Annotated in this window: 55 protein-coding genes and 3 tRNA genes (1 of these 58 running past the window's edge); 44 read left to right on the top strand and 14 right to left on the bottom strand. The window is 63.4% G+C overall.

Annotated features, from left to right (window positions below; genetic code table 11):
- Positions 1-221 precede the first annotated feature (221 nt).
- From AWB82_RS05900 to AWB82_RS05915, 4 genes are read left to right on the top strand one after another with little or no spacing between them, the layout of a single operon-like run.
- The gene (locus AWB82_RS05900; protein WP_086966221.1) at positions 222-1,220 is read left to right on the top strand and encodes an RluA family pseudouridine synthase; all 999 of its coding nucleotides are present in this window, start codon (positions 222-224) and stop codon (positions 1,218-1,220) included.
- Entirely contained in the window at positions 1,221-1,880 is a 660-nt protein-coding gene (locus AWB82_RS05905; protein WP_086966222.1) for an HAD-IA family hydrolase, read from the top strand.
- Positions 1,877-2,263: a Rieske (2Fe-2S) protein gene (locus AWB82_RS05910; protein ID WP_086966223.1), complete on the top strand. Its 387-nt coding sequence runs from the start codon at positions 1,877-1,879 to the stop codon at positions 2,261-2,263. Before AWB82_RS05905 ends, AWB82_RS05910 begins: the two co-directional genes overlap by 4 nt.
- Before the next feature lie 25 nt (positions 2,264-2,288).
- Positions 2,289-3,251, top strand: coding sequence for a S49 family peptidase (locus AWB82_RS05915; protein WP_086966224.1), 963 nt, complete (start codon positions 2,289-2,291; stop codon positions 3,249-3,251).
- A gap of 2 nt (positions 3,252-3,253) precedes the next feature.
- Here AWB82_RS05915 and AWB82_RS05920 read toward each other — a convergent pair whose 3' ends face one another.
- Both AWB82_RS05920 and AWB82_RS05925 read right to left on the bottom strand, forming a co-directional pair.
- Positions 3,254-3,973 (bottom strand): SAM-dependent methyltransferase, encoded by a 720-nt coding sequence (locus AWB82_RS05920; RefSeq protein ID WP_086966225.1) that lies wholly within the window; start codon positions 3,971-3,973, stop codon positions 3,254-3,256.
- A complete protein-coding gene (locus AWB82_RS05925; protein WP_086966226.1) occupies positions 3,970-4,590 on the bottom strand; it encodes a Maf-like protein in 621 nt (206 codons plus the stop codon). Before AWB82_RS05925 ends, AWB82_RS05920 begins: the two co-directional genes overlap by 4 nt.
- 288 nt (positions 4,591-4,878) lie before the next feature.
- Between AWB82_RS05925 and AWB82_RS05930 the strand changes: the two genes are divergently transcribed.
- The 22 genes from AWB82_RS05930 (at position 4,879) to nagZ (ending at position 24,811) form a co-directional block, all read left to right on the top strand.
- A complete protein-coding gene (locus tag AWB82_RS05930) occupies positions 4,879-5,502 on the top strand; it encodes a YceD family protein (RefSeq protein WP_086966227.1) in 624 nt (207 codons plus the stop codon).
- Positions 5,503-5,620: 118 nt separating this feature from the next.
- Complete coding sequence (rpmF, locus tag AWB82_RS05935) at positions 5,621-5,800, top strand: 50S ribosomal protein L32 (protein ID WP_086966228.1); 180 nt, start codon at positions 5,621-5,623, stop codon at positions 5,798-5,800.
- A gap of 138 nt (positions 5,801-5,938) precedes the next feature.
- The gene (plsX, locus tag AWB82_RS05940; RefSeq protein WP_086966229.1) at positions 5,939-7,078 is read left to right on the top strand and encodes a phosphate acyltransferase PlsX; all 1,140 of its coding nucleotides are present in this window, start codon (positions 5,939-5,941) and stop codon (positions 7,076-7,078) included.
- Complete coding sequence (locus tag AWB82_RS05945; protein ID WP_086966230.1) at positions 7,078-8,067, top strand: beta-ketoacyl-ACP synthase III; 990 nt, start codon at positions 7,078-7,080, stop codon at positions 8,065-8,067. Before plsX ends, AWB82_RS05945 begins: the two co-directional genes overlap by 1 nt.
- A 131-nt stretch (positions 8,068-8,198) precedes the next feature.
- Positions 8,199-9,131 (top strand): ACP S-malonyltransferase, encoded by a 933-nt coding sequence (gene fabD / locus AWB82_RS05950; protein ID WP_086966231.1) that lies wholly within the window; start codon positions 8,199-8,201, stop codon positions 9,129-9,131.
- A 23-nt stretch (positions 9,132-9,154) separates the two neighbouring features.
- Positions 9,155-9,895: a 3-oxoacyl-ACP reductase FabG gene (gene fabG, locus AWB82_RS05955; RefSeq protein WP_086966232.1), complete on the top strand. Its 741-nt coding sequence runs from the start codon at positions 9,155-9,157 to the stop codon at positions 9,893-9,895.
- Between the two features lie 249 nt (positions 9,896-10,144).
- Positions 10,145-10,384 carry an acyl carrier protein gene (acpP, locus tag AWB82_RS05960; RefSeq protein ID WP_004197638.1) on the top strand — a complete coding sequence of 80 codons (240 nt, stop codon included), beginning with the start codon at positions 10,145-10,147 and terminating at the stop codon, positions 10,382-10,384.
- Positions 10,385-10,527: 143 nt separating this feature from the next.
- On the top strand, positions 10,528-11,766 hold the full coding sequence (fabF, locus tag AWB82_RS05965) for a beta-ketoacyl-ACP synthase II (protein ID WP_086966233.1): 1,239 nt from the start codon (positions 10,528-10,530) through the stop codon (positions 11,764-11,766).
- A 110-nt stretch (positions 11,767-11,876) separates the two neighbouring features.
- Entirely contained in the window at positions 11,877-12,254 is a 378-nt protein-coding gene (locus AWB82_RS05970) for a protein YgfX (protein WP_235023191.1), read from the top strand.
- 95 nt (positions 12,255-12,349) lie between these two features.
- Positions 12,350-12,949 (top strand): RNA polymerase sigma factor RpoE, encoded by a 600-nt coding sequence (gene rpoE / locus AWB82_RS05975; protein WP_086966235.1) that lies wholly within the window; start codon positions 12,350-12,352, stop codon positions 12,947-12,949.
- 79 nt (positions 12,950-13,028) lie between these two features.
- Entirely contained in the window at positions 13,029-13,667 is a 639-nt protein-coding gene (locus AWB82_RS05980; RefSeq protein ID WP_086966335.1) for a sigma-E factor negative regulatory protein, read from the top strand.
- Between the two features lie 4 nt (positions 13,668-13,671).
- Positions 13,672-14,715 (top strand): MucB/RseB C-terminal domain-containing protein, encoded by a 1,044-nt coding sequence (locus AWB82_RS05985; protein WP_086966236.1) that lies wholly within the window; start codon positions 13,672-13,674, stop codon positions 14,713-14,715.
- 22 nt (positions 14,716-14,737) lie between these two features.
- Complete coding sequence (locus tag AWB82_RS05990) at positions 14,738-16,279, top strand: DegQ family serine endoprotease (RefSeq protein WP_086966237.1); 1,542 nt, start codon at positions 14,738-14,740, stop codon at positions 16,277-16,279.
- 4 nt (positions 16,280-16,283) lie between these two features.
- A complete protein-coding gene (locus AWB82_RS05995) occupies positions 16,284-16,544 on the top strand; it encodes a glutaredoxin family protein (protein ID WP_086966238.1) in 261 nt (86 codons plus the stop codon).
- A 135-nt stretch (positions 16,545-16,679) separates the two neighbouring features.
- Entirely contained in the window at positions 16,680-18,470 is a 1,791-nt protein-coding gene (gene lepA, locus AWB82_RS06000; RefSeq protein ID WP_086966239.1) for a translation elongation factor 4, read from the top strand.
- A 45-nt stretch (positions 18,471-18,515) separates the two neighbouring features.
- A complete protein-coding gene (lepB, locus tag AWB82_RS06005) occupies positions 18,516-19,409 on the top strand; it encodes a signal peptidase I (RefSeq protein WP_086966240.1) in 894 nt (297 codons plus the stop codon).
- A 164-nt stretch (positions 19,410-19,573) separates the two neighbouring features.
- The gene (gene rnc, locus AWB82_RS06010; protein ID WP_086966241.1) at positions 19,574-20,713 is read left to right on the top strand and encodes a ribonuclease III; all 1,140 of its coding nucleotides are present in this window, start codon (positions 19,574-19,576) and stop codon (positions 20,711-20,713) included.
- A 58-nt stretch (positions 20,714-20,771) separates the two neighbouring features.
- Positions 20,772-21,671 carry a GTPase Era gene (era, locus tag AWB82_RS06015; protein ID WP_086966336.1) on the top strand — a complete coding sequence of 300 codons (900 nt, stop codon included), beginning with the start codon at positions 20,772-20,774 and terminating at the stop codon, positions 21,669-21,671.
- A 3-nt stretch (positions 21,672-21,674) separates the two neighbouring features.
- Positions 21,675-22,559, top strand: coding sequence for a DNA repair protein RecO (gene recO / locus AWB82_RS06020; RefSeq protein ID WP_086966242.1), 885 nt, complete (start codon positions 21,675-21,677; stop codon positions 22,557-22,559).
- A complete protein-coding gene (pdxJ, locus tag AWB82_RS06025; RefSeq protein ID WP_086966243.1) occupies positions 22,556-23,329 on the top strand; it encodes a pyridoxine 5'-phosphate synthase in 774 nt (257 codons plus the stop codon). The genes recO and pdxJ overlap by 4 nt, the downstream gene beginning before the upstream one ends.
- 11 nt (positions 23,330-23,340) lie before the next feature.
- Positions 23,341-23,745 carry a holo-ACP synthase gene (gene acpS / locus AWB82_RS06030; protein ID WP_086966244.1) on the top strand — a complete coding sequence of 135 codons (405 nt, stop codon included), beginning with the start codon at positions 23,341-23,343 and terminating at the stop codon, positions 23,743-23,745.
- 37 nt (positions 23,746-23,782) lie between these two features.
- Positions 23,783-24,811, top strand: coding sequence for a beta-N-acetylhexosaminidase (gene nagZ / locus AWB82_RS06035; protein WP_086966245.1), 1,029 nt, complete (start codon positions 23,783-23,785; stop codon positions 24,809-24,811).
- Positions 24,812-24,860: 49 nt separating this feature from the next.
- Here nagZ and AWB82_RS06040 read toward each other — a convergent pair whose 3' ends face one another.
- The 4 genes from AWB82_RS06040 to earP form a co-directional block, all read right to left on the bottom strand.
- Positions 24,861-26,258, bottom strand: a complete 1,398-nt coding sequence (locus tag AWB82_RS06040; RefSeq protein WP_086966246.1) for a sigma-54-dependent transcriptional regulator — start codon at positions 26,256-26,258, stop codon at positions 24,861-24,863.
- A 157-nt stretch (positions 26,259-26,415) separates the two neighbouring features.
- On the bottom strand, positions 26,416-26,766 hold the full coding sequence (locus AWB82_RS06045) for a BON domain-containing protein (RefSeq protein ID WP_086966247.1): 351 nt from the start codon (positions 26,764-26,766) through the stop codon (positions 26,416-26,418).
- A gap of 263 nt (positions 26,767-27,029) precedes the next feature.
- A complete protein-coding gene (gene efp, locus AWB82_RS06050) occupies positions 27,030-27,587 on the bottom strand; it encodes an elongation factor P (RefSeq protein ID WP_086966248.1) in 558 nt (185 codons plus the stop codon).
- A gap of 263 nt (positions 27,588-27,850) precedes the next feature.
- Entirely contained in the window at positions 27,851-29,008 is a 1,158-nt protein-coding gene (gene earP / locus AWB82_RS06055) for an elongation factor P maturation arginine rhamnosyltransferase EarP (protein ID WP_086966249.1), read from the bottom strand.
- 102 nt (positions 29,009-29,110) lie between these two features.
- On the opposite strand from earP, the gene uvrC reads away from it, so the two are divergent.
- From uvrC to AWB82_RS06080, 5 genes are all read left to right on the top strand, one after another.
- Positions 29,111-31,333, top strand: a complete 2,223-nt coding sequence (uvrC, locus tag AWB82_RS06060; protein ID WP_086966250.1) for an excinuclease ABC subunit UvrC — start codon at positions 29,111-29,113, stop codon at positions 31,331-31,333.
- 108 nt (positions 31,334-31,441) lie between these two features.
- The gene (gene pgsA, locus AWB82_RS06065; RefSeq protein ID WP_086966251.1) at positions 31,442-32,038 is read left to right on the top strand and encodes a CDP-diacylglycerol--glycerol-3-phosphate 3-phosphatidyltransferase; all 597 of its coding nucleotides are present in this window, start codon (positions 31,442-31,444) and stop codon (positions 32,036-32,038) included.
- 156 nt (positions 32,039-32,194) lie between these two features.
- A tRNA-Gly gene (locus tag AWB82_RS06070) sits at positions 32,195-32,270 on the top strand.
- 79 nt (positions 32,271-32,349) lie between these two features.
- Positions 32,350-32,423, top strand: a tRNA-Cys gene (locus tag AWB82_RS06075).
- A gap of 113 nt (positions 32,424-32,536) precedes the next feature.
- The gene (locus AWB82_RS06080) at positions 32,537-33,031 is read left to right on the top strand and encodes a GNAT family N-acetyltransferase (protein WP_086966252.1); all 495 of its coding nucleotides are present in this window, start codon (positions 32,537-32,539) and stop codon (positions 33,029-33,031) included.
- On the opposite strand, the gene AWB82_RS06085 is transcribed toward AWB82_RS06080, so the two are convergent.
- Entirely contained in the window at positions 33,026-33,904 is an 879-nt protein-coding gene (locus tag AWB82_RS06085; protein WP_086966253.1) for a cytochrome c oxidase assembly protein, read from the bottom strand. The two genes, AWB82_RS06080 and AWB82_RS06085, sit on opposite strands and share 6 nt — an antisense overlap.
- A 2-nt stretch (positions 33,905-33,906) precedes the next feature.
- Positions 33,907-34,530: an SCO family protein gene (locus AWB82_RS06090; protein ID WP_086966337.1), complete on the bottom strand. Its 624-nt coding sequence runs from the start codon at positions 34,528-34,530 to the stop codon at positions 33,907-33,909.
- Between the two features lie 262 nt (positions 34,531-34,792).
- On the opposite strand from AWB82_RS06090, the gene otsB reads away from it, so the two are divergent.
- Positions 34,793-35,545, top strand: coding sequence for a trehalose-phosphatase (gene otsB / locus AWB82_RS06095; RefSeq protein ID WP_086966254.1), 753 nt, complete (start codon positions 34,793-34,795; stop codon positions 35,543-35,545).
- On the top strand, positions 35,542-36,921 hold the full coding sequence (gene otsA / locus AWB82_RS06100) for an alpha,alpha-trehalose-phosphate synthase (UDP-forming) (RefSeq protein WP_086966255.1): 1,380 nt from the start codon (positions 35,542-35,544) through the stop codon (positions 36,919-36,921). The genes otsB and otsA overlap by 4 nt, the downstream gene beginning before the upstream one ends.
- A gap of 49 nt (positions 36,922-36,970) precedes the next feature.
- Here the strand turns inward: otsA and AWB82_RS06105 are convergent, their stop codons facing one another.
- Entirely contained in the window at positions 36,971-38,794 is a 1,824-nt protein-coding gene (locus tag AWB82_RS06105) for an ABC transporter ATP-binding protein (protein WP_086966256.1), read from the bottom strand.
- Between the two features lie 816 nt (positions 38,795-39,610).
- Here AWB82_RS06105 and AWB82_RS06110 point away from each other — a divergent pair.
- From AWB82_RS06110 to AWB82_RS06120, 3 genes are all read left to right on the top strand, one after another.
- Positions 39,611-40,675 (top strand): glycosyltransferase family 4 protein, encoded by a 1,065-nt coding sequence (locus AWB82_RS06110; protein WP_086966257.1) that lies wholly within the window; start codon positions 39,611-39,613, stop codon positions 40,673-40,675.
- Positions 40,676-40,896: 221 nt separating this feature from the next.
- Positions 40,897-41,727: an AEC family transporter gene (locus tag AWB82_RS06115; RefSeq protein ID WP_086966258.1), complete on the top strand. Its 831-nt coding sequence runs from the start codon at positions 40,897-40,899 to the stop codon at positions 41,725-41,727.
- 84 nt (positions 41,728-41,811) lie between these two features.
- Positions 41,812-42,285, top strand: a complete 474-nt coding sequence (locus AWB82_RS06120) for a DUF2214 family protein (RefSeq protein ID WP_200818053.1) — start codon at positions 41,812-41,814, stop codon at positions 42,283-42,285.
- 112 nt (positions 42,286-42,397) lie between these two features.
- On the opposite strand, the gene AWB82_RS06125 is transcribed toward AWB82_RS06120, so the two are convergent.
- The 4 genes from AWB82_RS06125 to AWB82_RS06140 form a co-directional block, all read right to left on the bottom strand.
- Positions 42,398-42,472, bottom strand: a tRNA-Val gene (locus tag AWB82_RS06125).
- Positions 42,473-42,540: 68 nt separating this feature from the next.
- Positions 42,541-43,278 (bottom strand): DNA polymerase III subunit epsilon, encoded by a 738-nt coding sequence (gene dnaQ, locus AWB82_RS06130; protein WP_086966259.1) that lies wholly within the window; start codon positions 43,276-43,278, stop codon positions 42,541-42,543.
- Between the two features lie 17 nt (positions 43,279-43,295).
- Entirely contained in the window at positions 43,296-43,757 is a 462-nt protein-coding gene (rnhA, locus tag AWB82_RS06135; protein WP_086966260.1) for a ribonuclease HI, read from the bottom strand.
- Positions 43,757-44,590 (bottom strand): class I SAM-dependent methyltransferase, encoded by an 834-nt coding sequence (locus AWB82_RS06140; RefSeq protein ID WP_086966261.1) that lies wholly within the window; start codon positions 44,588-44,590, stop codon positions 43,757-43,759. The genes rnhA and AWB82_RS06140 overlap by 1 nt, the downstream gene beginning before the upstream one ends.
- An 18-nt stretch (positions 44,591-44,608) precedes the next feature.
- Here AWB82_RS06140 and gloB point away from each other — a divergent pair, with 18 nt between their 5' ends.
- The 7 genes from gloB to AWB82_RS06175 all read left to right on the top strand — a co-directional run bounded on the left by gloB (position 44,609) and on the right by AWB82_RS06175 (position 54,502).
- Complete coding sequence (gene gloB, locus AWB82_RS06145) at positions 44,609-45,451, top strand: hydroxyacylglutathione hydrolase (protein WP_086966262.1); 843 nt, start codon at positions 44,609-44,611, stop codon at positions 45,449-45,451.
- A 159-nt stretch (positions 45,452-45,610) separates the two neighbouring features.
- Positions 45,611-47,266 (top strand): transglycosylase SLT domain-containing protein, encoded by a 1,656-nt coding sequence (locus AWB82_RS06150; protein ID WP_086966263.1) that lies wholly within the window; start codon positions 45,611-45,613, stop codon positions 47,264-47,266.
- Positions 47,267-47,379: 113 nt separating this feature from the next.
- Positions 47,380-48,624 (top strand): MFS transporter, encoded by a 1,245-nt coding sequence (locus AWB82_RS06155; RefSeq protein ID WP_086966264.1) that lies wholly within the window; start codon positions 47,380-47,382, stop codon positions 48,622-48,624.
- A 338-nt stretch (positions 48,625-48,962) separates the two neighbouring features.
- Positions 48,963-50,105 carry a glutamine-hydrolyzing carbamoyl-phosphate synthase small subunit gene (gene carA / locus AWB82_RS06160; RefSeq protein ID WP_086966265.1) on the top strand — a complete coding sequence of 381 codons (1,143 nt, stop codon included), beginning with the start codon at positions 48,963-48,965 and terminating at the stop codon, positions 50,103-50,105.
- A gap of 36 nt (positions 50,106-50,141) precedes the next feature.
- Positions 50,142-53,396, top strand: a complete 3,255-nt coding sequence (gene carB, locus AWB82_RS06165; protein ID WP_086966266.1) for a carbamoyl-phosphate synthase large subunit — start codon at positions 50,142-50,144, stop codon at positions 53,394-53,396.
- A 114-nt stretch (positions 53,397-53,510) separates the two neighbouring features.
- A complete protein-coding gene (gene greA, locus AWB82_RS06170; protein WP_086966267.1) occupies positions 53,511-53,987 on the top strand; it encodes a transcription elongation factor GreA in 477 nt (158 codons plus the stop codon).
- The gene (locus tag AWB82_RS06175) at positions 53,987-54,502 is read left to right on the top strand and encodes a DUF4149 domain-containing protein (RefSeq protein WP_086966268.1); all 516 of its coding nucleotides are present in this window, start codon (positions 53,987-53,989) and stop codon (positions 54,500-54,502) included. The genes greA and AWB82_RS06175 overlap by 1 nt, the downstream gene beginning before the upstream one ends.
- Before the next feature lie 61 nt (positions 54,503-54,563).
- Here AWB82_RS06175 and AWB82_RS06180 read toward each other — a convergent pair whose 3' ends face one another.
- Complete coding sequence (locus AWB82_RS06180) at positions 54,564-55,112, bottom strand: YhbY family RNA-binding protein (RefSeq protein WP_086966269.1); 549 nt, start codon at positions 55,110-55,112, stop codon at positions 54,564-54,566.
- 285 nt (positions 55,113-55,397) lie between these two features.
- On the opposite strand from AWB82_RS06180, the gene AWB82_RS06185 reads away from it, so the two are divergent.
- Positions 55,398-55,881, top strand: partial view of an RlmE family RNA methyltransferase gene (locus AWB82_RS06185; RefSeq protein ID WP_086966270.1) — the 5' portion only. The gene runs 179 nt beyond the window's last position; the window shows 484 of its 663 coding nt (coding positions 1-484); it begins with the start codon at positions 55,398-55,400; its stop codon lies off the right edge, out of view.

Here is a 55,881-nt window from a genome sequence, read left to right on the forward strand (position 1 = left end):
ACCGCGGCGATCGACTCGACCGAACGCGCCTGTGGGCTCCGTCCCTGCCGGTGATATCGCCGTGCGTGCAACTCGTTGCTCTCGATGTTCCGGGTGAGCAACCGACCTTGGGCGCAAGTAAAATGATGGTTTATCGCTTGCACCTGTACAGTCTGAATAATCCCGCCGCTGCTTGATCCTAAGCATCGACTTTTTCAGGCTGCTCGCAAATTATATTCAGAATGAATGAGTTAGGCAAAACATCCCATAAGCAGGTCGCAAGCGAACACGTGTCGATGATCGAAGTCGACGAGACCGCAGCCGGTCAGCGGATCGATAATTTCCTGCTGCGCGTGTGCAAGGGCGTGCCCAAGAGCCATATATACCGCATCCTTCGCAGCGGCGAAGTGCGCGTGAACAAAGGCCGCATCGACGCCGCGTACCGCCTCGAAATGGGCGATCTCGTGCGCGTGCCGCCGATCCGCACTGCGCAGCCAGACGAGCCGCCGGTATCGGCGAACGCGCCCGCGGCCGAGTTCCCGATCGTTTTCGAGGATGACCATCTCATCGTAATCGACAAGCCGTCGGGCGTCGCGGTGCACGGCGGCAGCGGCGTCGCGTTCGGCGTGATCGAGCAATTGCGCAACGCGCGGCCACACGCGAAATTCCTCGAACTGGTGCATCGGCTGGATCGCGAGACCTCGGGTGTGCTGATGCTTGCCAAGAAGCGCGCGGCGCTCGTCGGCCTGCACGAGCAAATACGCGAAAACCGTGTCGACAAGCGTTATTACGCGTGCGGCCACGGCGACTGGCAGAGCGACTGGGGCCGCAGACGCATCGTGAAGGCGCCGCTCCATAAATATGTCGCGGCGGACGGCGAGCGGCGCGTGCGCGTCCAGGAGAACGGACTGCCGTCGCACACGGTCTTCAATCTGATCGAGCGCTGGGGCGACTACGCGTGGGTCGAGGCGGAACTGAAAACCGGCCGCACGCACCAGATTCGCGTGCATATGGCGAGCATTGGCCTGCCGATTGCGGGCGATGCCAAATACGGCGATTTCGCTCTTAACAAGGAATTGGCTCGCCCGAGCGCGAAGCCTTCGCTAAAACGCATGTTTCTGCACGCATTTCGTCTGAAGATCGCGCATCCGGCGACGGGCGAGCCGCTGCAGTTCGAAGCGCCGCTGCCCGCCGAATGCAAGCGGTTCATCGAACAATTGAAAAAACGAGAGACAGAGTAAATGGCGCGGCAGCAATTCGATTTGATCGTTTTCGACTGGGACGGCACGCTGATGGATTCGACCGTCCACATCACGCGCAGCATTCAGGCTGCGTGCCGCGACCTCGGGCTGCCGGTTCCCGCCGATGAGTCCGCGAGCTATGTGATCGGCCTGGGCCTGAAAGACGCGCTGCAGATCTGCGCGCCGACGCTCGATCCGTCCGACTATCCGCGCCTGGCCGAACGTTACCGCTTCCATTTCCTGACGATGGGCCAGAAGACCGAGCTCTTCGACGGCGTGCGCGAGTTGCTGCGGGAATTGCGCGATCTCGGCTATTTTCTCGCGGTGGCGACGGGCAAGAGCCGCGTCGGGCTGAATCGCGCGCTCGACGAATCGCGGCTCACGAGTCTTTTCGACGGCACGCGCTGCGCGGACGAAACGTTCTCGAAGCCGCATCCCGCGATGCTTCACGAACTCACGCGCGAACTCGGCCAGGACCTCGGGCGCACGGTGATGATCGGCGACACGACGCACGATCTGCAGATGGCGATCAACGCGGGCGCGGCGTGCATCGGCGTCGGCTATGGCGCGCATCCGGCCGATTCGCTCGCGGCGCTCAAGCCGCAGTTCTGCGCCGACAGCGTCGCCTCGCTCGCCGGCTGGCTGCGGGAGCACGCATGACGCACCCGGCGCGGGACGCGGTGCGCGTGTGCGCATCGGACGAACTCGTCGATGGCGGCGCGGGCGTGCGCGTTCCGGCAACCGAGGCGAGCGGCGACGCCGTGATTTTTTTCGTGCGCTACGACGGGCGGCCCTACGGCTATCTGAACCGCTGCGCGCACGTGCCGATGGAGCTCGACTGGAACGAGGGCCAGTTCTTCGAAAGCTCGGGCCTATACTTGATGTGCGCCACGCACGGGGCGATTTACGAGCCCGACACGGGCAAATGCGTGGGCGGTCCTTGCCGCGGCGCACGCCTGCGGGCCGTCTCCGTCGAAGAGCGCGACACACCGGAAGGCCGCGCGGTCTTCTGGCTGCCCGACGACGCGTTGCGTCCCGCCTGATTTCTTTTCTACCGATCCACAACGCATGTCCGACAACTTTCCTCCCCGCAATAACGACAACTGGGAGCGCGACGCGCTCGAACGCATCGCGCTCGCCGCCATCCGCGAGCAGCGCGCCGCGCGTCGCTGGCGCATTTTCTTTCGCTTCGTGTTTCTCGGCGTGATCGCGTTGATCGCGTGGGGCGTGTTCGATTTCACCGGCGATCGCGTCGCGAAGGCGGGCAAGCACACGGCGCTCATCGAGCTGCAGGGCGAAATTTCCGCAAACAGCGATGCGAGCGCCGACAACATCGACGAGGCGCTTCAGAGCGCGTTCGAGGACGAGAACACGGCGGGCGTGATCCTGCGCATCAATAGTCCGGGCGGCAGTCCGGTGCAGGCGGGCATCATCAACGGCGAAATCCGGCGGCTGCGCGCGAAGTATCCGAAAACGCCGCTGTACGTGGTCGTCGACGACATGTGCGCGTCGGGCGGCTATTACGTCGCGGCGGCGGCGGACAAGATTTACGTGGACCGGGCGAGCATTGTCGGGTCGATCGGCGTGCTGATGGACGGTTTCGGCTTCACGGGCCTGATGGACAAGCTCGGCATCCAGCGCCGCATGCACACGTCGGGCGCGAACAAGGGCGCGTTCGATCCGTTCTCGCCGGAAACGCCCGCGATGAACGCGCACGCGCAGGCCATGCTCGATCAGATCCACACGCAATTCATCGACGCGGTGAAGCTCGGCCGGGGTAAGCGTCTGAAAGACGATCCGGAGCTGTTTTCCGGCATGTTCTGGACCGGCGAAAAGAGCGTCGAACTCGGTCTTGCCGACGGTTTCGGCGACGCCAGCTATGTGGCGCGCGAGGTCATCAAGCAGCCGGATATGGTCGATTACACGCAGAAGGAGAGTATCAGCGAGCGCGTGGTGCGGCGCTTCGGCGCATCTGTGGGCGATGCCGCCGTGCGCGCGCTCACGCTCGGCGGCAAGCCACAGTTGCGCTGAACTTACGAGGCTAGCAAGAGGAAGATCGCCGGGCGCTTGTGCAGGTCGGGCGCGGTCTGCTTCTTCCAGTCCGCCGCCGTGCGCGTGACGATGGTTTCGCCCGGCAGCGTCAGATCGACCGCGACGCAAATAAGCGTCGACGGCGCGCACGAGGCGACGAGCGTGTCGAGCATCGCGCGGTTTCGATAGGGCGTCTCAATGAAAATCTGCGTCTGATTGGCCTTGCGCGACAGTTGCTCCAGCTCGCGCAGGCGCTTTGCGCGCTCGCCGGCATCGACCGGCAGATAGCCGCTGAACGCGAAGCTCTGGCCGTTCATGCCCGAAGCCATCAGCGCGAGCAGGATCGAGCTTGGTCCGACGAGCGGCACGACCTTCACGCCACGCTGATGCGCGCGCCGCACAAGCAACGCGCCGGGATCGGCGACGGCGGGACAGCCCGCTTCGGAGACGAGGCCGGCGTCCGTGCCGGCGAGGATCGGCGCGAGCAGATTGTCGATCTCGGCCGCCTTCGTGTTCACGTTCAGTTCGCGCACCTCGATTTCCTGAATCGGGCGTTCCGTGCCCACTTTCTTAAGAAACGCGCGCGTTGTTTTGGCGTTTTCGCCGATGTAGTACGCGAGCGCGGAAGCCTGCGCGCGCACCGGTTCGGGCAGGACTTGGGCGAGCGCGGTGGCGTCGCCGTCGCCCAGCGTGTTCGGGATCAGATAGAGAACGCCGCTCATGCTGCCTCCAGAATCGGATAACCGGCGTTCACGAGCATTCCGGTCAACGCGATCAGCGGCAAGCCGATGAGCGCTGTCGGATCGTCGGATTCGATCGCTTCGAGCAGCGCGATGCCGAGGCCTTCCGCCTTGGCGCTGCCGGCGCAGTCGTACGGCGTTTCGGCGCGCAGATAGGTTTCGATCTGGGCATCCGAATAGCGGCGAAACCGCACGCGCGTGACGATATCGGCGGATTGCGCGCCGCCCGTGCGGCTGTCGAACAGGCAGAGGGCGCTATGGAATTCGACGCTGCGGCCGCGCATCGCCTGCAACTGCGCGAAGGCTTTTTCATGCGTGCCGGGTTTGCCGATCTGCGTGCCGTCGAAGGTCGCGACCTGATCGGAGCCGATCACGAGCGCGTTCGCCCGGTCGTCGCTAACGTTGCCGGCCGCGGCGCGCGCCTTGGCCATCGAGAGCCGCACGGCAGTCGCCTCGGGCGTTTCGCCGGCGAGCGGCGCTTCATCGATATCGGGCGAGACGACATCGAACGGAATGCGCAGGCGCGTCAGTAACTCGCGCCGATAAGGCGAACTGGACGCCAGAATCAGGCGCGGCGGCGTTTTTGAAGCTTCGGACATGGAGCGAATCCGGCAAAAATGGGTGAAAAAACGACGGGCTGCGGTTCAGCCCTTAAGTATTTGACTCGAAAGAACAAAGCCGATATGATTTTGGGCTTTTCATCGGTACGTGCTGACGAACCACGTCCGCTCGACGTCGATGAAGCCGGTTGAGCCGAAAGCGCCAGAAGCACGAATGCCGGTTCGATGCAAATTCGGGCAAGCCACGCCTGCATTGAATCTGCATCGCGGTGCATACTGAGCGCTCACCGGTAGCACTAACCCAGTAAGGCCCAAGCAGGAGCGCACATGACTCAGAATCCTGGCAAACCTGTGAGCCCCGCCGACCCGCGCGCGCTCGACATTTACGAATTCGCCACGAGCGGCAGGCAGGCAGCCGGCGCGCTGCGCGTGTCGCAGATGCCGCGCATGTTAGCCGAAGTGCCGGCGGATGTGCCAGAGCGCGACACCGCATTTACCTGGCAGGGCGAGGGCTCGACCCAGCCGGAACTGCAGGACAACGGCACGGACGCGCCGCAGCCGTATCTGCGTCTCGCGGTGCACGGTTCGGCGTGGCTCACGTGTCAACGCTGCCTTCAGCCGTATTCGCAACATCTCGATGTCGATGCAACGTATCGGATCGTGGCGACGGATGAAGAAGCGGATGAATTTCCGCTCGACGACGATGAAGTCGAAGTGATCGTGGGCTCGCGCCAGTTCGATCTCGTCGACTTGATCGAAGAGGAGTTGTTGTTGTCCTTGCCGCTCGTGCCCAAGCACAACGTATGTCCCGAGACGCACGAAAGCCTGCTTCCGGACGCGGTGGACGACGAGTCGGATGAAAGCGGTGCGACGGATGAGGACGAGAAACCGAATCCTTTTGCCGTGCTGGAAAAGCTCAAACAGGGCGGCTCCGACGACAAGAAGCACTGAATGGTTTTGTAGCACGCAACAAACTGGTAGCGCGATGTGCGCACCCGATGGCCGATCGGCCGAGGGCTGTCGGCGGATCGGGCTGTGTTAGAATTCGCAAAATTTTTCTGGAGTAATCATGGCAGTTCAGCAAAACAAGAAGTCGCCGTCGAAGCGCGGCATGCACCGTTCCCACGACTTCCTCACGGCGGCTCCCATTGCTGTCGAGCAGAGCACGGGCGAAGTGCATCTGCGCCACCACGTGAGCCCGAACGGCTACTATCGTGGCAAGAAAGTCATCAAGACGAAGAACGACTAAGCGTTCATTGACGCTCGATGTGCCCGCTGGAATCGTTTCGCGGGCGCGCGGGCGCAACTCGCTCTTGACACTTTCCCGGTACGACGAGAAAGCGGCATTTCACTGCCGCTTTTTTGTGGCCGAAATTCGTCGCTTTCCATGACTGTAAAGATAACCATCGACTGCATGGGAGGCGACCACGGTCCGGCCGTGACCGTTCCCGCTGCCGTCAGTTTCGTGCGCTCGCATCCCGACGCGCACCTGATGCTCGTCGGTCTAGAGCAGCCTATTCGCGCTCAGCTCAAGAAATGCAAGGCTTCCGATGAGCCGCGTCTGACCGTCGTTGCCGCCAGCGAAGTCGTCGCGATGGACGATCCCGTCGAAGTCGCGCTGCGCAAGAAAAAAGATTCGTCGATGCGCGTCGCGCTCAATCTCGTAAAAGAGGGCGAGGCGCAGACCTGCATTTCCGCCGGCAATACCGGCGCGCTCATGGCGGTGTCCCGCTATGTGCTGAAGACGCTCGCCGGTATCGAGCGGCCCGCTATCGCGTTCGCGATGCCGAGTCAGAAGGGCTACACCACCGTGCTCGACCTGGGCGCCAATGTCGATTGCGAACCCGGGCATCTGTTGCAATTCGCGGAGATGGGCCACGCGCTCGTTTCGGCGCTCGAAGGGCGTGAGCGGCCGACCATCGGGCTGCTCAATATCGGCGAAGAAGTCATCAAGGGCAACGAAACGATCAAGCGCGCGGGCGAACTCCTGCGCGCGAGCACGCTCAACTTCTACGGTAACGTGGAAGGGAACGACATCTACAAGGGCACGACCGATGTCGTCGTATGCGACGGATTCGTCGGCAATGTCGCGCTGAAGACCTCCGAAGGTCTCGCGAAGATGCTCGCCGATATGATCAAGGAAGAGTTCAGCCGCAACTTTGCCTCGAAGCTCATGGCGCTGGTCGCGCTGCCCGTGCTGAAGCGCTTCAAGAAGCGTGTCGATCCGGCGCAATATAACGGCGCGGCCTTGCTCGGCCTGCGCGGGCTGGTCATCAAAAGTCACGGTTCGGCCGAAGCCTTCGGGTTTGAATGGGCTATCAAACGCGGGTATGATGCCGTCAAAAATGGCGTGCTCGAACGCCTGGTGCGCGCGATGGAAGAGAACGCTCCCGCCGCGCGCGAGGCGGAGGCGGACGTTCCCGCGTCGACGGTCGTGGATCAATCGATCCAGCAGGCCGCTTCACAGCCAAACTCGCAGCCGAACCCGCCGGGCGAGTCCGGTCCTGCGCTACATTCGAAGGCATAATGGCTCAATCCAATCTTTACTCTCGCGTGCTTGGCACCGGCAGCTATCTGCCGTCCGAGCGTGTCACGAATCAGGACTTGGCGGACCGTCTCGCGAAGCAGGGCGTCGAAACCAATGACGAATGGATCGTCGCGCGCACCGGCATTCACGCGCGTCATTTTGCAGCAGCGGATCAAACCACGAGCGATCTCGCGCTGATCGCATCGCAGAAAGCGATCGAAGCGGCGGGCGTCGATCCGCAATCGATCGATCTGATCATCGTCGCGACCTCCACGCCGGACTTCGTGTTTCCGAGCACCGCGTGCCTGCTGCAGAACAAGCTCGGCATCAAGAACAACGGCGCGGCCTTCGACCTGCAAGCGGTGTGCTCCGGCTTCGCCTATGGCGTCGCGACGGCGGACAGCTTCATTCGCAGCGGCCTGAACCGCACGGCGCTCGTCGTCGGCGCGGAGACGTTCTCGCGCATCCTCGATTTCAACGATCGCACCACGTGCGTGCTGTTCGGCGATGGCGCGGGCGCGGTCGTGCTGCAGGCATCCGACGAACCGGGCGTGCTGTCGAGCGCGCTGCACGCGGACGGCAGCTATTCCGACATTCTCTGCACGCCGGGCAACGTGAACGGCGGCGTGGTTCAAGGCAGCGCGTTCCTGCACATGGACGGGCAGGCCGTGTTCAAGCTCGCGGTCAACGTGCTCGAAAAGGTCGCGCTCGAAGCGCTCGACAAGGCGAAGCTCACGGCGGAAGACATCGACTGGCTGATTCCGCATCAGGCCAATATCCGCATCATGCAAAGCACGGCGCGCAAGCTGCATCTGCCGGCGGAGCGCATGGTCGTGACGGTCGGCGAGCACGGCAACACGTCGGCGGCGTCGATTCCGCTCGCGCTCGACGTCGCGGTGCGCGACGGCCGCATCAAGCGCGGCGACAACATTCTCATCGAAGGCGTGGGCGGCGGCTTCACGTGGGGCGCGTCGGTCATCCGCTACTGATCGACTATCGATTCCCTCTACCCATTCGCAACTGATCCCTTCGTCACGACAGCCGCCGCGCGCCGTATGCGCGCGCGGCGCTTCGTCAGATACCGACGACATCGCGGATCATTCCAATCAACGAGGACGATATGAAATTTGCGTTCGTTTTCCCCGGACAAGGCTCGCAGTCCATCGGCATGCTCAACGCATTCGCCGATCACGCCATCGTGCGCGAGACCGTGCAGCAGGCTTCCGACGCGCTCGGCCAGGATCTCGGCAAGTTGATCGCCGAAGGCCCGGCTGAAGACCTGAACCTGACGACGAACACGCAGCCCGTCATGCTGACGGCCGCGTATGCGATCTATCGCGTATGGGAAAAGGAAACGGGTCTGAAGCCCGCGCTCGTCGCCGGCCACAGCCTCGGCGAGTACACCGCGCTGGTCGCGGCGGGCGCGCTCGCGTTCGCGGACGCGGTGCCGCTCGTGCGCTTTCGTGCGCAGGCGATGCAAAACGCGGTTCCGGTTGGCGTTGGCGGCATGGCGGCGATTCTCGGTCTCGACGACGACACCGTGCGCGCCGTGTGCGCGGAGGCATCGTCGGCGGGCGTCGTCGAAGCGGTGAACTTCAATGCGCCCGCGCAGGTGGTCATCGCCGGTTCGAAGGCGGCCGTGGAGAAGGCGTGCGAAGTGGCGAAGGCGAAGGGCGCAAAGCGCGCGTTGCCGCTGCCGGTTTCCGCGCCGTTTCATTCGTCGCTGCTCAAGCCCGCATCGGATCAATTGCGCGACTATCTCGCCAAGGTCGAGATCAAGGCGCCGCAGATTCCGCTGATCAATAACATCGATGTCGCGATCGTCAACGATCCTGCCGCGATCAAGGACGCGCTGGTGCGTCAGGCGGCGGGTCCCGTGCGCTGGGTCGAATGCGTTCAGGCGATGGCGAAAGACGGCGTCACGCACATCGTCGAATGCGGTCCGGGCAAGGTGCTCGCGGGTCTGACGAAGCGCATCGACGGCAGTCTCGTCGGCGGCTCGATTTTCGATCCGGCATCGCTCGAAGAAACGCGCAAACTGATCGCTGCGTGATCGCTGGATAAGGGAAGAAAAACATGAGCCTCGAAAATCAGGTAGCAATCGTCACGGGCGCGTCGCGTGGCATCGGACGCGCGATCGCGCTCGAACTCGCGAAGCAGGGCGCGACGGTCATCGGCACGGCGACGAGCGAAAGCGGCGCGGCGGGCATCAGCGAAGCGTTGCAGCAGGCGGGCGGCAAGGGCCGTGGCGCGGTGCTGAACGTGAACGACGCCGCCGCGGCGGATGCCTTCATCGACGGCATCGTCAAGGAATTCGGCACGCTGAACGTGCTCGTCAACAACGCGGGCATCACGAAGGATCAACTCGCGATGCGCATGAAGGACGACGAGTTCGACGCCGTCATCGACACCAATCTGCGCGCGGTGTTCCGCCTCTCTCGCGCCGTGCTGCGCCCGATGATGAAGGCGCGCGGCGGCCGCATCATCAACATCACGTCGGTGGTGGGTTCGTCGGGTAATCCCGGCCAGGCCAACTACGCGGCGGCGAAGGCTGGCGTCGCCGGCATGACGCGCGCGCTCGCGCGGGAAATCGGCAGCCGCGGCATCACCGTGAACTGCATCGCGCCGGGTTTCATCGACACGGACATGACCAAGGTTCTGCCGGAAGAGCAGCGCACCGCGCTCACCGCGTCTATCCCACTTGGCCGACTGGGCGCGCCCGAAGATATCGCGCATGCTGTGGCGTTCCTGGCCTCGCCGTTTGCCGGCTACATCACCGGCACGACGCTGCACGTGAACGGCGGCATGTACATGTAAGGCCTTAATAGGCATTTCGCAGAATTTCGCTTAATATCCGCGCCGGAACGGGCGCGCAAAATGCTCGAAGCAGCATCGTGCGCCCCGCTTCGCGCGGCAGTGAAGAATCGATGTAACGCCGACAGCCACCCGCCTGATGAAGGGCGCGGCACGGCAGAGCATGGAACTGACGCGTCGTATTTTGCGGGTCTAAACCTGATAAAATGCGCGCACTCGTATTTTTGAACTTTTTTTCCCTCGGAGGGCTGCATGGACAACATCGAACAGCGCGTGAAGAAGATCGTCGCCGAACAACTGGGCGTGGCGGAAGCCGAAATCAAGAACGAAGCATCGTTCGTGAACGATCTGGGCGCTGACTCGCTCGATACGGTCGAACTCGTGATGGCGCTGGAAGACGAATTCGGCATGGAAATTCCCGATGAAGAGGCCGAAAAGATCACCACGGTTCAGCAAGCGATCGACTACGCTCGCGCGAACGTCAAGGCCTAAGGCCGGACGCGCCAGCGACTCATCGCTCAATCAGCCGATGCATCGTCGCTGCGAACCGATTTGACAGCCACAGGGCACACAGGGCGGTTTCCTGTGGCCACTGTGGCTTTTGTTTTTCGTCATTCTATGGATAAGGGGTTACCGTGAGCCGTCGTCGAGTTGTTGTTACAGGCCTGGGGCTCGTTTCGCCTGTCGGCAATACTGTTGCCGACGGCTGGGCCAATCTGGTCGCGGGCAAGTCGGGCATCGCCAATATCACGAAGTTCGACGCAACGAACTTTTCCACGCGTTTCGCCGGCGAGGTGAAGGGCTTCAACATCGAAGACTACATGCCCGCCAAAGAGGCGCGCCATATGGATACCTTCATCCATTTTGGCTTCGCGGCGGGCGTTCAGGCCATGCAGGACAGCGGCCTCGAAATCACCGATGAAAACTCGGAGCGCGTGGGCGTCGTGGTCGGTTCGGGCATCGGCGGTCTGCCGATGATCGAAATCACGCAGACCGAGTTGCTCAATCGCGGTCCGCGCCGCATTTCGCCTTTCTTCGTGCCGGCGTCGATCATCAACATGATCTCCGGCCATCTGTCGATCCGCTTCGGGCTGAAAGGCCCGAACCTGTCGATGGTCACGGCCTGCACCACCGGCCTGCACTGCATCGGCGAGGCATCGCGCCTGATCGAATACGGCGACGCGGACGTCATGATCGCGGGCGGCGCGGAAGCCACGGTTTCCCCGCTCGGCATCGGCGGTTTCGCGGCGGCGCGTGCACTGTCGCAGCGTAACGACGATCCTGCGACGGCGAGCCGTCCGTGGGACACCGACCGTGACGGCTTCGTGCTCGGCGAAGGCGCGGGCGTGATGGTGCTCGAAGAGTACGAGCACGCGAAAAAGCGCGGTGCGAGGATTTACGCGGAAGTGCTCGGCTACGGCATGAGCGGCGACGCGTATCACATGACCGCACCGCCGGAAGACGGCGACGGCGGCCGCCGCGCGATGGTCAACGCGATGAAGAACGCGCGCATCAACCCCGACGAAGTGAACTACGTCAACGCGCACGGTACGTCGACGCCGCTCGGCGACATCGCGGAGACGATCGGCATCACGCGCGCGCTCGGGGATCACGCAAAGAAGGTCGTGGTGAACTCCACCAAGTCGATGACCGGCCATCTGCTGGGCGGCGCGGGCGGCCTGGAGTCGGTGTTCACCGTGCTGGCGCTCCACAATCAGGTGTCGCCGCCGACCATCAACATCTTCAACCAGGATCCGAAGTGCGACCTGGACTACTGCGCGAACACCGCGCGGGAGATGAAGATCGACGTGGCGGTGAAGAACTCGTTCGGCTTCGGCGGCACGAACGGCTCGCTCGTCTTCAAGCGCTACTGAGCACGACGCGCTCGTCAGCACGGGGAATCGATATGACGAGCGTATGTGTGGATCGGCCGCATTGTGACGCAGGCGTCGCAATGCGGCCGTCGCGTTTCTTGGCGGGTGCGATGCTCGGGTTCATCGGCGTCGCGGGTGCGGCGGTGTTCCAGTGCGTTTTCGCGCATGCGGAGCACGCCGGGCATGCCGCCGTGGCCTGCGCGGTTACGCTGGCGGCGCTCGGGCTGGCGTCCTGTCGCTGGATGCGCGCGCAGCCATCGGCCATCGGTCTCCTTTCCGACGGCCTCGCGCTCTGGAGCCGGAGCGGCGAGATGCGGCACACTCGCATCGCGGGATGCGCGCAATGGAGCGGGCGCCTGCTCGCGCTGACGCTTCTCGACACGCGCGGGCGACGCGAATCGCTCCTCGTCGCCGCAGATTCCGTCGATGCCGATACCTTTCGCCAGCTTTCAGTCCAGGCTCGCCGCGCGGCGGCGTCGCACCTGTAACGACTGTAACGGCGCATGAGCGTTCCGGCTGCCTTACAGGCGGTAACGCTACAATAGCCGTCCGCGCAATACCCCAAGTCAAACGGATTTCCCAGGTGAGCGAAAAAGAAATCGACCAATTGCTGGTCGAGCGTGTTCAGAAGGGCGACAAGGCCGCGTTCGAACTGCTGGTCGCCAAATACCAGCGCAAGATCATTCGACTGATCTCGCGCCTCGTGCGCGACCCCGCCGAGGTCGAGGACGTCGCCCAGGACGCCTTTATCAAGGCCTACCGCGCGCTGCCGCAGTTTCGCGGCGAATCGGCGTTCTATACCTGGCTCTACCGGATTGCCGTGAACACGGCAAAGAACTATCTTGCGACTCAAGGCCGCCGCGCTCCCACTTCTACCGAAGCCGATGCAGAAGAAGCGGAAACTTTCTCCGACGCAGACCAACTAAGGGATATCAACACGCCCGAGTCGATGTTGATGAGCAAGCAGATCGCTCAGACTGTCAACGCCGCGATGGCGTTGCTGCCCGAGGAATTGCGCACCGCCATCACGCTTCGGGAGATTGAAGGACTGAGTTACGAGGAAATCGCCGAAATGATGAATTGCCCCATCGGCACCGTCAGATCGAGAATTTTTCGTGCTCGCGAGGCCATTGCGGCAAAATTGCGTCCATTGTTGGACACTCCCGAAGGCAAGCGCTGGTAAGCGGCGCAATCCTCGGGGCAGGGACGCGATATCTGGGTTGGTGGTGTCACAACGGGATGTGGTCAAGATGGGGAGCATCATGGGGTCGGTCTCGATGCAAAATCAAACACAGGCGGGTTTGCGCGGCGAACGCATGTCGGCGTTCGTCGACGGTGAATCGCTCGACGAAATTGGCAGCATCGGCCAGTTTCTCGCGGACCTGAAAGGCGACGAACGCGCCGCGTGGTCGGAATATCACCTGATCGGCGACGCCATGCGCTCCGACGATCTCGCGGTGGACCCGGCGCGCAGCAGAGCGTTCATGGCGGCATTCTCTGCTCGCTTCGAGGCCGAGGCGCACGTGCTTGCGCCGGCCGCGCTGCCGGCTGTTGCGGCGAAAGCGCGGGGCGGCGCGTTGCTCCGTCGCGTCATGCCGGCCTTTGCGGTTGCCGCGGCCGCCGCCACGCTGACGTGGATCGTCGTGCCGCAACTGCAAGGCGTCGATCGCCACGGCGGTACGCAGGTCGCAAGCGTCGCACCGGCGGATTCGTCGATGCAACGCGTGGCGCTCGCGTCGGTGCCGGAGGCGACCACGCGCACACCGATCGTCGAAGCGAACATCATCCGCGACGCGAATCTCGATCAATACCTCGAAGCGCATCAGCAGTTCTCCCAGCAGCCCGCGATGCCCGGTTCGATGCCCCTGATTCGCGCGGCAGCTATAACGCAAGGCCAATAATTAGATGCTGAGTGTGCGGTTGAATAAAACAGGATACTGGGGGCGGCTGCCGGCGTTGATGCTCTGCGCAGCCGCGTTGTTGACGGCGGCAAAGAGCTCATTCGCTCAGCAAGACGATCCCGCCGTTGCTCGCAAAACAGCCGCCGCTCTGCTAAACCGCATCCACGAAGCGGCCCAGCAGCAAAATTTCGAGGGCACGTTCGTCTATCAGCGCGGCGCGACGGTGCAGTCGTCGCGTATCACGCATGTCGCGACCCGTAGCGACGGCGAATACGAATCGCTCGAAAGTCTCGATGGCGCACCGCGCAAGATGCTGCGCCACGACGACGACATGTTCACCTTCGTACCGGAGCGCCATCTGCTCGTGGTCGAGCATCGGCAAAATCGGGATTCGTTCCCGGCGCTGCTGTCGACGAGCGGCGATCAGGTGCTCTCGGTCTACGAGCCGAAGCTATTGGGCACGGACCGCGTAGCCGGCATCGAAAGCCAGGTGCTGGAGCTCGATCCGAAAGATTCCTATCGTTTTGCCTACAAGCTGTGGGCCGACGCGAAAACCGGCTTGCTGCTGCGCGCCCAGACGCTCGATCCGGACGGGCAAGTGCTGGAACAACTCTCTTTCTCGCAGGTACGTATTGGCGGGCCGATCGACAAGGCGCCCATTGCGAACGGCATTCGCAGCACGTCGGGCTGGACCGTGGTGCGGCCGCCGGTGCAGCCGGTCGACATGGCGGCGCAGGGCTGGCAACTGACGCCGAATATCGCCGGGTTTCGCAAGATTCGCGAACTCCGCCGTCCGATGGCGTCGAGCCAGCAGGGCCAGCCGCCGATTCCGGTCGATCAGGCCGTGTTCTCCGACGGCCTCGCGACGATCTCGGTTTTTGTCGAGCCGGTGGAGAAAAATACGCGCAAGGAAGGCGCGGGTAATAGCGGGGCGACGCACGTACTAGTGAAGCGTCGCGGGGATTTCTGGATTACCTTGCTGGGTGAAGTGCCGCAAGCCACATTGCAGCAATTTGCTTCTACCATAGAATACAAGCCTTCCAAGTAATCCAGATCCCGGCCCCCAACCTATGAGCAACTTCTCGCTGCGCAAGTTCATCGCGGCCGCGGCGCTCGCCGTGTGTCTGCCGTTCGTATCGCAATCTGCGTCAGCGGCGCCCACGGTGAACCTGCCGGATTTCACAACGCTTGTCGACAAGGTGGGGCCTTCGGTCGTGAACATTCGCACGACCTCGCGCGTCGGTTCGGGCAGCGATCTGCGCGGCCTGCCGCCGGGTCTCGATGAAGGCGACATGTCGGAGTTCTTCCGTCGCTTCTTCGGCATTCCGATGCCCGGTCAGCCTCCGCGCGGCGGTGGCGGTGGCGGTGGCGGCAACAACGGCGGCGGCAGTGGCGGCGATCAGGGCAAGGGCGGCAGCCGCAACGCGCCCGACGACAATCAGGACAACTCCGAGCAGAGCAGCGGCGTCGGCTCGGGCTTCATTCTGTCGACCGACGGCTACGTGATGACCAACGCCCACGTCGTCGACGACGCGGACACGATCTACGTCACGCTCACCGACAAACGTGAATTCAAGGCGCGTCTCATCGGTGTAGACGAGCGCACGGATGTGGCCGTCGTGAAGATCAGCGCGTCGAATCTTCCGGCGATCACCATCGGCGATTCGAACAAGGTGCGCGTCGGCGAGTGGGTGCTCGCAATCGGTTCGCCGTTCGGCCTCGACAACACCGTGACCGCGGGCATCGTCAGCGCGAAGGGGCGCGATACCGGCGATTACCTGCCGTTCATCCAGACCGACGTCGCCGTGAATCCGGGCAACTCGGGTGGTCCGCTCATCAACATGGCGGGCGAGGTGATCGGTATCAACTCGCAAATTTATAGCCGCACGGGCGGCTTCATGGGCATTTCGTTCGCGATTCCGATCGACGAAGCCATGCGCGTGGCGGAGCAGTTGAAGACGTCGGGCAAGGTGGTGCGCGGCCGTATCGCGGTGGCGATCGGCGAAGTGACCAAGGATGTCGCGGATTCGCTCGGCTTGCCGAAGTCGCAGGGCGCGCTTGTGTCGAGCGTCGAATCGGGCGGTCCGGCGGACAAGGCGGGCGTGCAGCCGGGCGACATCATCCTGAAGTTCAACGGCCAGAACGTCGAGACCGCGACCGATCTGCCGCGCATGGTCGGCGACACGAAGCCGGGTACGAAAACCACGCTCACGATCTGGCGCAAGGGCCAGACGCGCGATCTGTCGATCACCGTGGCCGAAATGCAGCCGGACAAGGTCGCGAAGACCGAGCAGAAGAAGACGCCGCAACCGAAGGAGCGCGCGAGCAACTCGCTCGGAATCGCGGTGAGCGACGTTCCCGCGGACCAGAAGAAGGCGCTCAAGCTGTCGAGCGGCGTTCAGGTCGATGCCGTCGAAGGGCCGGCCGCGCGCGCGGGTTTCCAGAAGGGCGACATCATCATGCGTATCGGCGATACGGATATCACGAGCGCGAAGCAGTTCCAGGAAGTCGCTCAAGGTCTGGACGCGAGCAAGATGGTCGCGATTCTCGTGCGTCGCGGCGACAACACGCAGTTCGTGCCGCTGCGCCCGCGCGTGCCGGCGCAAAAGTAGGCGCATGACTTCCGTTTCGGGCGCGCCATTCGTCCTGTACGGGCGCGCCTGGTGTCATCTTTGCGGGGACATGCGAGCCGAACTGGAGCCGATCGCCGCGCGACACGGCCTGGGCGTCGAATGGATCGACATCGACGAAGATCCTTTGCTGGAAGCGCGCTACGACGAGCGCGTGCCCGTGCTCACGCTCGATGGCGTCGAGTTGTGCCAGTACCGGCTCGACGCCCGCGCCGTGCACGCGGCGCTCGGTGCGCGCCGGCCGTGAAGGCGGCGAAGGCGAAATCCGCCGGGGCACCCCCGATTTCGGCTAAAATGCTGAGGTTTTCCCCTAATTTTCAAGGCGTGCTCCGCGTTGGTGAGGGCGCGCCTTTTTCGCTTTTTTTGGCTCGATCGGCACTGAATGGATCATATTCGTAACTTCTCGATCATCGCGCACATCGACCACGGCAAGTCGACGCTCGCTGACCGCATCATCCAGTTGTGTGGCGGCCTGTCCGACCGTGAGATGGAAGCGCAGGTGCTCGATTCGATGGACCTCGAGCGCGAACGCGGCATCACGATCAAGGCGCAAACCGCGGCGCTGACCTACAAGGCGCGCGACGGCCGTGTCTACAACCTGAACCTGATCGATACCCCGGGACACGTCGACTTCTCCTACGAAGTCAGCCGCTCGCTCTCCGCCTGCGAAGGCGCGCTGCTCGTCGTCGACGCGTCGCAAGGCGTCGAGGCGCAGACGGTCGCGAACTGCTACACGGCCATCGAACTCGGCGTCGAAGTCGTGCCGGTGCTCAACAAGATCGACCTGCCCGCCGCGAATCCCGAAAACGCGATCGAGGAAATCGAGGACGTGATTGGCATCGACGCGACCGACGCCGTGCATTGCAGCGCCAAAACCGGTCTGGGCGTCGAGGACGTGCTCGAATCGCTGATCGCGAAAGTGCCGCCGCCGAAGGGCGATACGGAAGCACCGTTGCAGGCGCTCATCATCGATTCGTGGTTCGACAACTACGTCGGCGTCGTGATGCTGGTACGCATCGTCAATGGCACGGTGAAGCCGAAAGACAAGATCAAGATGATGGCGACCGGCGCGCAATACCCGGTCGAGCACGTCGGCGTGTTCGCGCCGAAGTCGACGGATCTCTCGCAGTTGTCGGCGGGGCAGGTGGGCTTCGTGATCGCGGGCATCAAGGAACTGACGGCCGCGAAAGTGGGCGATACCGTCACGCTCTCGAACCGCCCCGCCGAAGCGCCGCTGCCGGGCTTCAAGGAAGTGAAGCCGCAGGTTTTCGCGGGTCTCTATCCGGTCGAGGCGAACCAGTACGACGCGCTGCGCGAATCGCTCGAAAAGCTGAAGCTCAACGACGCCTCGCTGCAATACGAGCCGGAAGTGTCGCAGGCGCTCGGCTTCGGTTTCCGCTGCGGTTTCCTCGGCCTGTTGCATATGGAAATCGTGCAGGAGCGGCTCGAACGCGAGTTCGACATGGACCTCATCACCACTGCGCCGACGGTGATCTACCAGGTCGTGCAGCGCGACGGCACCACCATTTCCGTCGAGAACCCGGCGAAGATGCCGGAGCCGCCGAAGATCGAGGAAGTGCGCGAGCCGATCGTCACCGTGAACCTGTACATGCCGCAGGAATATGTCGGCTCGGTCATCACGCTGTGCACGGCCAAGCGCGGCACGCAGATCAACATGCAGTATCACGGGCGTCAGGTGCAGTTGACCTACGAAATCCCGATGGCGGAAATCGTGCTCGACTTCTTCGACCGTCTGAAGTCGACGTCGCGCGGCTATGCGTCGATGGACTACGAGTTCAAGGAGTATCGCGCGGCCGACGTGGTCAAGGTCGATATGCTCATCAACGGCGACAAGGTCGATGCGCTGTCGGTCATCGTGCACCGTTCGCAGAGCCAGCATCGCGGCCGCGAAGTGGCGTCGAAGATGCGCGAGCTGATTCCGCGCCAGATGTACGACGTGGCGATTCAGGCGACCATCGGCTCGAACATCATCGCGCGCGAGAACATCAAGGCGCTGCGCAAGAACGTGCTTGCGAAGTGCTACGGCGGCGACATCTCGCGCAAGAAGAAGCTGCTCGAAAAGCAGAAGGCCGGCAAGAAGCGCATGAAGCAGGTCGGCTCGGTCGAAATCCCGCAAGAGGCTTTCCTGGCGATTCTGCGCGTCGACGACTGATGCGGGCGCCGCGAAGCAAACAACGATAACAACCGGAAGCGATTGATGAATTTCGCATTGATTCTTTTGATTCTCGTCGTATTGACGGGTATTGCATGGGTGCTCGACAAACTGGTGTTCCTGCCGCAGCGGCGCCGCGCCGCCGAAGCCGCGGTGGCCGATTTCGACCGCCAGCAGGAGCGCGTCGGTGAGCGCTTCGCCGACGAGAACGCTGCGCAGACGCGCGCGCGCCTGCACGACGACAAGCTGCGTCAGCCGTGGTGGCTCGAATACACGGCGAGCTTCTTCCCGGTGATCCTCGCGGTGTTCGTGGTGCGCTCGTTCATTATCGAGCCGTTCAAGATTCCGTCGGGGTCGATGGTTCCGACGCTGCTCGTCGGCGACTTCATCCTCGTGAACAAGTACGAGTACGGCCTGCGTCTGCCGATCACGAACACGAAGATGACCAACGGCAGCCCGCTCAAGCGCGGCGATGTCGTCGTGTTCCGCTATCCGAAGGACGAATCGGTCGACTACATCAAGCGCGTGATCGGTCTGCCGGGCGACACCGTCGCGTACGAAGACAAAAAGCTCACGATCAACGGCAAGCCGGTGCCGGAGACGTCGTTGCCCGACTATTTCGACGACGAGCGCATCGGTTACGCGAAGCAGTTCGAGGAAGACCTCGACGGCCGCAAGAACGCGATCCTGAACAACCCGCAGGTGCCGCCGTTCGTGGTCGGCGCGGACGATTTCCCGTTCCGCGACAACTGCAACTACAACGCTCAAGGCGTCACGTGCAAGGTGCCGCCGGGCAACTACTTCATGATGGGCGACAACCGCGACAACAGCGCGGACAGCCGCTACTGGGGCTTCGTGCCTGACAAGAATATCGTCGGGCGCGCGTTCTTCATCTGGATGAACTTCAGCAATCTGAAGCGCGTCGGTTCGTTCCATTGAACACACACGACGCCGGCGCGTCCTGATAAGACCGCCGGCGTGACGAACGATTAAAACAAGCTCCGAAACGGCGTGAAGAAGCGCGGCTAACACCGTCTCGCCACGCGTTTTCCGGCGTGGACCGGCGCAATCGTCCGCCCGCGCGCCCGCGTTATACTCTCTCCATGCCATCTTCTCCGTTGGAAAGCCGGCTGCGGTACGAATTTCGCAATGCGGAATTACTGCGCCAGGCGATGACCCACCGCAGTCACAGCGCCACGCACAATGAACGGCTCGAATTTCTCGGCGATTCCGTTCTAAATTGCGTGGTGGCGGCGCTTTTGTTCCAGCGATTCAGCAAACTCGACGAAGGCGACTTGTCGCGCGTGCGCGCGAATCTGGTCAAACAGCAGTCGCTTTATGAAATCGCGCAGGCCTTGAATGTGTCCGAAGGCTTGCGGCTCGGCGAGGGCGAATTGCGCAGCGGCGGTTTCCGCCGTCCGTCGATTCTAGCCGACACGCTCGAAGCCATCTTCGGCGCCATCTTCCTCGACGGCGGTTTCGACGCCGCGTACACGGTCATCAAGCAGCTCTACACGCCGGTGCTGGACCACATCGATCCGCGCACCATCGGCAAGGATGCGAAGACGCTCCTGCAGGAATATCTTCAGGGCCACAAGATCGCGCTGCCGAACTATACGGTCGTCGCGACGCACGGCGCTGCGCACAATCAGCAGTTCGAAGTCGAATGCGCGGTGCCCAAGCTCGATGTGAAGGTGTCGGGTTCCGGCGCGAGCCGTCGCGCGGCCGAGCAGGCCGCGGCAAAAAAGGCGCTCGACGAAGTGATTACCGCCGCGCCGACGCTCGGCATGAAACCGAAGCGCAAGGGCGCGCGCGCGGCGAAGCAGGTCGAGCTCGAAGTGGTGCCCGGCGTCACCGGCATTCAGGCGGCGCTCGATCTGCGTTCGCCCGACCGTCGCGAGCGTCATCCTGGACCGCACGGCACGCAACAGGCATCGCAGGAACGCCCGGCCACCGCACCGCTCGCGGTCATTCGCGCGACGCACGTCGAGCCGTCGGCGGGTGCCTATGCAACCGCTGACAAGCCCGAACGCGCTGTCATCCACAAGCCGGAGAAATCGGCGAAGAGCGACTCGGCGCAGTCGTCCGAACGAAGCGCGACTGCCGGCGAGCCCGCGCCGTCCGACGGACACGACGAACGCGACGAACGCGACGAGCGCGACGACGAAGCAAAGACACGCAACAGCGCCGCCCCGGATGCGCCGGCGGGCCGCGTCGCGCGCGCCGCCGACGCCGGACACTGACGCGCCAGCCACGCACATCGCGCCCACGCGCCCCAACGATTTCTTGCCGCACACATCTATGAACGCTCCTACTTCTTCCGGTTTCCGCTGCGGCATGGTCGCGATCGTCGGCCGTCCCAATGTCGGCAAGTCGACGCTGATGAACGCACTCGTCGGCCAGAAGGTGAGCATCACCTCGCGCAAGGCGCAGACGACGCGCCACCGCATCACCGGCATCAACACCTTCGACGACGCGCAGTACATCTTCGTCGACACGCCCGGTTTTCAGACGCGCCACAGCACCGCGCTCAATCGCTCGCTGAACCGCGCGGTGACGTCGACGCTGACCTCCGTCGACGCGATTCTTTTCGTGATCGAAGCGGGCCGCTTCGGTCCCGACGACCAGAAAGTGCTCAACCTGATCCCGGCCGGCACGCCCACCTTGTTGATCGCCAACAAGCTCGATCGCGTCGGCGACAAGGCTTCGCTCTTTCCCTTCATGCAGCAGATGTCGGGCTTGCACAATTTCCGCGAGATCGTGCCGCTGTCCGCCAAGAATGTCGACGACATCAAGCGGCTTTTGTCTGTCGTGAAGCCGTATCTGCCGGAAGGCGAGCCGATCTACGGCGAGGACGATCTGACCGATCGCAGCGAGCGCTTTCTCGCCGCCGAAATCCTGCGTGAAAAAGTCTTCCGCTGGACCGGCGACGAGCTGCCGTACACGAGCACGGTGCTCATCGAAAAGTTCGAGACGGAAGGGCGTCTGCGCCGCGTGTTCGCGACGATTCTCGTCGATCGCGACGGCCACAAGGCGATGATCATCGGGCAGAAGGGCGCGAAGCTGAAGCAGATCAGCACCGACGCGCGGCTCGACATGGAAAAGCTCTTCGACGGTCCCGTCTATCTGGAAACTTTCGTCAAGGTGAAGAGCGGCTGGGCCGACAACGAGGCCGGTCTGCGCGCATACGGCTACGAGTGATGCATGGACGACGGTCCGAACGACGCCCGGATGATTCCGCCCGCCGATGATCGTCCCGACGACGACTTCGACGCGGACGAGCGCCCGGCCGCGCGCGCCGCGCCGAAGCGGCGTCGTGCGGCGCCGACGTCCGAGGCACCCGTCGCACCCGCCGCGCCGAGAAAGCCGCGTTCCGACTTTCGCGTCGCCGAGCAGCCGGGATTCGTGCTGCATAGCTATCCGTATCGCGAGACGAGTCTGATCATCGACGTGTTTTCGCGCGAGCATGGGCGCGTCGCGCTCGTCGCGAAGGGCGCGAAGCGTCCGCATTCCGCGTTGCGCGGCGTCTTGCAGACATTTCAGCCGCTCGGTCTTTCGTGGACCGGAAAAGGCGAAGTCCGCACGCTGACGACCGCCGAATGGGTCGGCGGCATGTTGCCTCTGGCCGGCGACGCTTTGCTGTGCGGCTTCTACGTCAACGAACTGCTCGTGAAGTTCTGCGCTCGCGAGGACGCGCATCCGGCGCTCTTCAACCATTACGTGCTGACGCTCTCGCGCCTCGCGCACGACGAGCCCGCCGCGCAAGTTCTGCGTTCGTTCGAATGCGTGCTTCTGCGCGAAACCGGCTACGCGATGAACCTCATGCGCACCGTCACGCGCCAGCCGGTCGTGGCCGATAGCCGCTATGTCTTCGATCCCGATCGCGGCGTGCGCGAAGTGTCGGACGATCTTCCCCCGCAATGGCCGGTGATTTCGGGGCAGACGCTCATCGACATGGAGCGCGACGACTACACGAACCCGCAGACCGCCGCGCAGGGCAAGACGCTGATGCGCTTTCTGCTGAATCATTACCTGGGCGGCACGCCGCTCGCCACCCGTCAGATATTGATCGACCTGCAAAAACTATGAGCTTCTTTCTCTCGTCGCCCGCGAATGTGATCGATCTGGGCGTGAATATCGATCACGTCGCCACGTTGCGCAACGCGCGCGGCACGTCCTATCCCGATCCGATCCGCGCGGCGCTCGCCGCCGAGGAAGCGGGCGCCGACGCCATCACGCTGCATCTGCGCGAAGATCGCCGTCATATCGTCGATGCCGATGTGCGCTCGCTGCGGCCGCTCCTCAAAACGCGCATGAATCTCGAATGCGCGGTGACGCGCGAGATGCTCGATATCGCGTGCGAAATCAGGCCGCACGATGTCTGCCTCGTGCCGGAGAAGCGTCAGGAAGTGACGACCGAAGGCGGCCTCGATGTCGCGGGCCAGTTCGAGGAAGTCAAGGCGGCCTGCAAGCAACTCGCCGATGCGGGCGCGCGCGTGTCGCTTTTCATCGATCCGGACGAGACGCAGATTCGCGCCGCGAAAGAAGCGGGCGCGCCCGTCATCGAACTGCACACGGGCCGTTATGCCGAAGCGCACGAAGAAGCCGGGCAGCGGCGCGAATTCGAGCGCGTCGCGGCGAGCGTCGATTTCGGCAACGTGCTCGGGCTCAAGGTGAACGCGGGCCACGGTCTGCACTACACCAACGTGCAGGCGATCGCCGCGCTGCCGGGCATCGTCGAGCTGAACATCGGACACGCGATCGTCGCGCATTCGATCTTCGCCGGCTGGGACAACGCCGTGCGCGAGATGAAGGCGATCATGGTCGCGTCGCGCCTCGCGTCGGCCAACGCGCGCTGAGCGGGCACGTCATGGCGATCTACGGAATCGGCACGGACGTCGTGCAAGTGAGCCGCGTCGCGGCGGTGATGACGCGCACCAAGGGCCGCTTCGCCGAAAAGGTGCTCGGGCCCGACGAACTGCGTATTTACCACGCGCGCAACGCGCGTTCCGAAGTGCGCGGTCTCGCGTTTCTCGCGACGCGCTTCTCGGCCAAGGAAGCGTTCTCGAAGGCGATCGGCCTCGGCATGCGCTGGCCGATGACCTGGCGCGCGCTGCAAACGCTCAACGAGCCGAGCGGCAAACCGATGGTCGCGGCATCCGGTGAGCTCGCGCAATGGCTCGAACAACGCGGCATTACCGCGAAGATCACGGTCAGCGACGAGCGCGATTACGCGGTGTCGTTCGTGATCGCGGAAGTGCCCGACCACGCCTGAATTCAATCCAACCAAGACTAAAAGCCAATTGAATCCGATGAAACGCACTCCCGGCCCCGTCATGCTCGACGTCGCCGGCACCACGCTGAACGACGCGGATATCGAGCGCCTCACGCATCCCATGACGGGCGGCATTATTCTTTTCGCGCGGCATTTCCAGGACCGAGCGCAACTCGTCGCGCTGACGGACGCGATCCGCGCGGTGCGCGATGACATCCTGATCGCCGTCGATCACGAAGGCGGCCGCGTGCAGCGCTTTCGCACCGACGGCTTCACCGTGCTGCCCGCGCCGGGCAAACTGGGCGAATTGTGGGACAAGGACGTGCTCGCCGCGACGAAGGCGGCGACCGCGTTCGGCTACGTGCTCGCGTCGGAGTTGCGCGCGTGCGGCATCGACATGAGTTTCACGCCGGTGCTCGATCTGAACTACGGGCAGTCGAAGGTGATCGGCGACCGTGCGCTGCACGGCGATCCGCGCGTCGTGACGATGCTCGCGAAGAGCCTGAATCACGGCCTCGCGCTCGCGGGCATGGCGAATTGCGGCAAGCATTTTCCGGGTCACGGTTTCGCCGCAGCCGATTCGCACGTCGCGCTGCCGACCGACGATCGCACGCTCGACGAAATCCTCGCCGCCGACGTGCGTCCGTACGACTGGCTCGGCATGTCGCTGGCATCGGTGATTCCCGCGCACGTGATCTACACGCAAGTCGACGACAAACCCGCCGGCTTCTCGCGCATCTGGCTGCAGGACATCCTGCGCGGCAAGCTCGGCTTCAACGGTGCGATTTTCAGCGACGATCTGTCGATGGAAGCCGCCCGCGCCGGCGGCACGCTTACCGAAGCCGCGACGGCCGCCTTGAGCGCGGGCTGCGACATGGTGCTGATCTGCAATCAGCCGCAAGAGGCGGGCAAGGTGCTGGAGCAACTGCGCTATACGCCGCCGAAGGCGTCGGAAGATCGGCTGAAGCGGATGCGTCCGCGCGGCAAGGCGTTGCGCTGGAGCAAGCTGCAGGCGCAGCCCGAATATCAGGCGGCGCGCGCGCTCGTCAAAGAGATGCTCGGCTAAACGAAAAGCGCCACGGATTCCGTGGCGCTTTTTCTTGAAACAGACGGAATCACGACGATTCCAGCTTCATTCGCTGCAGCTTGTTGTAGAGCGTCTTCGGGCTGATGCCGAGCAGCGTCGCCGCACGGTGACGCGTGCCGCCGACCGCTTCGAGCGTCGCGCGGATCAGCATGTCCTCGACGTCCGCGAGCGCGGTGCCGACCGTCACCTGCACGCTGCTGCCGTTGAGACCGCGTCCGCCGAGGCCGCCCGGCTCATCGACGCGCAGGGTTTCGATGGTCTCGCCCGAAGCGTGATAGGCGCGCCGCACGCGCTCGCGCATCTCGCGCACGTTGCCCGGCCATTCGTTCGCAATGCACTCGCGGATGAACGCGGGACTGATGCGCTTCGGCGATCCGCTCGTGATTCCGGCGATGTGATTCTCGCGGTTCAGTTCATCGACGAGCGTCTCCGCGATCAGCGCGATGTCGTCGTCTCGATCGCGCAGCGACGGCAGCATGATCGACGACGCCGACAGGCGCTGGAACAGGTCTTCGCGCATCGCGCCGCTCGCCACGGCTTCGCGCACCGGCGTGCGGGACGCGGCGATCAGGCGGAAGTCCGTCATGATGCGATTGCTGCCGCCCACGCGCATGAAGGTCTGCGAGTCGAGCGCGCGCAACAGCGCTTCCTGCTGCGCGGCGGGCAGCGAATCGATCTGGTCGAGGAACAGCGTGCCGCCGCCCGCCTGTTCGAGCAGACCCGGCTCGCGGTTCTCCGCGCCCGCGAACGCGTTACGTTCGTGGCCGAAGAGAATGCTTTCCATCGAGCGCGGCGTGCCGTCGGGGGCGTTGCGGCTCGCGGAGCAATCGAACGTGACGAACGGGCCTTTGCGACGGCGGCTCAATTGATGAATCGTGCGCGCCGCGATCTTCTTGCCCGTGCCGGGATCGCCGCAGATCAGCACGGCCGCTTCGGTCGGCGCGGTGTGTTCGATCAGATCGTAGACGTGCTGCATCGCTGCGCTGCGCCCGATCATGTCGCCGAAGTGGCCGAGGTCGCGCAGCGTCGAACGCAGCGACTGGACTTCTTCCGTCAGTTCGTACGGCCGCGGAATGCGCGCGAGGAGGCTGCGCAGCCGCGGAATGTTCACCGGCTTCAGCAGATAGTCCCAGATGCCGTGCCGCAAGCCCTCGATGGCGCTCTCGACCGTCGCATTGCCGGTCATCACGATAACCGGCAGCGCGCCGTCGGGCGGTTGCGAAGGCAGGCTCGGCAGCAAGTCGAGACCGCTGCCGTCCGGCAGATTCAGGTCGATCAGCACGACGTCGGGAATGAAGCGGGTGAGGGCGGAGCGCGCCTCGGCGAGCGTCGTCGCGGTATCGACGGAAAAGCCGTCTGCCGTGAGAATCGCGGACAGACCGGAGAGGCTATTGGGATCGTCTTCGACAATCAGTGCGTGTGGCATGGCGGACCAACGTATCAAAGTGGACTGTAATGCGCCGTCTCCGCGTGGGACCGGCGTGTCGTGGGCGGGAAACGGCGCCTCGTTCCGGCGTCCGGCGCGTGACCCGCTGCGGTTTTTGTCCTGCGTTACTCGTTCGTCATCTTTAGCTGCAAGCGCGTCAGTGCGGTCTCAGGTGCAGTTCGTTGCTGACCGACTGCACGCCCGGCACACCGCGCGCCACGGCGAGCGCTTTCTGGATCTGCACCTCCGAATCCACATATCCCGACAACTGCACGACGCCGCGATAGGTCGCGACGCTCACCGGCAACGGCTTCAGTCCCGGATCGGCGGAAAGCGCGGCTTTCACCCGGGCGGCCAGCGCGGCGTCGTCGGTTGCGATTTCGCCTCCCGTGCCCGTGTTCGCCGATGTCGCCGGGCTCGACTTGCAACCGGCGATGAAAGCGAAGGCAGGCAACGCGAGCGCCGCGACGATCAAAAACCGGCTCCGGATGAAAGGCGTGCTTTGCATGTCGGCTTGGAAATCTTGATCTTTGGACCGAGCAGAAACCGTGCCAGGCAGTTAAATTTTCCGATGGACGCAGTTCGCGCCAGCCGGACGCGAATTCCTGAGTGAATCGGTACTGGGCCTAATCGGGGTGCGACCGGTAAAGTTTGCCTGAAGTTGTCAAAAAATTCATGCAAAAGAAAAAGCGCCCGCGATGGGCGCTTTTTTGAACCGAACAGACGATGCGTTACACCGGCCGCCCAGCTTACGAAGCAGGGGCGTAAGGCTTACGCGCGGCTGCGATACTCGTTCGTGCGGGTATCGATTTCGATCTTGTCGCCGATGTTGCAGAAGAGCGGCACTTGCAGTTCGAAACCGGTGTTCAGCTTGGCGGTCTTCAGCACCTTGCCCGACGACGTGTCGCCCTTGACGGCCGGTTCCGTGTAAATGATTTCGCGAACCAGCGTGGTCGGCAGTTCGACCGAGATGGCCTTCTCGTTGTAGAACACGACTTCGCACGTCATGCCGTCTTCGAGATAGTTGAGCGCGTCGCCCATCATTTCGGCTTCGACTTCGAACTGGTTGTAGTCGGCGTCCATGAAAACGTACATCGGGTCGGCGAAGTACGAGTAGGTCACTTCCTTGCGATCGAGCACGACGACATCGAACTTGTCGTCTGCCTTGTAGACGGTTTCCATGCCGGCCGCGGTCAGCAGGTTCTTGAACTTCATCTTCACGACCGCGGAGTTGCGGCCCGACTTGTTGTACTCGGCGCGTTGCACGACCATGGCATCGCTGCCGATCATGACGACGTTGCCGACGCGGAGTTCTTGTGCGGTCTTCATAAAACTGGTCCTGTACGAATGTATATGGCTTGAATGCCTGGAATGAATCGATCGGACGGCGGCGGTGTCTCGGTTTTTATACCGCCGCCGTGCGAGAGTTCGGGCTAACGAGGGATCTGCCTCTAACTGACCTGCGCGGCGCAAAGCTGAAAGAATTCGACTTGGCTTTGCCGCTGCTTCCTCGGATAACCGCTTATTTTAACTGAGTTTTTGCTTATTTGGCCAGTCGATTGGCGCGCCCGAAACGCGGCGGCGCGCGATATTCATCTGGTCATTCGCGAGGCGGCGTGCGCAACGAGATTCCCGGCCAGATCGCCGACGCCCGCGAGTTCCTTCGCCCATTTCACGGCGCGGCGCTCCAGGTCGCGCCGATGCGCCCGGAGCTCCGCCCAGTCCGGCACGCCCGCGCCGTTCCAAGCGTGCCAGAAGCGCGCGAGCGCCTCCCGCGTGGACGGATCGAGCGTGCGCGTGTAATGCGCGAGCGCGGCGTCGAGCTTCGGCAGATGGGCGGCGTCGGCTTGCGGATAGATGTGCCAGACGAACGGCTTCATAGCCCATTGCGCGCGCACGAAGGAATCTTCGCCGCGCACGAAGTTGATGTCGGCGGCCCAGAGCAATTCGTCGAAACGCGATTGCTCGACGAAGCCGAGCGCGTGCGCCTGCAGCGCGCCCGCGCACGCCGTCGTTCCGGCCGTGAACTTCGGCACGCCGAAAAAGCGTGCGAGCGCGCCTGAGATGCGGCCTTCGGGCACGAGCAGCACCACGGGCGCATCGCCGTCGCGCCATTGCGTGAGGAGGGCGTCGACGGCCGGATTCTCGTACGCGAAGAGCGACACGACCGTATGCTCGCCGCCCGGCCGCTCGATGCCGACGCGCTCGCGCCACCACGCGTTCGCATCGAAGCGCTCGCGGCGCGCATCGAGATCGCGCTCCTTCAGCACGCCGCCCGTGCCGCGGCCGAACCCGGGAAAGAAAAAACTCTTGTCGAGCGGATAGCGCGGGTGCGGCGACGGCCGCATGTGGAAATCCGCGACCCAATCTTCGCCGCTCAGATATTCGAGATTGATCCACACGGGCTTCGGGTCGCGGCGCGCCATCGCGGCGATGTACGCATGCGGCAACTCGCACGCGAACGCCTCGATCACGACATCGGCGATGGCGAGCGTGTCGCCCGCATGCGCAGGCTCGCGCCAGTGTTCGATCGTGATGTCCATCGCGTCCTGACGCGGCAGCGTCGCGTCGACCTCGGGGCAGAGCGCATGAAATACCTTCAGATCGTCGACGAAAAGACGCACGCGCCAGCCGTGTTCCGCGCGCAACTGCCGCGCGAGGCGCCAGCACACGCCGATGTCGCCGAAATTGTCGACCACCGCGCAGAAGATGTCGCAGGCGAGTTCCGGATCGGCGGGAAGCGTAGTCATAAGGACGAAGGCGCGCGGCGTAATGTTCTAAACTGGCGATTCTAAGACAACGCTAGCGGCGCGGCTCGCACCCGCGCCGATGCTTTCCCGTCCCCTTGCTGCATGACTGACACCGACGCCCCCCAACCGGATTTCGACCCGAAGAAGACGCTTTCGCAATTGCCGCATATGCCTGGCGTGTACCGCTATTACGACGGCGACGGCAACGTGCTCTACGTCGGCAAAGCGCGCAATCTGAAAAAACGCGTGTCGAGCTACTTCACGAAGACGCTGCATTCGCCGCGCATCGCGATGATGGTCACGCGCATTCGCAAGATCGAGACGACCGTCACGCGCTCGGAAGCTGAAGCGCTGCTGCTCGAAAACAATCTGATCAAGGCGCTCACGCCGCGCTACAACATTCTTTTTCGCGACGACAAGTCGTATCCGTTCCTCAAGCTCACCGGCCACAAATTTCCGCGCATGGCGTATTACCGCGGCGCGGTCGACAAGAAGAATCAGTACTTCGGTCCGTTTCCGAGCGCGTGGGCGGTGCGCGAGAGCATCCAGATCCTGCAGCGCGTGTTCCAGTTGCGCACCTGCGAGGATTCGGTGTTCAACAACCGCACGCGGCCGTGCCTGCTGCATCAGATCGGCCGCTGCACGGCGCCGTGCACCGGTTTGATCGGCGAGGAGGACTACGCGCGCGACGTGTCGAACGCGTCGCGCTTTCTGCTCGGACGTCAGGGCGAAGTGATGAAGGAGCTGGAGCAGAAGATGCACGCGTTCGCCGCCGACCTGAAATTCGAGCAGGCGGCGGCGGTGCGCAATCAGATGAGTTCGCTCTCGACCGTGCTGCATCAGCAGGCGATCGAAGTGGGCGGCGAGAGCGACGTCGATATCCTCGCGGTCGTCGCGCTCGGCGGCAAGGTGTGCGTGAATCTCGCGATGGTGCGCGGCGGCCGTCATTTGGGCGACAAGGCGTATTTTCCGGCGCACGTCGAAAGCGCGATCGCGCTCGACGATGAAGACGATCTGCCCGATGTGGCCGATGTGGCCGATGTGGCCGATCTGCCCGATGTGGCCGATGTGGCCGATGCGGCCGATGTGGCCGATGTGGCCGATGTGGCCGATGTCGCCGATGTCGCCGATGTCGCCGATGTGGCCGATGTCACCGCTCTCGCCGAGACGCGCGCCGAAGCCGCAGATGAAACGCCCGTGGAAGCGAGCGCCGCTCCCGCGCCAGTCGAGACGGAAACGGAAGTCGAACCCGAAGCCGAACCCGAAGCCCGCGAAGGCGCGCTCGAATCCGAAGTGCTGGAAGCCTTCATGGCGCAGCATTACATCGGCAATCGCGTTCCGCCGGTGCTGGTCGTGAGTCACGCGCCGTCGAGCCGTGAACTCGTCGATCTGCTGATCGAGCAGGCGGGCCACAAGGTCACGCTGCTGCGTCAGCCGCAAGGCCAGAAGCGCGCGTGGCTCTCGATGGCCGAAAACAACGCCAAGCTCGCGCTCGCGCGTCTCTTGTCGGAGCAAGGCTCGCAGCAGGCGCGCACGCGCTCGCTCGCGGATACGCTCTCCATGGAGATGGACGATCTCGCGCAACTGCGCATCGAGTGCTTCGACGTCAGTCACACGATGGGCGAGGCGACGCAGGCGTCGTGCGTCGTGTATCACCATCACAAGATGCAGTCGGGCGAGTACCGGCGATACAACATCACCGGCATCACGCCCGGCGACGACTACGCTGCGATGCGCCAGGTGCTCACGCGCCGCTACGAGAAGATGGTCGCGCAGGCGGCCGCCAACGCGAACGACGAAGCCGCGACGCTGCAACCCGACGCCGCAGCCGATCCCAACGTCACGCCCGATGCCGCCGAACCGGTCGCGGCGGGCGGCACGCTGCCGAACATCGTGCTGATCGACGGCGGCAAGGGACAGGTCGAGATCGCGCGGCAGGTATTCTCCGAACTCGGACTGGATCACGGCATGCTGGTGGGTGTCGCGAAAGGGGAAGGGCGCAAGGTGGGACTCGAAACGCTGGTGTTCGCCGACGGCCGCGCGGCGCTCGAACTCGGCAAGGAAAGCGCGGCGCTGATGCTCGTCGCGCAGATTCGCGACGAGGCGCACCGCTTCGCGATCACCGGGATGCGCGCGAAGCGGGCGAAGGCCCGGCAGACTTCGCGGCTGGAGGAGCTGGAAGGCGTCGGCGCGAAACGCCGTCAGCGGCTCTTGTCGCGCTTTGGCGGGTTGCGCGGGGTGCAGGCGGCGAGCGTCGAGGACCTGGCGAGCGTCGAAGGCATTTCGCTCGCGCTCGCGCAGCAGATCTATCGTCAGTTGCATTGAGCCGCAAAGCCGCCGCGAGGGCTGCCGCACCGGTAGGCCGCCTTGTGAGCGCGGGGGCGACGCGGCACAATGGCGGCTTCCTTACATGTCCCTCAACCGTTTTCGCACATGCCGTTCAATCTACCGATCTTCCTGACGTGGCTGCGAATCGTGCTGATTCCGCTCGTTGTGGGCGTGTTCTATCTGCCGGACATGATGATGAGCCCGGAGCATCGCAACCTGCTCGGCATGGTCATCTTCGTGCTCGCCGCACTCACCGATTGGTTCGACGGCTTTCTCGCGCGCAAACTCAATCAGACATCGTCGTTCGGCGCGTTCCTCGATCCGGTCGCCGACAAGCTCATGGTCACGGCCGCGCTGCTCGTGCTCGTGCAGTTGTCGCGGCTGAACGCGGTGATCGCGCTCATCATCGTCGGACGCGAGATCACCATTTCGGCGCTGCGCGAGTGGATGGCGCAGATCGGCGCATCGAAGAGCGTCGCGGTGAATCAGCTCGGCAAGTTCAAGACCGTGTGCCAGATGGTCGCGATCCCGATGCTGCTCTTCTACGGGCCGCTGAAGATCGCCGGCACGCCCTGGCTGATCGACACACGCGTGTGGGGCTTGTGGCTCATCTATGTCGCCGCGTTCCTCACCGTCTGGTCGATGTTCTATTACATGAAGCTCGCGTGGCCGCAAATTCGCGAGCGCGGCGGCATGCTTTGAGGTGATCGACCGGCTCATTGCGAAAACTCGCATCGAACCGAAAAATTCCTCTCACAAAACTATTGACAGCCTTCTTTAGCTTCTACATAATCTCGTTTCTCTGACGCACGGCGCGACGCAGCAAGCGAAGCAAAAGCGAAAGAAGGCAGCAAAAATGCGGGAGTAGCTCAGTTGGTAGAGCGCAACCTTGCCAAGGTTGAGGTCGCGAGTTCGAGCCTCGTCTCCCGCTCCAGTCAAAGGGGAAGCCAAGCTTCCCTTTTTGTTTGGTGGCTCAGCCGGTTTAATGTCCGGTTTGCACCAAATCCGCTTGTGGCGCGGTAGCAAAGCGGTTATGCAGCGGCCTGCAAAGCCGTTTAGACCGGTTCGACTCCGGTCCGCGCCTCCACTTGAAAAGCCCTGATCCGTCAGGGCTTTTTCTTTTGGAGCGCCGAAAGCCAGCCGATTCTGCGTCCCGCCGCGGCACGGCATAATTGCAAGACTTCCGCCACACCAACTCCAATGACCGACTCAACCACCCAACTCGAATGGCGCTGGAAGCGTTTCGATGACCTGACGACGACCGAGGTCTACGACATGCTCGCGGCGCGCAGCGCCGTGTTCGTCGTCGAGCAGAACTGCGTGTATGGAGACATCGACGGGCTCGATATCGACGCGTGGCATCTCCTTGCGTATGGCGAAGGCGAGCAGCGTCCCACGCTCGCGGGCTATCTGCGTGTGCTGTTGCCGGGTCATCCGGACGAGAGCGAGAAGGACGTGCGCATCGGCCGCGTGCTGACGACCGCGCGCTTCCGCGGCCTCAAGCTCGGCAACGCGATGCTCGAACGCGCGCTCGAACACATTCTGAAGCAATGGCCCGATCAGCCGATCAGCCTGCACGCGCAAGCGCATTTGCAGCGTTTTTACGGCGCGTTCGGCTTCGTGCCGTCGTCGGGTCTGCATGACGAAGACGGCATACCGCACGTATGGATGCGCCGTCCCGGCTTCGAATCATGATGTCGTGGCCTTCGGGCCGCTAACCGGCGCGCCCGCGCCGCGTCCGTCGCGTTCCTTTCTCAGTCGCGAGCGCGCCGACAACCGCAGCCAGTGACGCAGCGCGATCAGCGCGCCTAACACGCTCATCATCGATCCGGGAATCCATAGCAAGAGGCCGCCGATCTGCTGATCGCGCATCGGCGTGATCCACGTGAACGCGCGGCCGCAAATGGAATAGATCGGATACAGCTCGTGCGGCGTGAAGAAAATGTACGCGCCGAGGAGAATCTGCGGCGGTATCGCGGCGATCACGACGAGAACCCGTCTGCCGGGCGCGAGGCGCGCGGGCGGCGCGGGGCGCGGGTCCAGAATCAGCCACCAGAAAAGCAGACCGTCGATCACCATGCTCCAGTTCATCACCCGATAAAGCCGGTAATCGAGCATCGCCTTGAAGTGGATCGGCGAAAGCAGCCAGAAGTAGATCAGCCCGACGAACAGCGCGACCGCGATTACGGGATTGAACACGATATCGAAGAAAACGCGCGCGATTCGGGTCTGCGCGGCCGGCCGCAGCCAGCGCCGCCGCCATTCGAATGGAACGCCCGCGCGCAGCGCCGCGCCCGGATGCGACAGCGCGATCAAAAACGGCCCGAGATGATGCAGCACGAGATGCTGCAGGCGATGCATGAAGAATTCGTGCTCGAAGAAGTAATCGAGCCGCGTGTGCAGCGCGACGTAGAGCGCGACGAGGCCGAACCAGAACGCGATGCGCCGCGAAATCGACACGCGCGCATGCCGCGCTCCGCGCGCGAACAGAATCCCCGCGACGAGCACCGCGATCACGACCGTCGGCGACGGCTCCCACGGATCGAGCCAGTAGAGCAGCGTGCCCATCGTCAGGCGTCCTTTGCGTGGATCACACGCTTCAGATCGGCGGCGATGGCATCGATCGAATCGTGATCGGTCGCGAGCAGGCGGGCGTGACCGGCGGCATCGAAGATATAGACGGCCGAGCTATGCGTGACTTCATACGCGCCGTCCGCGTCGCGCTTTTCCATCTGATACGCCACGCGATAACGCTGCGCGACCGACTCGATCGCGCGGTCGGTGCCTGTGAGACCGACCGCGTGTTTGTCGTCGAACGCGCGCACGTAGGATCGCAGGAGCGCGGGCGTGTCGCGCGCCGGATCGACCGAGACGAACACGATGCGCGTTGCGTCCGCGTCAGGCCCGACGCGCTGCAGCACCTGCATGAGGCGCGCCATCGTTTCGGGGCAGACGTCGGGGCAATGCGTGTAGCCGAAGTAGACGAGCGTCGTTTTTCCCGCGAACGACTGTCCGGTGACGGGCGCGCCGCCATCGTCGACGAGCGAGAAATCGAGGTCCGGCAAGTGACCCGATACATCGGTCAGATGCCACGGCTCGGCGGGCCTCGAACAGGCGGCGAGGGCGCACAGAGCGAGAACGGCGACGAGGCGTCGCGCGTGCCGTGCGGGAAAATCGGGGAATGAAGCGTGCATCGGGAATGGCGTTGCAGGATGATTCGATATGAACTCCGTCGCAAAATACACGCCTTTCGCTCGGCGCCAGCGCATCATCTCGCTATTGGACTATTTTTGAGACGATTTGCCGCATGATTCAAGCGCGCTGAAAGGGCGTGCGCTCAAGGCTGTAAGCTCGGAGCTTTCCGGGCCGAAAGCCTTCGCGCGGTAAGATGCGCACGCATTGCGTCGTCCGGAGCGGGCGCGCGCCACATCACAGGCAACCACAGGCCAAAGATCGATGCAAATTCTTCCCGATTCCCTGTCTCTTGCCGAGACCGCCTTTTTCTTCGATTTCGACGGCACGCTCGTCGAGCTCGCCTCGACGCCCGACGGCATCTTCGTGCCGCGCTCGGTGCCCGACATTCTCGCCGCGTTGAGACGCGCGACCAACGGTGCGGTCGCGGTCGTGTCGGGCCGTGGCATCGACAACATCGACTCGTTCCTGGAAATGGCCGATTTGCCCGTTGCGGGCTTGCACGGCGCGGAACGGCGCGATTCGAACGGCGACGTGCAGCGCATCGGCTTCAACGACGAGCGGCTGCTTCGTATGGAGCACGCGCTCGAAAAGGTCGTCAACGCGAATTCGGGCATGCTGCTCGAAATCAAGGGCGCGGCGCTCGCGCTGCATTTTCGCAATGCGCCCGACCGCGAACCGGCCGCGCGCGCGGCAACGCAAAAGCTCGTCGCGGACTACGCCGACGCCTATGTTTTGCAGCCGGGCAAGATGGTCTACGAAATCAAGCCGAAGGACGTCGACAAGGGCCGCGCGGTGCGCGCGTTCATGAGCGAGCCGCCGTTCACGGGACGCAGGCCGGTGTTCATCGGCGACGATCTCACTGACGAAAAAGGCTTTGCGGTGGTGAACGAATTCGATGGCCTTTCGATCAAGATCGGCCCCGGCGATACGGTGGCGCGCGCGCGCATCGAATCGGTCGAACTGCTGCTCGACTGGCTGCAGGTGATCGCGGGCACAGCGGGGAAGCACGCGTGAGTCGGCTGATCATCGTATCGAATCGCGTCGCGCCGATTTCCGAAGGCGGACCGGCCGCGGGCGGGCTCGCGGTCGGCGTGTACGACGCGCTGAAGGAAACCGGCGGCATGTGGTTCGGCTGGAGCGGGGACGTGCTCACGTCTCTTCCCGAAGGCATCAAGCTCGAAGAACACGGGCCGGTGACTTTCGCGACCATCGGCCTCGTGCGGCGCGATTACGACCAGTACTATCGCGGCTTTTCCAACGCGACGCTCTGGCCCGCGTTTCATTATCGGCCGGACCTGATCGAGTTCGACCGGCACGAATATGACGGCTACTGTCGCGTGAATCGCTGGCTCGCGGCGCAACTCGCGCCGCTGCTCAGGCCCGACGACGTGATCTGGGTGCACGACTATCACCTGATTCCGTTCGCGCAGGCGCTGCGCGCGCTGGGCGTGGGCAATCGCATCGGCTTCTTTTTGCACATTCCGTTTCCGGCGTCGCAGATTCTGTTGAGCGTGCCGCGTCATCGCGAACTGGTCGAGGCAATGTGCGCGTTCGATTTGCTCGGATTTCAGACGGAGCCGGATCTGCGCGCATTCTGCGATTACATCGAAACGGAAGCGGGCGGCGCGTTGCAGCGCGATGGCGCGAAGCCGGTCGAGATCCGCGCGTTCGGCCAGACGCTGCGCGCGTCGGCGTATCCGATCGGCGTCTATCCGGATGAAATCGCCGCGCTCGCGAAGGATGGCGAAAGCGGGCGCGACGTCGAAATCGTCAAGTCGACGCTGCATCATCGCAAGCTCGTGATGAGCGTCGATCGCCTGGATTATTCGAAAGGTCTCGTCGAGCGGTTTCGCGCGTTCGAGCGGCTGATCGAGCACGATCCGCATCAACGCAACAACGTGTCGTTTCTCCAGATCGCGCCGCCGACGCGTTCGGATGTCGACGCCTATCGCGACATTCGTCTGCAACTCGAAGCGGAATCGGGCCGCATCAACGGCCGATATGCCGAGCTGGACTGGACGCCGATTCGCTACATTCATCGCCAGTACGAGCGGCCGGTGCTCGCGGCGCTGTTCCGCGAGGCGCATGTGGGGCTCGTCACGCCGTTGCGCGATGGCATGAATCTCGTCGCGAAGGAATATGTGTCGGCGCAGGACCCGGACGATCCGGGCGTGCTCGTGCTCTCGCAGTTCGCGGGCGCGGCGCGCGAACTGACGGCGGCGCTTATCGTCAATCCGCTCGACATCGACGGCATGGCCGACGCGCTCGCCGCCGCGCTCAAAATGCCGCTCGCCGAACGCAAGGCGCGCTACGACGAGATGTACGCGCAAATGCGCGACAACAACGTGTCGGTGTGGCGCGACAACTTCCTACGCGACTTGAAGACGTGAAAAAGGCCGCGTTCCTTTCGGGAACGCGGCCTTCCAGTGCGCCAAGCGTTCAAGCCGGCTGTTTGTGCGGCGTCGCGACGATCGACGGCAACTTGCCGTGCTGCTTCGCGAGCAATTCGCGATACAGCCCCGGACGATCGCGCAATTCCTGCGGCGAACCGTCGTCGATCACCTTGCCCGCGCTCATCACGATGATGCGGTCGAAGTTCTGCAGCGTCGACAGACGGTGCGCGATCGCGACCACCGTGCGGCCGACCATCAGCCGGTCGAGCGCCTGCTGAATCGCTTCTTCCGAAGCACTGTCGAGCGCCGACGTCGCTTCGTCGAGCAGCAAAATCGGCGCGTTTTTCAGAATCGCGCGCGCGATCGCGATGCGCTGGCGCTGTCCGCCGGACAACTTCACGCCGCGGTCGCCGACGATCGTGTCGAATCCTTCCGGCATCGCCTCGATGAAATCCGTGCAGCGCGCCTCACGCGCGGCGGCGAATACTTCCTCGCGGCTCGCTTCCGGCCGGCCGTAGGCGATGTTCTCGAACACGGTGCGGTGAAACAGCGAAATATCCTGCGGCACGAGCGCGATCGCATGACGCAGGCTGTCCTGCGTGATCGCGCCGATATCCTGGCCGTCGATCTTGATGCTGCCCTTCTGCGTCTCGTAAAAGCGCTGCAGGAGCGCGAGCACGGTCGACTTGCCCGCGCCCGACTTGCCGATCAGCCCCACGCGCTGACCCGGCTCGATATGCAGATGGAAGTTGTCGAGAATCGCCCGGCGGCGCGGATACGCGAACGTCACGCCGTCGAAATCGACGCGGCCGCCCTGCGGCACGAGTTCGGTCGCGTCCGAGCGGTCCGGCATGCCGTGCGGCTCCAGCAGCGTCTGCACGGCTTCGGCGAGACGCGCGACGTGCTGCGTCACATCGACGAGCGCCACGGCCAGGTCGCGCGTGCCGTGGAGAATCGTGAAGCCGAGCGAGCTGACAAGCACGATATCGCCCGACGTCGCGCGACCTTGGGACCACAGCCACAGCGCCCAACCGAGCAGGCCGGCGGAGAGAATCGCCGTGACGACCGCGTGGAACAGGCGCAGCTTTTCGAGGTACAGCAGACTTTGCTGGCGCGCGACCATTTCGGCCTTCACGGTCGAGCCGAAGCGCTTTTGCTCGCGGAAAGTCATGCCGAACGCACGCACGAGCGCCATGTTGCCGATCACGTCGACGAGTTCGCCGTCCACCGACGCCGCCTTCGACGCGAAACTGTGATGCCGCGCCGAGCCGCGTTTCGCGAGCCGATAGAGAATCAGCGCGAGGACCAGCGACGCGGTCATGAGACCGGCGGCCATCAGCGGATTGACCGCGACGATCATCACGATGGCGCCCACCACCGCGATGCACGGCGGCAGAACGTTCCACGCCATTACGTTCTCGGAGGTGTAGATCGCGTTCGAGGTCGCCGTGATCCGGCTCGCGAGCATGCCGGGCTGTTTCTCGGAGAAGTACGTCGGCGAGTGGCCGGACAAATACGAGAAGAGATCGCGGCGCAAGTCGCCGGTGACGATCACGAAGACGTGCGCGCCGACCCAGCCGCCGACCCGCCACAGCATGTTGTCGGCGGCGATCAGCCCGACCAGGATCATGAACGCGCCCCATAACGGGCCGGGATGTCCGCGGCCTTGTCCGAGGACATCGATCAGATGTTTGATCGCGTACTGCGAGGCGAGGGCGCAGCCCACTGCGGCGAACACGCTTAAAAGCACGATCGAATGCGCGACGGGGTGACGGCGGATGTAGCGCATCAGGAACGCGAGCGGCCGATGCGCGTAGCTCGAAAGCTTCGCGTTGTGCGCGTTACGCTGGGAAACGGTGAGTTGGTCCAATGGTCTTTTTGGTCGTAGAGCGGTTGAGCGTGTGTTGCGCCTTCGGGCGAACTGACGTCAAGCGAGGCGACGCTGCGCCGTCTCCATCTTGAATTGTAGCCAGTATCGCGCTGCGGCAACGCGTATTCGGGCGTATGAAGTTCGGCGCATGTGGCCGTCCGAGCATCATCCACGGAAAAAATTGGGTGTCGCAAGCATTCTGGCCGACGGCATGGGCGCGCATTGTAAGCACATTGCACGACTTTTTGCGATGACACGCACGCGGACGGAGTGCGCGCCGATCCGCGGCAGCCAAATGAACAGCACGTGTCGCGCCCGACATGCGGTCCGGCGCCGCAAAGAGCTGAAGCGGCGGGTTCCGTGGCTCGAAGTGCGGACCGCCGCCCGAGCATCGCCGAAGCCCGTGCTCCAATTTAGAACAACCTTAATAAACAGGGGTTTGCAAAGTGTATCCCCCGTGTAACAAGGTAAATAAGTTGAAATGACTGCACGCGCGGGTCTGTAAAGGGCCCCATAATTCGATCCGGGTTTGCCCTTAGGCCATCGACAGGTTTTTGCAAGTTCTCGTCAACCGCCGCAGCGGACGCGCGTTAATTGCTGGCGCGCGGCGATTTTGAGATGCGGAACCGAAATTGCTTCATCTGAACGCCTGCGCGACCCAACCCGGTGATTAGCGACCCCGCTTTTTCACTCGAGCATCAGCCTTTGCGCCGCGGCCGTCGCGCCGCGGAAAGCTTCGCCCGAGCCGAGCGATTCGCTTCCCAACGTCAACATGACCGTAGTACTTGCCTGATTTTTCATTAGGAGTTTCACGACATGCGAATCGCTCAAATCGCGCCCCTCCACGAGGCTGTTCCGCCGAAGCTGTATGGCGGCACGGAACGCGTGGTGTCTTATCTGACCGAGGCACTCGTGGATGCTGGACACGATGTCACGCTCTTCGCGAGCGGTGATTCGCAGACGTCCGCGAAGCTCGAAGCCTTCTGGCCGCAGGCGCTGCGCCTCGATCCGACCATCCGCGACACGATGGCGCCGCACATGTTGCTGCTCGAAGAAGTCTGCCGCCGCGCCGACGAATTCGACGTGCTGCATTTCCACATCGACTACTATCCGTTCTCGCTGTTCGCGCGTCAGCCGGTGCCGTTCCTGACGACGATGCACGGCCGTCTCGATCTGCCCGAACTTCAGCCGGTCTTCAACACGTTCAACGACGTGCCGGTCATCTCGATTTCGGACAACCAGCGTCAGCCGCTGCCGCAGGCGCACTGGCTCTCGACGGTGTATCACGGTCTGCCGGAAAACCTGTTGAAGCCGATCCCGAACGTGGAGCCGGGTTATCTCGCGTTCCTCGGCCGCATCTCGCCGGAAAAGCGTGTCGACCGCGCAATCCGCATCGCGCAGGCCGCGGGCATGAAGATCAAGATCGCGGCGAAGCTCGACAAGGCCGACCGCGCGTACTACGAAGAAGAGATCAAGCCGCTCTTCGCGCTGCCGCACGTCGAGTACATCGGTGAAATCAGCGAAGCCGAGAAGACCGAGTTCCTCGGCAACGCCCACGCGCTGCTGTTCCCGATCGACTGGCCGGAGCCCTTCGGCCTCGTGATGATCGAAGCAATGGCTTGCGGCACGCCGGTGATCGCGTTCAATCGCGGCTCGGTGCCGGAAGTGATCGAGAACGGCGTCTCGGGCTTCGTCGTCGAAGACGAACTCTCGGCGATCGCCGCCGTGAAGCGCCTCGACACGCTGTCGCGCAAGAAGGTTCGCGCCGCGTTCGAAGCACGCTTCTCGTCGAAGGTCATGGCCGCGAACTACGTCAAGGTGTATGAAGAACTGCTGCGCCAGAAGCGCCGCACGGTTTTGCGCGAAGCCAACGCGAGCTAAGCCAAGTCTTGCCGCCTCGCGCGGCGTCGGCTACAAAACAACGCCCCGCGTGCCTCAAGGTACGCGGGGCGTTGTCGTAATAGCACATTCGGGCAGGCCTTACGCGCGACAGACCGCGCTACGCTTGTGAAACCTCTGACGACATCCGTAATCTCCCTATAATGACCGGGCTTCGCGATGCGCGGAGCGGCATGCATCGCACGTGGACAGGAGTATTTCTTTTGGCGAGACCCAAGCAAATCAGCGCGAGCCCGGCGCCGGGCGCGGGCACCGTGTTCGCATTGCGCGCCATCGGGCTGGTGCTCGCGGCGCGCTGGGCGTTATCGATGTCGCAAATGGGGTATCTGTCCTCGCTGCGCGCGATGACTTCCTCGCCGTGGGCGTGCGTGAACCTCGTCCTGATCTTTCTTCTGATCGTGCTGCCGGGCGCGAAGGCGCGCACGGAGCGGCCGCTGCATCCGCTGCCGCAATGGCTGCGGCAGGCATTACGCTTCATCGCGCTGCTGGCTTTCGGCTTCGCGATGTTTTCCGTCGGCGCGTTCGTCTGGAGTTCCGGATGGCGGCGCTTCACGCAGGCGCTCGCCGAGAGCAACGGCTGGCTCATCGTCGGCCCGGCGCTCTATGCCATCGTCATGTGGATCTGTCATCCGCGCGCGCTCTGGCGCACGAATATCGCGGCGCGGCGCTTCGCGATCGGCCGTTATGCGATCTCGCTCGATCCCGTCACGCGTACCGCCGTCGTGTGGGCGGAAAGCCGCAAGCTCGGCCAGTACGATGCGCGTGAGTTGTCGGTGAAATGGCCGGCGCCGCCGCCGGATGTCTCGTCGTCCACGACCCTGCTCACGCCGGCCACCGAGCCCGCCGCGCCGTCCATCCGCGCGAGCGGCGAAGTGCGGCGCGGCCTGTTCGCGCGCCGGCCGAAAATCGAATTGTTATGGGACTCGCCGGCCGCCGCCGGGCACAATCGCACCACCGTGTTCCGCGCGCCGCTCGCGAGCGAAGGCGATCGCAGTGCGGCGCGGGCGCTCGACGCATCGCTGCGTCAGGTGTGAGCCGTTCGCTTTCGTTCGTCGCCGTTCGTTTCTGCAAGCCGACATTGCCGTACACGTCGTTCCTGTCTCTTAAGGGAGGAAAGGATGTTGATACGTTGGTTGCTGGCCGCGCTTCATCTTCTTGCTTTCGGTTTCGCGCTCGGCTCGGTGCTCGCGCGCGCCCGCGCATTGCGGCGGCTCGATCCCGCCGAGTCCATTCAGGCGAACGAACTGCGTCTGCGTGACGTGTTCCGCCCGGATTCGGTGTGGGGCGTCACCGCGATCGTGCTGATCGTCACGGGCGTGACGCGCGCGTTCGGCGGACTGGAGAAGGGCGGCGCGTACTATCTGCACGAGCCGCTTTTCCATCTGAAGATGACGGCGCTCGTCGTGATTCTCCTTATCGAAGTCTCGCCGATGCTCGCGCTGATCCGCTGGCGCATCGCCGTTGCGCAGGGCGGGCCGATCGATCTCACGCGGGCGCGGCGCTTCGCCTGGCTGAGCGATCTGGAAGCCGGACTCGTGATCGTGATGGTGATCGCCGCGAGCGGGATGGCCCGGGGCGTGTGGGCATCGTAAGGTCGTCGTGTCGACCATTCGCCCGTTTGACCGGCTAAAAATGAAAAAGGCCCAAGTCGTGAGACCTGGGCCTTTTTATCTTCGGTGCTTGTCTTTACCAACACCAGAATCCTGGTGGGTAGTACTGGGATCGAACCAGTGACCCCTGCCGTGTGAAGGCAGTGCTCTACCGCTGAGCTAACCACCCGAAGAGAGACGAGATTATGTCAGGGGTTTCGGGTTTCGTAAAGAGCTTCTTAAAGCAAATCGCAAAAATTACGCAGGAACCGCATCGCCTTCCGCGGGAGCGGGTTCCGTGCGCCAGACGCTCGTGCCTTTGATTGCCTTATCGAGATCGCTCAGCACGGCTTCGTGCGCGGCGAGCTCGTCCGCGCTCGCGGAAATCACCGGCAGATCGAGATCGTCGAACGCGATACGCGAAGCGGCATCCGAGCCCGACGCGTGCTGATCGCCGAGCATGTCGATGACGAGGCTTTCCTGGCCGCGCGTCATCGACAGGTAGACCTCCGCGAGCAGTTCCGAGTCGAGCAGCGCGCCATGCAGCGTGCGATGCGCGTTGCTGACGCCGAAGCGGTCGCACAGCGCGTCGAGCGAATTGCGCTTGCCGGGGAACATTTGCTTGGCTTGCGCGAGCGAGTCGATCACGCCGGCGCAGGTCTCGGAGACTTTCGGCAGCCCGAGCTGCGCGAATTCCATGTCGAGAAAGCCGACGTCGAAGGGCGCGTTATGAATGATCAACTCCGCGTCCGCGATGAAGTCGCGCAGTTGCGCGGCGATCTCCGCGAACTTCGGCTTGTCGCTCAGGAATTCAGTGGTGAGGCCGTGCACGGCGAGCGCGCCGGGATCGCTGTCGCGTTCCGGATTCACGTAGATGTGCAGGTTGTTGCCCGTCAGCCGGCGGTTGACCAGCTCGACGCAGCCGATTTCGATGATCCGGTCGCCCGTCCTCGCGTTCAGACCGGTGGTTTCGGTGTCTAGTATCAGTTGGCGCATGGTTGGCGTGTATTCGTTTAGTTGTCCGCGAGCGAGCTCACGCCGCGATTGGCGAGCGCATCGGCGCGTTCGTTCTCGGGATGGCCGGCGTGGCCCTTGACCCAGCGCCATTCGATCTCATGCCCCGCGACGAGACTGTCGAGGCGCTTCCAGAGATCGGCGTTCTTGACGGGCGTCTTCGCGGCCGTCATCCAGTTCTTTTTCTTCCAGCCGTGAATCCATTCGCTAATGCCTTTCTGCACATATTGCGAATCGGTGTGAATGATCGCGCGACACGGGCGTTTCAACGCCTCGAGCGCGGCGATCACGGCCATCAGTTCCATGCGGTTGTTGGTGGTCGCGGCTTCTCCGCCGAACAGCTCCTTTTCCTGCGAGCCGAAACGCAGCAGCGCGCCCCAGCCGCCGGGACCGGGATTGCCTTTGCAGGCGCCGTCCGTGTAGATGTCGATTACCTTGTTCGATGCGGATTCTTGAGTCATCAATGCTCGTTGCGAGTCTCGTTGCGCGTGTGCGGAGCGGCGACTGGAGCCAGGCCAGGCGCGAGCGCGGGTTTCTTCAGCTTGCGCGGACCGATGAGACGCATGCCGCGCACGCGCTTCACCGCCGTGATCATGTATGCCGCGCCGAAAATGGGCCACCAGCGGTCGCCGGCGGCTTCCATGAATTGATAGCGTTGCAGCCATTTGTCGTTGACGAGCGGCGGACGATAGCAGCCGAAGCGCCCGCGTTCAAGATCGAATCCGAGCAGCTTGATCCAGTCTTTGATGCGCGTGAACGCGATCATCTCGTGAGCCGATGGCACGAACGGCCGTCCCGCCACCTTGCCGAGCGATTGTCGCGCCCCCCACAGGCTCAGCGAATTGAAGCCGAGAATGATCAACTGGCCTTCGGGCACCAGCACGCGTTCGGCTTCGCGCAGCAGCCGGTGCGGGTCGGGGGAGAATTCGAGCGTGTGCGGCAGCACGAGCAGATCGACGCTTTGCGCCTCGAAAGGCAGGTCGAGCAGATCGCACCACACGGTGCTGCGGCCATCGGGCGCGCTCGCGGCGGGCAGCGCGCTCACGCCGGGCATGGTCGCGCGCGGCGGCGTGTACGGCGCGCTCGACGCGCTTTCGGCATCGAGCACGAGCGCGCGGCCGGTCATGCGATTTTCGCGCAGCGCGTCGAGTTGCGGCATGCCGAGCTGCAGCGCGTGATAGCCGAAGACGTCCGACACCACGTGATCGAGCTGCGCCTGCTCCCATTCGAGCACGTAGCGTCCGGGCGCCGAGCTTGTCCAGGTGGGCCAGTCTATAATCGATCGGTCAGACATGTTCGGATTGCCGCATAGATGATCGCCATGAATTCGCTTGCCAAGAAATCGCCTGCTCAGGATGCACTCGAATACGTGCCGGTCCCGGCATTCGAGGACAACTACATCTGGCTCGTGTCGGACTCGCGCGATGCGGTCGTGGTCGACCCCGGCGACGCCGCGCCCGTCGAGGCCTATCTGGCCAAACGCGGTTGGCGGCTGACCGCTATTTTACTCACGCACCACCATCACGACCACGTCGGCGGCGTGAAAGCACTCCTCGATAGCCGAACGGCCACGGGGGGCATTCCCGTCTACGGCCCGGCTGGCGAGCGCATCGAGCATCTGACCCAGCGCGTCGCGGGTGGCGACACGGTGCGCATCGCGCGGCCGGCGCTGGAGTTTTCCGTGATCGACGTGCCGGGTCATACAGCCGGGCACATCGCGTATTTCCAGGCGGGCGACCCGCACGGGACGCCGCATCTTTTCTGCGGCGACACTCTGTTCGCGAGCGGCTGCGGGCGTCTCTTCGAAGGCACGCCGCAGCAAATGCTCGGTTCGCTCGACGCACTCGCCGCGCTGCCGGAAAACACCCAGGTTCACTGCGCGCATGAGTACACGCTCTCGAACATCAAATTCGCGCGCGCGTGCGAGCCTGACAATGCCGCGCTGCTGCGCTGGAGCGAGGACGCGAAGGCGTTGCGCGCCGCCGGTAAGCCGACTTTGCCGACGACCATTGGTCACGAAAAAGCGGTGAATCCGTTCCTGCGCGCGGACGTGCCGGCCATTCACGCGACACTCGCGTCGCAATTCGGCGCGCCGGTTTCGGACCGGCTCGAAGCGTTTCGGATGATGCGCGGCTGGAAGGATAAGTTCCGCTAACTCAGAAATATGTGGGGCCAACTTCAACCGAAACGTTGGAATCGACGTTAGATACAGGATTTTGCAGGGGTTTTACGCGCATTCCCATTGACGTCTTAAGTGCTGTTCCGTACTATCGGCTCCAAATTTCCAAGCATATCTTTTGGAATCAGACGTTCCATGCGACTAATCCTTAGCGCGCTGTCCGTCCTGATGCTCGCCGCGTGCGCGAGCCAGGGACCCACAGCGTCAGATCTTATTTCAGCGTCGGCTTCATCCGCCGCTTCGCAGCAACAGCAGCAAAAAGTCGCCGACACGATTCGCCGTACTGCAGCCGCCAAGGAAACCATCGACGTCGACAAGACGCCCGTGACCTCGCTCGCCGGTTCGTCCGATCTCTGGAACCGCATACGCGGCGGCTTCCAGATTCCCGATCTGCAAAGCGATCTCGTCGACATGCAGGTGAACTGGTACGCGCAGCGCCCCGACTATGTCGAGCGCATGACCACGCGCTCGCAGAAGTACCTGTATCACATCGTCGAGGAGCTGGAGCAGCGGCACATGCCGACCGAGCTCGCGCTCCTGCCGTTCATCGAATCGGCTTACAGCCCGCAGGCGCTGTCGGTCGCGAAGGCCGCGGGCATGTGGCAGTTCATGCCGGGCACGGGCCGCGACTACAAGCTGAAGCAGAACATGTGGCAGGACGAGCGCCGCGACGTGCTCGCGTCGACGTCCGCCGCGCTCGATTACCTTTCGCGTCTGCATGACATGTTCGGCGACTGGCATCTCGCGCTCGCCGCGTACAACTGGGGCGAGGGCAACGTGCAGCGCGCGATCGCGCGCAACGAGGCGGCGGGCTTGCCGACCGACTACGAAAGCCTGCGCATGCCCAACGAGACGCGCAACTACGTGCCGAAGCTGCAGGCCGTGAAGAACATCGTGAGCAATCCGCAGATGTACGGTCTCGCGCTGCCCGACATCCCGAATCACCCGTATTTCGTGACGGTCACGACCGCGCGCGACATCGACGTGACCATGGCTGCGAAGCTCGCCGGCATGAGCGTGGAGGAATTCCGCTCGCTGAATCCGTCGTTCGCGAAGCCCGTGATTCTCGGCGCGACCAATCCGCAGATCCTGCTGCCCTTCGACAACGCCACTTCCTTCCAGCGCAATCTTTCGTCGTATTCGGGCGCGCTGTCGTCGTGGACCACGTACACCGTCACCGAGCGCGCGCGTCCGGCGGCGATCGCCGACAAAATCGGCGTGGACGCGGACACGCTGATGTCCGTCAACCGTATTCCGGCGGGCATGCGCCTGAAGCCGGGCTCGACGATCGTCGTACCGCGCACGGACGACGACGACGAGGACATCAGCGCCGATGTCGCGGCGAACGCGATGCTCGCGATCGAGCGCGACGTGCCCGACACGCGCAAGCTCGTAATCCGCGTGCGCCGCAAGCAGTCGATCGGCACGCTGGCCGACCGCTACAACGTATCGCCGGCGCAGTTGCGCGCGTGGAATCGCACGCACGGCGAGATGTTTATGCCGGGGCAGGTGGTCGTGCTGCATGTGCCGTACGGCCGTTCGGTGCCGGCCGAGCCCGGCCCCGTGCGTGTGGAGACGGTGGCGGCGTCGAGCCGTTCATCGGGCGGCGTGTCCAGGATCGGCACGCGCGCGCCCGAGCCGAAGTCCTCACGCGGCGGCAAGACGACCGCCCATTCGTCGGGGAAGGTGACGAAAGTGTCGGCTTCGACGGCATCGAACGCGGCAAAGCCCGCCGCCTCGGCCAAGACTACGAAGCCGGCCGCCGCGTCCAAGAGCAGCAAGAAGAAATAACATTGGCGGTTTGCCCGAGCGATAACCCGCGCCGTCACCAAGGTGGCGGCGTATTTTTTTGGCGACGCCGCTAAACTGTCGATCCAGAAGAATAAATTAAGCGTCCGTTTCGCATGTCGTCCACCGTTCGTCTCCGTGTTTTTTCCCTGTTCGCCGCCGGCTACTTCGTCTCGTACGTGTTCCGCGGCGTCAATCTCGGCTTCGCGCCGCTCATCACGCACGAACTCGGCCTGTCCGGCGCCGATCTCGGCCTGCTGACGGCGCTGTATTTCATCGGCTTTGCGGCGGCGCAGATTCCCGTCGGCGTGCTGCTCGATCACTTTGGGCCAGCGCGCGTGACGGCCGGCATGCTCGTGTTCGCGGCGGCGGGCATCGGCGTGTTCGGCGCATCGCATGGTTTGGCCGGCCTGATGGCGGGGCGCTTGCTCATCGGCGTTGGCGTGTCGGTGTGTCTGGCCGCGGCGTTCAAGGCTTCGGCGCAGCAATTTCCGATATCGCGGCTGCCGCTCATCAATGGCTTCACGATGGCCGTCGGTGGATTGGGCGGCGTCGTCGTCGGGTCGCCGCTTTCGTCGTTGCTGCAATTCGCGACGTGGCGCCAGGTGTCTTTCGGGCTTGTCGTCTTCACGCTCGCCGTGGCGGGGGCGATTGCGCTGTTCGCGCCGAGCAAGCCGGATACGCATCATCAGGCGGACATCGTCACGCAGTTCAAGGGCACGTGGCACATCATGAAGAGCGCCGCGTTCTGGAAGATCGCGTCGTTTCCGGTTGTCACGCAGGGCGTGTTCTACGCGATGCAGTCGCTATGGATCAGCCCCTATCTCATCGACGTGATGAACCTCACGCCCGCGCATTCGTCCGCGATCGTCTCGGTGCTCGGCTTCGCGATGATGTTCGGCTCCATCGGCTTCGGCGCGGCGGCGCGCAGTCTGGAGCGGCGCGGCGTGTCGGTGTACGCGTTTTGCGGCGCCGGCATGGTGCTGTTCGTCGTCACACAATTGCTGATGATGCTGCGCGTGCCGCTGCCGCCCGCGGCGCTGATCATCGCATACGGCGTTTTCGGCGGCACGGGCATTCTGAGTTACGCGGTCGCGGCGAAATATTTCCCGTCGCACATGGCCGGGCGCGTGAATACGACGCTCACGCTCGTCATTTTCCTGCTGATCTTCGGCTTCCAGGTCGGCGTCGGCGCGATGCTGTCGCTATGGCCGGAGCAAGCGGGGCGCTATCCGGCATCGGCGCACATCGCGGTCTGGGCGGTGCTGGTCGCGCTGCAAGTCGCAAGCGCGATCTGGTACATGTTGCCGGGCCGCGCGCTGCACGAACGCGGCTCGGAAGCAGGGAGTGCGGCCCCGTAAACGGGGTGGTGCAAGGCAAGCGGACCGTTCCCAAATTTGGCGGATGTGTCAATTTAACGCTATAATTCGCAGGTTTGAGCATATCAACCCGCACCCTAGCGCCTACCTCCCACACACCGTCGTTCGCTGCGCCAGCCAGCGTGCGCCGCATGCCGCCGATCGCCTGCTTCGTCACCACGTTTGCCACGAGCAAGCGAGCTGATCCGAGCCGCGACGCGCGCCTCGCGAGCCGCCGCCACACTGCGCGAAGGAAACCCCTCGTTCTTCGAGCGACGGGAAGCCAAGCCTGAATTTCGGACAGACAGGTCGGTAACAGGGTGTTCCCCAAGGAGCTTCCCGTGTTGCCGTCATTTTCCCCCGCACTACTCGCACTTGCCGACGGCACGGTCTTTCGTGGTCAATCGATCGGCGCGCCCGGTTCGACGATCGGCGAAGTGGTGTTCAACACCGCTATCACGGGTTATCAGGAAATCCTGACCGATCCGAGCTACGCCCGCCAGATCGTCACGCTGACCTATCCGCACATCGGCAACTACGGCGTGAACGCCGAAGACGTCGAAGCCACCAAAGTCCATGCCGCCGGCCTCATCATTCGCGACCTGCCGGTGCTCGCATCCAACTTCCGTTCGGAGCAAAGCCTTTCCGATTATCTGAAGGCGCAAGGCGTCGTCGCGATCGCGGGCATCGACACGCGCAAGCTCACGCGTATCCTGCGCGAGAAGGGCGCGCAGAACGGCTGCGTTCTCGGCGGCAGCGACGACGAAGCGAAGGCGCTCGGCCTCGCGCGCTCGTTTCCGGGTCTCGCGGGCATGGACCTCGCGAAGGTCGTGTCGACCGAAAAGAGCTACGAATGGACGCAGACCGAATGGCGTCTCGGCAGCGGCTACGGCCGCCAGGAAGCGCCGAAATTCCGCGTCGTCGCGTTCGACTACGGCGTCAAGTTCAACATCCTGCGCATGCTGGCCGAGCGCGGTTGCCACGTGACCGTGCTGCCGGCGCAAGCGACTGCCGCTGACGCGCTCGCGCTCAGTCCGGACGGCATCTTCCTGTCGAACGGCCCCGGCGATCCGGAACCGTGCGACTACGCTATCGCCGCGACGCGCGAATTCATCGAGCGCGGCATTCCGACCTTCGGCATTTGCCTCGGCCATCAGATCATGGGCCTCGCCGTCGGCGCGAAGACGATGAAGATGAAGACCGGCCACCACGGCGCGAACCATCCGGTGAAGGACATGGACGATGGCCGCGTGGTGATCACGTCGCAGAACCACGGCTTCGCGGTCGATGCGTCGACGCTGCCCGCCAACGCGAAGGTCACGCACGTCTCGCTCTTCGACGGCACGCTGCAAGGTTTCGCGCTCACCGACAAGCCCGCGTTCTGCTTCCAGGGACACCCCGAAGCGTCGCCCGGCCCGCACGACATCGCGTATCTGTTCGACCGCTTCATCAAGCTGATGCAAGCGCAGAAGGTCGCCGCCTGAAGAACAGATCACAGAACACAGACATCGAGAGCAGTTATGCCGAAGCGCACAGACATCAAGAGCATCCTCATTATCGGCGCGGGCCCGATCATCATCGGCCAGGCGTGCGAGTTCGATTATTCGGGCGCGCAAGCATGTAAGGCGCTGCGCGAGGAAGGCTACAAGGTCATCCTCGTCAACAGCAATCCGGCGACGATCATGACCGACCCGAACACGGCCGACGTCACGTATATCGAGCCGATTTCGTGGGAAGTGGTCGAGCGCATCATCGCGAAGGAGCGCCCGGACGCGATCCTGCCGACCATGGGCGGACAGACCGCGCTCAACTGCGCGCTCGACCTGTTCCACCACGGCGTGCTGGAGAAGTACAAGGTCGAGCTGATCGGCGCGTCGCCGGAAGCGATCGACAAGGCGGAAGACCGCCAGAAGTTCAAGGACGCGATGACGAAGATCGGCCTCGGATCGGCCAAGTCGGGCATCGCGCATTCGATGGAAGAAGCGCTCGTCGTGCAGCAGCAGATCGCGGAAGCGACCGGCAGCGGCGGTTATCCGACCGTGATTCGTCCGTCGTTCACGCTGGGCGGTTCGGGCGGCGGCATCGCGTACAACAAGGAAGAGTTCGAGGAAATCTGCCGTCGCGGTCTCGATCTCTCGCCCACGCGCGAACTGCTGATCGAAGAATCGCTGCTCGGCTGGAAAGAGTACGAGATGGAAGTCGTCCGCGACAAAATGGACAACTGCATCATCGTCTGCTCGATCGAAAACCTCGACCCGATGGGCGTGCACACGGGCGACTCCATCACGGTCGCGCCGGCGCAGACGCTCACCGACAAAGAGTATCAAGTGCTCCGTAACGCGTCGCTCGCCGTGCTGCGCGAGATCGGCGTCGATACGGGCGGTTCGAACGTCCAGTTCGCGATCAACCCGGACGACGGCCGCATGGTCGTCATCGAAATGAATCCGCGCGTGTCGCGTTCGTCGGCGCTGGCCTCGAAGGCGACGGGCTTCCCGATCGCGAAGGTCGCCGCGAAGCTCGCGTGCGGCTACACGCTCGACGAACTCAAGAACGAAATCACCGGCGGACAAACGCCGGCATCGTTCGAACCGACGATCGATTACGTCGTGACGAAGGTGCCGCGCTTCGCGTTCGAGAAATTCCGCGAAGCCGATTCGCGCCTGACGACGCAGATGAAGTCCGTCGGCGAAGTCATGGCGATGGGCCGCACGTTCCAGGAATCGTTCCAGAAGGCGCTGCGCGGTCTGGAAGTCGGCGTCGACGGTCTCGATGAAAAGACCACGAGCCGCGACGAAGTCATCCGCGAGATTGGCGAGCCGGGCCCGGACCGCATCTGGTATCTCGGCGATGCGTTCCGCCTCGGCCTCACGATGGAAGAGATCTTCGAAGAGACGTCGATCGATCCGTGGTTCCTCGCGCAGATCGAACAGATCATCCTGAAGGAAAAGGCGCTCAAAGACCGCACGCTCGCGAGCCTCACGAAGGACGAACTGCTGTATCTGAAGAAGAGCGGCTTCTCGGATCGGCGTCTCGCGAAGCTCACCGGTTCGACGCAAACCGACGTGCGCAAGAAGCGTCATGAACTGAAGGTGCGTCCGGTCTACAAGCGCGTCGACACGTGCGCGGCCGAATTCGCGACCAACACCGCCTACATGTACTCGACCTACGAGGACGAGTGCGAAGCGAATCCGACGGACAAGAAGAAGATCATGGTGCTGGGCGGCGGCCCGAACCGGATCGGGCAGGGCATCGAGTTCGACTATTGCTGCGTGCACGCCGCGCTCGCAATGCGCGAAGACGGCTATGAAACCATCATGGTCAACTGCAATCCGGAGACGGTTTCCACCGACTACGACACGTCCGACCGTTTGTACTTCGAGTCGCTGACGCTCGAAGACGTGCTCGAAATCGTCGATCTGGAGAAGCCCGTCGGCGTGATCGTGCAGTACGGCGGCCAGACGCCGCTCAAGCTCGCGCTCGATCTCGAAGCTAACGGTGTGCCGATCATCGGCACGTCGCCGGACATGATCGACGCCGCCGAAGACCGCGAGCGCTTCCAGAAGCTGCTCAAGGAACTCGATCTGCGCCAGCCGCCGAATCGCACCGCGCGCGCGGAAGACGAAGCGCTGAAGCTGGCAGACGAAATCGGTTATCCGCTGGTCGTGCGTCCGTCGTATGTGCTCGGCGGCCGGGCGATGGAAATCGTCCACGAGCCGCGCGATCTCGAACGCTACATGCGCGAGGCGGTGAAGGTGTCGAACGATTCGCCGGTGCTGCTCGACCGCTTCCTGAACGACGCGATCGAATGCGACGTCGACTGCATTTCGGATGGCGACGACGTGTTCATCGGCGGCGTGATGGAGCACATCGAACAGGCCGGCGTGCATTCGGGCGACTCGGCATGCTCGCTGCCGCCGTATTCGCTGTCGAAGGAAACCGTCGATGAGCTCAAGCGCCAAACCGGCGCAATGGCAAAGGCGCTGAACGTCATCGGTCTGATGAACGTGCAGTTCGCCATCCAGCAGGTTCCGCAGGACGATGGCTCGAAGAAGGACGTCATCTACGTGCTGGAAGTGAACCCGCGTGCATCGCGCACGGTGCCGTATGTGTCGAAGGCGACGGGTTTGCCGCTCGCGAAGATCGCCGCGCGCGCGATGGTCGGTCAGAAGCTGAAGCAACAAGGCGTCACGAAGGAAGTGACTCCGCCGTACTTCAGCGTGAAGGAAGCCGTGTTCCCGTTCGTGAAGTTCCCGGCGGTCGATCCGGTGCTCGGACCCGAAATGCGTTCGACCGGCGAAGTGATGGGCGTTGGCCGCACCTTCGGCGAAGCGCTCTTCAAGTCGCAACTGGCGGCGGGCTCGCGCCTGCCGGAATCGGGCACGGTGCTTCTGACCGTGATGGACGCCGACAAGCCGAAGGCCGTCGAAGTCGCGCAGATGCTGCACGAACTCGGCTATCCGATCGTCGCGACCAAGGGCACGGCGGCGGCCATTGCGGCGGCGGGCGTGCCGGTGAAGACCGTCAACAAGGTGAAAGACGGCCGTCCGCACATCGTCGACATGATCAAGAACGGCGAGATTGCGCTGGTCTTCACGACTGTGGACGAAACGCGCGCCGCCATCGCCGATTCGCGCTCGATTCGCATGAGCGCGCAGGCCAACAAGGTCACGTATTACACGACCATGTCGGGCGCGCGCGCGGCGGTCGAGGGTTTGCGCTATCTGCGTGATTTGGAAGTCTATGATTTACAAGGCTTGCATGCTCGCCTAAACTAAGGCTTCGATTACCAGTCTAAGCATCACGAGCCGCGGTTAAGCGGCGTCTCTCGCCCAACGGGAGATGCGCTTAACCGCGGTAATTTTTTTGACGAAATTGTTTGTGAGTGGTTTATGAGCACGATTCCTTTGACGAAGCGCGGCGCGGAGTTGCTGCGCGACGAATTGCAACGCCTGAAGGCCGTGGAGCGTCCGGCGGTCATTACTGCGATCTCGGAGGCGCGCGCGCAAGGCGACCTGTCGGAAAACGCAGAGTACGATGCCGCGAAAGAGAAACAGGGTTTCATCGAGGGCCGCATCCTGGACATCGAGTCGAAGCTGGCCGCCGCGCAAGTGATCGACCCGACGCAGGTCGAAGCGGAAGGGCGCATTGTCTTCGGCGCGACCGTGGAACTGGAAGACCTCGAATCGGGCAACATGGTGACCTACCAGATCGTCGGCGATGACGAGGCCGACATCGATCACGGCCTCATCTCCGTGAGCTCGCCGATCGCGCGCGCACTGATCGCGAAGTCGGAAGGCGACGTGGCCTCGGTGCAGGCGCCGAGCGGCGCGCGCGAGTACGAGATCATTGCGGTTCGCTACGTCTGATGGAACACCGGCTTTTTCGCACCATCAGCATGGTCTGGGTCGGCAGCCTGCTGACTCTCGGCCTCGTCGCCGCGCCCGTTCTCTTTTCGATGCTCGACCGCACGTCGGCGGGCTCGGTGGCGGCGCAGCTCTTTCGCATCGAGGCGATCATCGGCGTGATCAGCGCGCTGGTGCTGATCATCATCGGCAATCGCTTCGTGAAAAGCGGCATCGTCGACTATAAACGCGTGCGGTGGATCGTCGCGGTAATGTTCGTGTGCGTGCTGATCGGTTACTTCGCGCTTCAGCCGTTCATGAACTCGTTGCGCATGGCCGCGCAGGAAGCAGGCACCGATCTCGCGAGCTCGCCGTATGCGAGGGAGTTCGGCATTCTGCACGGCATATCGAGCGCGATCTATCTGATCGAATGCCTGTTCGGCATTGCGCTGGTGTGGCGTTTGCCCGGTGCGGCGCCGGTCAAGATCGTGCCGAAGGGAAAATCCGCCAAGGTGGCGGCGAAACGAGCACGAAGCTGACGCGCGTTTTACACGGCGCGGCGCGTGCGTTCCATTCATTGGAAACGCACGCGCCGTTCAATCACTTCGTGGCCTGATGCTGGCGCTTCGAGCCGGCCTGACGTTTCTTCGCACGCTTCACGTTGCCGCCCGCGGTCACACGTTCGTTGCCCAGCACCTTCAGCGTCTGCTTCTTGGGCTTCTTGAAGGCGGGCCCATCACGCGTGATTTTCACTGCCTTGACGACGCGCGGCGCGCGGCCTTTCGACGAACGGTCCTCGGCGACTTCGCCCGCGCTCGGCGGCATGGTGCTGCGCGTGCGGGTGGAGCGGGTGGCGCGGCTTTTCGGGGCGGCACCCTCGGGGCGCCAGATCACTAGCAGCTTGCCGATATGCTGAATGGGCGCGGCGTTCAGGCGATCGCAGATTTCGTCGTAAATTTCGACGCGCGCTTCGCGTTCGTCGCCGAACACGCGGACCTTGATGAGCTGGTGCGCTTCGAGGTGCACGTTGATTTCTTTCAGCACGGCATCGGTCAGACCCTCCGCGCCGACGAGCACGACGGGCTTGAGCGCATGGGCCTGGGAGCGCAGTTCCGAGCGCTCGGCGGGGGAGAGTTTAAGAGCTGGCATGTGAAATTTGGGACTCGACTAAAATGTGGGCGGCGTGAGATACGCTCGCGGGGCGGTTTGAACACGCTAAACCGAAAGCGCATGGCTTCGTGCCAGATCTTTGGCGCATCGATCGCGCCACCGCCCACCAGAAACAGAACAGGCCGGATGCCCGGGATTTCGGGGCGCGAGCGCGCCGAGGACCGGTCCGGCCGACAAGACGCGTATTATCCGCTAAAAGCCCCGCGCGATGCAGCAAAATACGCACCCGGCGTGCTGTCAGCGCGCCACATGAGCTCAGGTTGAATGGCAAAGAACCGTTTTAATCATTCGTGGTTGCACGACCACATCAACGATCCTTACGTGAAGCTGGCACAGCGCGAGGGCTACCGCGCGCGCGCCGCATACAAGTTGAAGGAGATCGACGAGCAGGACAAGCTCATCAAGCCGGGGCAGGTCATCGTGGACCTCGGCTCGACGCCCGGCAGCTGGAGCCAGTACGCGCGCAACAAGCTCGCCCAGAGCGGCAAGCGCGACGCCGAGCGTCAGGGCGGTATCGACGGCACGATCATCGCGCTGGATCTTCTGCCGATGGAACCCATTGCGGACGTCACGTTCATCCAGGGCGACTTCCGCGAGGACGAGGTGCTCGCGCAGCTCGGTGAAATCCTCGGCGAGCGTCAGGTGGATCTTGTAATTTCCGACATGGCCCCCAACCTTTCAGGCGTAGCGACTGCGGATGCCGCGCGTATCGAGCATTTGTGCGATTTGGCGCTAGAGTTCGCGCAGA

This window comes from Caballeronia glebae, assembly GCF_001545035.1.
Classification (GTDB): Bacteria; Pseudomonadota; Gammaproteobacteria; order Burkholderiales; family Burkholderiaceae; genus Caballeronia; species Caballeronia glebae.

Bases quoted from the DNA above. Each gene is read 5' to 3' on its own strand.
- AWB82_RS05900 (WP_086966221.1), top strand. From the start codon at position 222: ATGAATGAGTTAGGCAAAACATCCCATAAGCAGGTCGCAAGCGAACAC.
- AWB82_RS05905 (WP_086966222.1), top strand. From the start codon at position 1,221: ATGGCGCGGCAGCAATTCGATTTGATCGTTTTCGACTGGGACGGCACG.
- AWB82_RS05910 (WP_086966223.1), top strand. From the start codon at position 1,877: ATGACGCACCCGGCGCGGGACGCGGTGCGCGTGTGCGCATCGGACGAA.
- AWB82_RS05915 (WP_086966224.1), top strand. From the start codon at position 2,289: ATGTCCGACAACTTTCCTCCCCGCAATAACGACAACTGGGAGCGCGAC.
- AWB82_RS05920 (WP_086966225.1), bottom strand. From the start codon at position 3,973: ATGAGCGGCGTTCTCTATCTGATCCCGAACACGCTGGGCGACGGCGAC.
- AWB82_RS05925 (WP_086966226.1), bottom strand. From the start codon at position 4,590: ATGTCCGAAGCTTCAAAAACGCCGCCGCGCCTGATTCTGGCGTCCAGT.
- AWB82_RS05930 (WP_086966227.1), top strand. From the start codon at position 4,879: ATGACTCAGAATCCTGGCAAACCTGTGAGCCCCGCCGACCCGCGCGCG.
- rpmF (WP_086966228.1), top strand. From the start codon at position 5,621: ATGGCAGTTCAGCAAAACAAGAAGTCGCCGTCGAAGCGCGGCATGCAC.
- plsX (WP_086966229.1), top strand. From the start codon at position 5,939: ATGACTGTAAAGATAACCATCGACTGCATGGGAGGCGACCACGGTCCG.
- AWB82_RS05945 (WP_086966230.1), top strand. From the start codon at position 7,078: ATGGCTCAATCCAATCTTTACTCTCGCGTGCTTGGCACCGGCAGCTAT.
- fabD (WP_086966231.1), top strand. From the start codon at position 8,199: ATGAAATTTGCGTTCGTTTTCCCCGGACAAGGCTCGCAGTCCATCGGC.
- fabG (WP_086966232.1), top strand. From the start codon at position 9,155: ATGAGCCTCGAAAATCAGGTAGCAATCGTCACGGGCGCGTCGCGTGGC.
- acpP (WP_004197638.1), top strand. From the start codon at position 10,145: ATGGACAACATCGAACAGCGCGTGAAGAAGATCGTCGCCGAACAACTG.
- AWB82_RS05970 (WP_235023191.1), top strand. From the start codon at position 11,877: ATGCTCGGGTTCATCGGCGTCGCGGGTGCGGCGGTGTTCCAGTGCGTT.
- AWB82_RS05980 (WP_086966335.1), top strand. From the start codon at position 13,029: ATGGGGTCGGTCTCGATGCAAAATCAAACACAGGCGGGTTTGCGCGGC.
- AWB82_RS05985 (WP_086966236.1), top strand. From the start codon at position 13,672: ATGCTGAGTGTGCGGTTGAATAAAACAGGATACTGGGGGCGGCTGCCG.
- AWB82_RS05990 (WP_086966237.1), top strand. From the start codon at position 14,738: ATGAGCAACTTCTCGCTGCGCAAGTTCATCGCGGCCGCGGCGCTCGCC.
- AWB82_RS05995 (WP_086966238.1), top strand. From the start codon at position 16,284: ATGACTTCCGTTTCGGGCGCGCCATTCGTCCTGTACGGGCGCGCCTGG.
- lepA (WP_086966239.1), top strand. From the start codon at position 16,680: ATGGATCATATTCGTAACTTCTCGATCATCGCGCACATCGACCACGGC.
- lepB (WP_086966240.1), top strand. From the start codon at position 18,516: ATGAATTTCGCATTGATTCTTTTGATTCTCGTCGTATTGACGGGTATT.
- rnc (WP_086966241.1), top strand. From the start codon at position 19,574: ATGCCATCTTCTCCGTTGGAAAGCCGGCTGCGGTACGAATTTCGCAAT.
- era (WP_086966336.1), top strand. From the start codon at position 20,772: ATGAACGCTCCTACTTCTTCCGGTTTCCGCTGCGGCATGGTCGCGATC.
- recO (WP_086966242.1), top strand. From the start codon at position 21,675: ATGGACGACGGTCCGAACGACGCCCGGATGATTCCGCCCGCCGATGAT.
- pdxJ (WP_086966243.1), top strand. From the start codon at position 22,556: ATGAGCTTCTTTCTCTCGTCGCCCGCGAATGTGATCGATCTGGGCGTG.
- acpS (WP_086966244.1), top strand. From the start codon at position 23,341: ATGGCGATCTACGGAATCGGCACGGACGTCGTGCAAGTGAGCCGCGTC.
- nagZ (WP_086966245.1), top strand. From the start codon at position 23,783: ATGAAACGCACTCCCGGCCCCGTCATGCTCGACGTCGCCGGCACCACG.
- AWB82_RS06040 (WP_086966246.1), bottom strand. From the start codon at position 26,258: ATGCCACACGCACTGATTGTCGAAGACGATCCCAATAGCCTCTCCGGT.
- AWB82_RS06045 (WP_086966247.1), bottom strand. From the start codon at position 26,766: ATGCAAAGCACGCCTTTCATCCGGAGCCGGTTTTTGATCGTCGCGGCG.
- efp (WP_086966248.1), bottom strand. From the start codon at position 27,587: ATGAAGACCGCACAAGAACTCCGCGTCGGCAACGTCGTCATGATCGGC.
- earP (WP_086966249.1), bottom strand. From the start codon at position 29,008: ATGACTACGCTTCCCGCCGATCCGGAACTCGCCTGCGACATCTTCTGC.
- uvrC (WP_086966250.1), top strand. From the start codon at position 29,111: ATGACTGACACCGACGCCCCCCAACCGGATTTCGACCCGAAGAAGACG.
- pgsA (WP_086966251.1), top strand. From the start codon at position 31,442: ATGCCGTTCAATCTACCGATCTTCCTGACGTGGCTGCGAATCGTGCTG.
- AWB82_RS06080 (WP_086966252.1), top strand. From the start codon at position 32,537: ATGACCGACTCAACCACCCAACTCGAATGGCGCTGGAAGCGTTTCGAT.
- AWB82_RS06085 (WP_086966253.1), bottom strand. From the start codon at position 33,904: ATGGGCACGCTGCTCTACTGGCTCGATCCGTGGGAGCCGTCGCCGACG.
- AWB82_RS06090 (WP_086966337.1), bottom strand. From the start codon at position 34,530: ATGCACGCTTCATTCCCCGATTTTCCCGCACGGCACGCGCGACGCCTC.
- otsB (WP_086966254.1), top strand. From the start codon at position 34,793: ATGCAAATTCTTCCCGATTCCCTGTCTCTTGCCGAGACCGCCTTTTTC.
- AWB82_RS06110 (WP_086966257.1), top strand. From the start codon at position 39,611: ATGCGAATCGCTCAAATCGCGCCCCTCCACGAGGCTGTTCCGCCGAAG.
- AWB82_RS06120 (WP_200818053.1), top strand. From the start codon at position 41,812: ATGTTGATACGTTGGTTGCTGGCCGCGCTTCATCTTCTTGCTTTCGGT.
- dnaQ (WP_086966259.1), bottom strand. From the start codon at position 43,278: ATGCGCCAACTGATACTAGACACCGAAACCACCGGTCTGAACGCGAGG.
- rnhA (WP_086966260.1), bottom strand. From the start codon at position 43,757: ATGACTCAAGAATCCGCATCGAACAAGGTAATCGACATCTACACGGAC.
- AWB82_RS06140 (WP_086966261.1), bottom strand. From the start codon at position 44,590: ATGTCTGACCGATCGATTATAGACTGGCCCACCTGGACAAGCTCGGCG.
- gloB (WP_086966262.1), top strand. From the start codon at position 44,609: ATGATCGCCATGAATTCGCTTGCCAAGAAATCGCCTGCTCAGGATGCA.
- AWB82_RS06150 (WP_086966263.1), top strand. From the start codon at position 45,611: ATGCGACTAATCCTTAGCGCGCTGTCCGTCCTGATGCTCGCCGCGTGC.
- AWB82_RS06155 (WP_086966264.1), top strand. From the start codon at position 47,380: ATGTCGTCCACCGTTCGTCTCCGTGTTTTTTCCCTGTTCGCCGCCGGC.
- carB (WP_086966266.1), top strand. From the start codon at position 50,142: ATGCCGAAGCGCACAGACATCAAGAGCATCCTCATTATCGGCGCGGGC.
- greA (WP_086966267.1), top strand. From the start codon at position 53,511: ATGAGCACGATTCCTTTGACGAAGCGCGGCGCGGAGTTGCTGCGCGAC.
- AWB82_RS06175 (WP_086966268.1), top strand. From the start codon at position 53,987: ATGGAACACCGGCTTTTTCGCACCATCAGCATGGTCTGGGTCGGCAGC.
- AWB82_RS06180 (WP_086966269.1), bottom strand. From the start codon at position 55,112: ATGCCAGCTCTTAAACTCTCCCCCGCCGAGCGCTCGGAACTGCGCTCC.